The sequence below is a fragment of the Corallococcus sp. AB038B genome (genome assembly GCF_003668955.1).
Lineage (GTDB): Bacteria > Myxococcota > Myxococcia > Myxococcales > Myxococcaceae > Corallococcus > Corallococcus exiguus.
Genome location: NZ_RAWO01000001.1, coordinates 408,888 through 464,579, shown reverse-complemented (window position 1 = coordinate 464,579; position 55,692 = coordinate 408,888). Strand labels below are relative to the sequence as shown.

Below are 55,692 nucleotides of genomic sequence, written 5' to 3'. Positions count from 1 at the left end.
ACGGACATCCACGAAGCGCTTGAGCATGATGGCGGCGCCCTCAACGCCACGGCTGGCAGGGTATTCCCTGCCTGCCAGCCTGTGGAGGAAAGTGGCTACCGGGCCGTGAGGATTTCACGCACGGTGGCCTCCACGCGAGGCATCGCCTCCTCGATTTCGGCGACGGAGGTGGCGCCCACGGAGAGGCGGAACCAGCCGGTGTCCTCCGCCAGGCCGAACGCCTGGAAGGGCACCACGGCGAAGCGGGCCTTCTCCAACAGGCGCTTGCGGATGGCGTCGTTGGTGGCGAGGCCATCCTTGCCCACCACGTCGAAGCGCACGGTGAGGTAGATGGCGCCCTGCGGCGCGATGGCGTCCACCGGCAGGCCCGCGTCCTTCATGCGCTGGAAGCCCTTGTAGAGGGCCTCCAGGCGCTGGTCGACGCGCTGGCGCATCGTCGTCAGGAAGGACTCGGTGGCGGGGACGTCGTCCAGGTAGCGCGCGGTGGCGACCTGTTCGGCCTTGGGGGCCCAGGCGCCCACGTGGCCCAGCACGTCGCGCATGCGGGAGATGATGGTGGGCGCGCCCACGCCCCAGCCCACGCGCACGCCGGTGGCGGCGAAGGCCTTGCTGATGCCGTCCACGAACACGGTGTACGGCGCCATCTCCGGCACCAGCTCCACGGGCGTGACGTGCTTCTTGCCGAAGGTCAGCACCCAGTAGATGTGGTCGTACATCAGGATGAGAGGCTTCTGGCCGCGGCCCTCGCGCGCGCGGTTCTCCTCGACGATGCGCTGGCAGATGGCGCGCAGGGCCTCCGGGTCCAGCATGGTGCCGGTGGGGTTGAGCGGGCTGCACAGGCAGAGCAGGCGCGCGGACGACAGGTGCGGCTCCAGCTGCGCCAGCGTGGGCATGAAGCCCGCCGATGCCTCGGTGGTCACCACCACGCTCTTCGCGCCCAGCATGTGGGCGTAGTGGTTGTTGTTCCACGACGGCACCGGGTAGACGACGACGTCCCCCGGGTCGAGCACCGCGCGGAAGATGGCGTAGATGACGGGCCGCGCGCCGCCCGCGATGGTGATGCCCTCCAGCGGGTACTTCAGCCCCAGGGAGCGCTCGTAGAAGCGCTGCACGGCCTGGCGCAGGTCCAGCACGCCGTCGGACGGCGGGTAGTTCGTCTCACCGCCCTGGAGCGCGGCGCCAATCTGGTCGCGCAGGCCGTCCGGGATGGGGAACTCCTTCGGGTTGAAGTCCCCCACGGTGAGGTTGCACACCTTGTTGCCCTTGGCCACGAGCTCGCGAATCTCCGCGGCGATGCGGAGGATTTCACTGCCCACGAGTCCACGCACCATGCTGCTCACGGTGGTGTCATCGCGAGAGGGACGCGGGAGGGAGGTCAGGTCAATGGCCATGGTGCGGATCTCTCCAGTGCACGAAGGGGGGCCGGGGGGACGCGGCCCGGCGGAACCTATACGCAACGGCGCCGGGAAGGCGCATCTTCCATGGTCCTGGGGCACGCGGTGTGCGAGGACTCGGGAAGTCCCCGGCTGACGGGGTTTGACGGGAGGAACCGGATGCGTCTGCGACAGGGGCTGTACGTGCTGGGAGTGGCGGTGGGACTGCTGGGCCAGGGCTGCCAGAAGCAGGAGCCCCAGAGCGTCCCCATGGACGTACCGGCCGCGAATCCGCCCGCCAACACCCTGCCGCGCGAGGGCCCGGCCGCCACCGCCCCCGTGGTGCACCAGGTGCTGGACGTGAAGGAAGACGCGGGCAAGCCGGCGTCCGCGGCGGAAGCAGCGCCAGACTCCGGGAGCGCGGCGGACGCGGCGTGGACGACGGCGACGGTGGAGAGGCCGCGCGGCGAGCCCCCGTCCATCACGCTGCGCTCGGTGCGCACGGGGACGCACGCGGACTACGACCGCACGGTGTTCGAGTTCGACGGGCCACGCCTGCCGGGCTACCAACTGGGGTACGTGAAGACGCCGGTGCAGCAGTGCGGCTCCGGCAATGACGTGAAGACGCCGGGAGAGGCCGCGTTGGAGGTGCGCTTCACGCTGGCGCGGGCGCACGACGACCAGGGGCAGGCCACGGTGGCGCAGCGCTCGCTCAAGCCCGCGCTGCCGACCTTGCTGGGGCTGGAGCGCGTGTGCGACTTCGAGGGCGAGGTGACGTGGGTGCTGGGCACCGCGCGCCGCGCCCCGTTCCGCGTGCTGGAGCTGAAGGACCCCACGCGCCTCGTGCTGGACGTCCAGCACTGAGGCGCAAGGGAGGCGGCTACTTCCTGGGCGGCTGGGCGCGCTTCTTCGCGATGAGGTCGCGCGCGTCCTTCTCCGAGTCGGCGAAGTCCACGTCCACCGTCCACTTGCCGGTGAAGTACAGGGCGAGCATCAGCGCCTTGGCGCCCGCACGCTGGAGCGGGCCCGTGCCCAGGTAGACGTGGCCGCGGAACCACTCGGCCTTCGCCTGCGCGACCAGCAGCTCGCGCGAGTCCTTCTCGATGCTGGAGTTGGACACGTCGGAGATGACGAACACCGGTCCGTTCTTCGAAACCTCCTGACAGATTTCCAGCACCTTCTTCGAGTCCTCCAGCTTCGAGGGCCCGTTGAACTTCATCACCAACAGGTCCGGCACCTCGAAGTACGCGCGATGCGCCCCGAACTCCCACTCACGATGATTCGCCACGCGGTCCCTGCCTTACACAGATGAAAAATTGCGCAGCCCCGATAGCATCGAGAACAGGGATTTCCAAGGAGACTGGTTAGACCCGCTCTGTCCGGGCAGACCCGGGTCGAGCACGGGCACGATAGGCGGAAGGCGTGACGCCGAAGCGGGTTCGGAAGCGGCGGATAAATTCAGACAGGTCGCCAAAGCCACACGCGAAGGCGATGTCCGCGATGCGCTCACGGTCCGTCCGCAAGCGTTCAGCGGCGAGTGTCAGGCGACGGCCGAGGATGTAGCTGTAAGGACTCTCTCCCACCACCTTGCGGAAGGTGCGCAGGAAGGGGTGGCGCCCCATGCCCAGCTCTTGCGCGAGCACGCCCAGCGAGAGGGGCTCCACGAGCCGGGCCTCCATCAGCCGGAGCGCTTCCGCCATGCGGCGCTCCTCGGTGGCGGTGATGGGCCGGGCTGTCCCTTCGTGGATGCCGCTCAGCGCCGCGCCCGCCATCCGCAGCGCCAGCTCCTCAGCGCCGCGCGAGCCCGGCTGCTCGGCCAGCGCCTGGACGTCCGCGATGAGCGGTGCGAGCCGTTGGAGGGGCGGCAGCCGGTGCTTGGGAAAGTCCGTGCGCGTCACGCCCGACAGGTCCCTGGCCACCTCTTCCATGAGCTCGGGTTTGAAGTGGAAGGCGATGCAACGGTCACCCACGCCGTGCTCGTGGCCGCAGCAGAAGGACGTGTGCTGCTCTCCGAGCAGCAGCGAGCCGGGCGTCAGCAGCACGCGTCCGTTCCGGGAGCGGTAGGTGAAGCTCCCCGACAGGACGGCGGAGACGGACACCCAGGTGTGCTGTTCCTCGAAGACAGGGTCCTTGGGGCCGGAGCGGCAGACGATCTCGCTCACGCGCCATCCGTCCCCGGAGGCCAGCCGGCGCACCGTGGTCAGGTCCACTTTCCCCAAGTCCGCCAAGGTCCGTCCTTCCATCCTGCCCCGCATATCCAACGGGGTGACCGAATCATGGCGACGGAGGCAACGGCAGTCACGCGAGAGCTCATCTGGCGGCGCGTGATGGATGAACTGGGGTTCGAGCATGCACGCGTGAGGCGCGGGCAGGAGGGCACGGAGCTCTCCGGCTTGATCCTCGTCGCGGAACAGGGTGCTCCGCTGAGGGCGGAGTATTCGGTCGTCTGTGACAGTGCGTGGCGCACGCGCCGGGTGAGCGTGACGCAATCGTGGCGCGGCGAGCACCGGACGCTCACGTTGGAGCATGACGGAGAGGGCCACTGGCGGAAGGACGGCCGGGTCGCGGAGGAGCTGAAGGGCTGCACCGATGTGGACCTGGGCGTGAGCCCCTCCACCAATGCGCTGCCCATCAACCGGCTGCGGCTGGGCGAAGGTGCGAGCGCGGAGATCCGCGCGGCGTGGGTGAAGTTTCCCGCGCTGGAGGTCGTGCCTGCACGGCAGGGCTACACACGCGCGGGCCCCACGCGCTACCGCTACGAAAGCCTGGAGAGCGGCTTCAACGCCATGCTCGACGTGGACACGGACGGGCTGCCCATCGAATACGCCGGCATCTGGCGCAGGCTCGCGGAAGGGCCCGCCGCCCCTGTGTCCTCGACGCAGGCGTTCGTGGAGGCACTGGTGAGTCCAGGCCCTTCGAGCGAGCTGGGCGACGCGGCGGCCACCTTCGGCTGGTTGGTGGGAGGCTGGGCCGGGACCATCCAGGACCATGACCCTGACGGGAGCATCCGCCAGAGCCAGGGCGAGTGGTGGTTCCACTGGGTGCTGGAGGGACGGGCCTTGCAGGACGTGTTCATCGTGCCGTCGCGGCACGCCCCCGCGCAGTCAGGCCCCGGAGCGAACAAGCGCTACGGCACCACGGTGCGCACGTTCGACCAGGCTGGAGGCAAGTGGCAGATCACCTGGATCAGTCCCACGGGTGGAGCCATCAACCGGCTGTCTGGAGGACGGGATGGGGACCGGCTCGTCCTGCTGGGCGAGCACCACGGGAAGCCCATCCGCTGGAGCTTCTCCGACATCGGCCCGGACCGATTCACCTGGCGCGGGGAGATCCAGGAAGCCGACGGTCAGTGGAAGCTCCAGTCACGCTTCGACATGCGGCGCATCACCTGAAGAACCTGTCCGACTGTCGGACAGGTTCGTGCCGGGCGCGACTCACCGCATGCCGCTTTGCAGTCGGGCCGCGGCGGCGTCCAGCCGGGTCAGCAACTCCGCGTGACGGGCTCGGGCCTCGGCTCCGCCCGCGCGCAGTGCCATGGCGAGCACCTGCGGCAGGTTGAGCGCGGCGCCCATGCGCAGCCGCTGCTGGTAGTGCTCGGCCCAATCCGTCGGGATGCGCAGCGACCAGTTGCGTGCGTCCACGGAGCCCGGCGCGTTGTACGTGTCCGGCATGCCCAGCAGGTCCGCGAAGAACACCATCACGCTGCGCGCACGGCTGGCGAACAGATCCGCGAACTTCGCCTGCGCGAGCAGCCCCGGGTCCTCCGCCAACTGGCGCGCGAAGGCCTCACGTCCCTCCGCTTCGGGATGCAGACGCTCCGCCAGGTAGTCCGCCTGGGCGCGCAGCGCGTGCTTCCACTGCCATTCGGAGACCAGCCGCCAGAGCGACTTCGTGTCGTGGTTGCCCACCATCACCCAGTCCTCGGGGGCCACGTTCTCGCTGCGGTACACGTCCGCCGGGTTGTTCAGGTCCGCCTTCTGCGTGACGCGGAAGCGGCCCAGACCATCGCGGGCCATCACCCGTGACAGCTCATACGGCAGCGTGCTCAGCACCTCGCACAGCACGTCCTCGCGGGCCCGGCCATGCGCCCGCGCAGTGCGCACCACGGAGTCGAAGAGGATGGCGTACCGAGCCACCTGCTCCTCCGTGAGTCCCTTCACCCACCCATCCGCGTAACGCGGCACCGAGCGGTCCAGCTGCGCCGAAACCACGATGGAATACCGCGCCAGCGCAGGGTGGTCGGGCAGGTCCGGCGACGAGAACAGCCGCGCCCCACCCTGCACCGCGCGCAGCGGATCCGCCGAGCCCGCGCGGTACACCCAAGGGCACACGAGCCCGTGCGGATGGTCGATGCGCAGCCCGTCGTACTCGGAGAGCATCTTGCCCAGCCGCGCGTCCATGTAGCGCAGCACCGGCCCGGGGCCCGAACCGTCCGGAGCGACGTACTGCTCCGGATCCAGCACCGGGTAGTTCCACGGCTGGCCCTCCGGGTTGGTGCGGCTGGGCGGAGCCCCCATGAGGTACGCACCGAGGAACAGCCCCTGCCGCGCCCACGTGTCCCGAGGCGAGAAACCAATCTGGAGGTCCCCGTACAGCTTGAGCCCCCAAGCCCCCGCGCGCATCCGCAAGAGCCCATGCTGCTCGTACACGAGGAACTGGCGGAAGGCGTACTGCTCCACCGCATCGGCTTCGACGGTGAGCAACTCCCGGATGCGCGCCTCCGCCTGCGCCTCTTCGCCAGCACGCGGCGCGAACAGGCGCCCATCCAACGAATCCGCCCAACCGCGCCAGTCATCCGGCGTGTGATGCCTAGCGGCGAGCACGTCGAAGAGCGCATCCCGTTCCAGCCACTCCCGCTGCTCCAGACGGAAGTCCGCGAAGCGGCGGACCAGCCCTGGCTCCCGGGTGCGCCGGAAGGTGTCCCACGCCTCCTGGAGCGCCAGCGCCTGACCCCGGCAAGCGGAGGAGTACCGGGCCTCCGGACCCACGTCCTCGGGCACTTCGGAGACGAGCCGGGCCAGGGTGTCCGCGGACAACAGTGCGCCCCAGGGGCCATGCGGATCCGTGAGCGGCGCGAGCGCCACGTTCAGCGTGTTGCGCGAGAACAGAGTGCCGTCATACGGCGACGGGTTGTACGCGGTGGTCTGCCCCTGCGGCCCCAGCTGGATGCCGGTGAAGCCCAGGTCCCGAGCGAAGGCGAGGAAGCGCGCGGCGCCCTCGGAGTACGGCGAGCCCCGCCCCAGGTCCTCTCCGGGGAGGCCAGGGAAGCTGGGGTCATGGATGCTCAGGACCCAGCGGGTGACGCCCAGTGCGTCCAGGGCTTCGGTGACGAGCGAGCGGTGCGAATCGGGCAGCGGGGACAGGAGCTCCACACTCCCGACCCTATGGCCCTCCGCGCGATGCGCCAACCGTTCCTTGAGGGTGACACGAGCATCTTCTCCACGTCACTCCTGCCGGGCCTGCGGCTGGGGCCGGGGCTCGCCGCCACCGTGCGCTGGCCCGTGGGCCTGGCCGCGCGCCTTGAACACCCGGCGCAGCTTCCCCGTCATCCACGCGCGACCGTCCGTCAGGATTTCATACACCGTCGGAATCACCAGCAGCGTGAGCAGCGTGGACGTGATGACGCCGCCAATCACCGCGCGGCCCAGCGGCGCCCGGAAGTCGCCACCCTCACCGTGTCCCAGCGCCACCGGCACCATGCCCGCGATGAGCGCGAAGGTGGTCATGATGATGGGCCGCAAGCGGATGCGCCCCGCTTCAATCAGCGCCTCGCGCAATGGCATGCCCTTCTCGTGCTGCCACTTGGCGAAGTCGATGAGCAGGATGGCGTTCTTCGCGACGATGCCCATCAGCAGGATGACGCCGATGAGGCTCATGATGTTCAGCGTGTCCCCCGTCACCACCAGCGCCAACACCACGCCAATCAAAGACAGTGGCAGCGACACCAGGATGGCCAGTGGATCGATGAACGAGCCGAACTGGATGACGAGGATGAGGTACATCAACATCACCGCCACACCCAGCGCCAGGAACACCCGGCCGAACACCTCCTGTTGATCCGCGGACTCGCCGCCCGTGGACACCTCGTAGCCCGGAGGCACCTTCACCGCCTCGAGCCGCGTCTGGATGCCGTTCATCACCTCCGACAGCGACCGTCCCGCCACGTTCGCCTGCACGTTGATGACCTTCTCGCGGTTCAGGTGATCGATCTGCGCCGGGCCCACCGTCTGCTTCACCGACGCCACCTGCCCCAGCGGCACCACCACCGGCGCGCCCGTGGCGCTGGTGCCCACCACCAGCGGCAGCTGCGACAGCTGGGACGGGTTCTCCCGGAACTGGGGCGCCAGGCGCACCATCACGTCGCGCGTCTCGCCAATGGGGTCCACCCAGTCGCCGGAGTCCAGGCCCGCGAAGGCCGGCCGCAGTGACTGCGCCACCTGGCCCACCGTCACGTTGAGCTGGCCCGCGACACCTCGGTTCAGCTCCACCTCCAGCTCCGGCTTCTCGCCGCGAGTGGACAGCCCCACGTCCACCGCGCCCGGCACCTGCTTCACCTCCTTCATCACCTGCTGCGCCAGCTGGTTGAGCCCCTTGGACTCCGGCCCGCGCAGCTCCAGCTGGATGGACTTGATGGCCCCGCCGAAGCCGCTGGTGAACACCGATACATTCGCGCCGCCCACCGAGAGCAATTCCTTGCGCAGCGTCTTGCCCAGCACCTCCTGGCTCGCCTTGCGCTCCGTCTTCGGCTTGAGCCGCACGTACACCAGCGCCTGGTCCACACCCGGCGAGCGCAGCGGCAGCGGCACGCCGATGGTCGTGTACGTGTACGCGACCTCCGGGTGCTGGCGCGTGAGGCGGGACACCTCCTCCACCTTGCGCCGCGTGTAGTCCAGGCTGGAGCCCGCGGGCGTCTCCACCAGCATCTCGATCTCCGCGCGGTCGCTCACCGGCACGAAGCCCGCGCCGCCGAAGACGCCTTGCAGCGCCACCGCGCCCACCAGCGAGCCCACCGCCAGCAGCACCATCGCAAGCCGGTGGTCCAGCGCCCACGCGATGACGCTCTTGTAGCGGTCCGCCTGCCGGTCGAACCAGTGGTTGAAGCGCTCCAGCCCTCGCGAGATGAAGTTGCGCCGCTCGCCCTTCTCCACCTGCGGGTCCGGCCAGTACGCACTGAGCATGGGGTCCAGCGAGAAGCTCACGAACAGCGACACCAGCACCGAGCACGCAATGGTGAGCGCGAACGGTTTGAACCACTGACCGGCTACGCCGTACATGAACGCCACCGGGACGAACACCGCCACGATGGAGAACGTCGTCGCCGCCACCGCGAGGCCAATCTCGTTGGTGCCCTCGCGCGACGCCGTGTAGTGGTCCTTCCCCATCTCCACGTGCCGCACGATGTTCTCGCGCACCACGATGGCGTCGTCGATGAGGATGCCGATGGCCAGCGTCAGCCCCAACAGCGACATCGTGTTGAGCGTGAAGCCAAACGCCCACACGCTCACGAACGACGCCAGCACGGACACGGGCAGCGCCAGGCCCGTAATCACCGTGGAGCGCCACGAGTTGAGGAACAGGAACACCACCAGCACCGTGAGCAGCGCGCCTTCAATCAGCGCCTGCTGCACGTTGATGACGGAGTTCTCCACGCGCGTGCCCGCGTCGCGGACGATTTCGAGCTTCGCGTTGGCGGGCAGCCGCTGCTGGAGCATCTTCACCCGCTCGCGCACGCCGTCCGCGACCTCCGTGGTGCTGTGGCCCTTGGACTTGATGACTTCGATGCCCACCGCCTGCGCGCCGTTGTAGAGCGACAGGGTGCGCGGCTCCTCGGTGCCGGCGAACACGTCCGCCACTTCGCCCAGCCGCAGCGTGCGTCCGTTGCGCTCCGCGATGGGCACCTGCGCGAAGTCCTCCGGCGTCTCCAGGCGGCCCTTGAGCCGGATGGTGCGCTCCTGCAATTCGGTGTTGAGCCGGCCCACCGGCGCCGCCAGGTTCTGAGACTGGAGCGCCGCCACCACCTGCGCCACCGACAGGCCCGCCGCCTGGAGCGCCGCAGGACGTACCTGCACCGTCATCTCCCGGTCCACGCCGCCCACCACCGTGGCCTGCGCCACGCCCGGCACCGAGCGCAAATCACCCACCACCAGCGGATCCGCGATGAGCGACAGCGCGGGCACGTCCAGCGCGTCCGACGTCAGCACCAGCGACACGATGGGTTGGTCCGCCGGATCGAAGCGCGTGAGGATGGGCTCCTCCATCTCCTGCGGCAGGTCCGCGCGCTTGCTGGAGATGGCGTCGCGGATGTCCTGGGACGCCTCCTGGATGTCCTTCTCGAAGTCGAAGAAGACCGTGAAGTTCGCCAGGCTGTCCGTGGAGCTGGACGTCGTCTTCTTCCCGTCCACGCCGGAGATGGCGAAGATGGCGTCCTCGATGGGCTCGACAATCTCGCGCTCCACCGTGTCGGGCGAAGCCCCTGGGTACGCGATGGTGACGTTGATGACCGGCTGCTGAACGTCCGGGAACTCGTCCGTCTCCAGGTTGAAGAGCGCCACGATGCCGAACACGACGAGCGCCACCATCGCCGTGATGGTGATGATGGGGCGCTTGATGGCGAAGTCGGAGATGAACACGGACGACTCCTGCGGTGCTTCTCAAGAAGTGGAGACGTCTGGCGCTACTTCGCGGGTGCCTGGGCCGGAGGCGTCGGAGCCCCAGCCGCGGCCGGAGCCTGCACGGGGCCACTGCCGCCGGACGCATTGCCCGCGCCGCCCACGCCCTGCTGGGCTTCGGGTGGAGAGACCGGCCGCTGCTTCTTCGGCCCTTCCGGCGCGGCGGTGAGCTTCACGGGCGTGCCGTTGGTCAGGTCGCGCGCGGAGCCGAGCAGCACCACGTCCCCGGCCTTCAACCCCGAGCGCACCTCCACGGCCTGCGCCACGTCATCCCGCAGGCCCAGCGTCACCGCCACCTCCTCCACCTTGCCGTTGGAGATGCGCTGCACGGTGGGCGGCTCCTGGCGCGTGTCGAGCGCGTCCACCGGCACGGCCAGCGCCTCCTTCGACTGGGACGCCACGCGCCCCAACGCGAACAGGCCGGACAGCAGCGTCTGCTCGTTGTTGGGGATGCCCACGTAGATGCGCACCTGGCCCGTGGCGGGGTCCACCGCCGGGTTGATGCGCTCCACCTCGCCCTTGAAGGCGCGGTCCTCGTAGCCGTTCACGCGGAAGGCCACGGGCGTTCCGACCTTCACCTGGCCCAGCTGCGCCGCGGGCACGGAGGCCTCCAGCCGCAACGTCGCGGGGTCCACCACGACGAAGAGGGGCGCGCCCGGCTGGACGATGTCGCCCGCGTTCACCTGCCGCTCGCTCACCACGCCCGTGAAGGGCGCGGAGACCTTCGTGCGCGACAGCTGATCCTGCGCCAGCTTCAGCTGCGCCTGCGCCTGAGCCAGCTGTCCCTCCGCCTGCGTCCGCGTGAGCTGTGTGCGTTCGAAGTCGCGGCGGGTGATGACGCCCTGTTTGACCAGGGTTTGATTGCGCTGCTCATCCGTCTTCGCCACCTGCAAGGCATTGCGCGCCACGCGCAGGCTGGAGCTGGCCGCCAGCACCTGCTCGCGCAGCGTGTGTTCCTCCACGCGCGCCAGGGGCTGCCCCTCCTTCACCGTCTGGCCCTGGTCCGCCATCACGTCCAGGATGCTGCCCCCCACCTCCGCGCGGACGCTGGCCAGCCGCCGCGCCTGGAGCGTCCCGGAGATGACGGGACCGTTCTCCAGCTTCTGGGGCTCCACGCGCACCACGTTCTCCGGTCCCAGCGACACCACCGTTGGCGCGGTGGGTGCGGCGGCCTCCTCGGAGCGCTGTCCGCATGCGCCAGCCAACCAGACAACGGCAAGTACGGCTCCCCACCGTGAACCCGTGCGCCGGACACGACGGCCCGCTCTCTCTTCGGTGCGTTCCACGGCCTGCCTCCCCGGCCCCCAGGGGCCATTGGCCCTGGAGTTCCACCCGGGGGCGGTCCCCGGGGCCGGGTAAACGTGGTGCCGCCCCCCCGGCCGGGGAAGTCGTGCCACCGCCACCCGTGAACCTGGGGAACACGCCCGGCCCGTCCCCCTGACAGGCGGGGAGGCATGCGGACGGTGGCTGGAAAGACGACGGCCTCCGCCCCACGCGAGGGGACGGAGGCCGCGCTTTCTTCACATCCGGACGAGGCTTAGTGGACGCTCGGCGCAGCGGTCACGAACGCCGTGGTGAGGCAGCTCTGGTTGGCCATCTGGTCCAGGAACGTCTGGCGCGCCAGCACCTCGTTGAAGGTGCGCACGGGCGTGCCGTCCGCGCGGTCCGGCACGGTGAGCGCGCCGCTGAGGAACGGCGACAGCGCGCCGGTCCAGCTCACGTGGGTGAAGTTCGTGCCCAGTTCGTCACCGTGGCAGCCGTCGCAGGTGTTGAGCGAGAAGACGTGCCGCGCCTGGCGGTTGGGGATGGCGGACGCCGGCAGGCTCCAGAACGGCGGGGTGGCCACGGGGTTCGTCACCAGGGCGCGGCCCGAGCGGAAGGTGCCGCTGGTCAGCAGCGGGACGGAGTACGTGCCCGCGATGATGGGCCCCGTGTTGGCGTTCACGTAGGCCGGGAACAACGAGGTCTGCCGGGTGCGGTCCGGCGTCTGGGCCACGGTGTGGCTGTTCAGCAGCCCCAGCGCCGGCGGCGGCGTGGTGGAGTACGAGTTCGGGTTGATGGAGCCGTTCCAGAGGCGGAACTCACGCAGCTCCCACGGGTGGGCCAACCAGTCGTCGTTGGTGCGCACCTGGTTGATGGAGCTGCGGTTGGGCTTGCGCGGGGACAGGTCGCGCTTGGCGAACTGCTCCGTCAGTGCCTCCAGCGCCGCGTTGTACGACGCGCTGCCCAGCGCCAGCCCGGACAGGGCCTGCCACTGCTGCGCGTAGGTCTTGATGTTCACGCAGCCGGTCTTGTCCACCCCGTACTCCAGGATGACCAGGAAGGGCACCGTGTAGCAGCTCGACCCCGTGCCCGTGGTGGCCGCGAAGATGAAGCGGCCCTCGCCCGCGCTGCCCGCGCCGTAGGCCGGGTTGCTGCCGGCCAGGTCCAGCCGGTTCACGATGGCGATGAGCTTGAACGGCGACCTCGCCAGGTTCAGCTCACCGGAGGACAGCTTCGGCCAGGGCCCGATGAGGTTCGCCGCGATGGACGTGCGCGGCGGGTTCACGAAGCCGTTGATGGTGCGCGGCTGCTCCCACTGCCGCAGCCACTCGCGCACGAAGGTGGTGGGGGCCACACCCGTGAAGGGCTGGTTCGCCATCTCCGTCATCAGGTAGTTGAACGTCCACTTGCCGTTCGGGTTGCCCACGCCGGTGCACGGGTCATACGTGCGCGTCGTGTCGTTCACGACGCCGGGCGCGCGGATGATGAGCGAGCGCGCCGGGTCCACCAGCGACGCCAGGCCAATGGGCTGGATGGGCACGGGCTGGCCCACCGGGAACTGCGTGCTCAGCGCCGTCACCGGCACGGTGGCCACCAGCTGGCGGTTCTCGAACACGGCCGTGGTCAGCTGCGTCTGCGACTGGGACTGCGCCTGGGCAATGCGCTGCTGCTGGGTCTGGAGCGCCACGAAGTCGAACGTGCCGGAGGCCGTGAACAGCAGGTCCCCCGCCACCGCGTCGCCACCCTGGCCGTCGTCGCGGAACGTCAGCTGCTGCGCGCCGTCCGCCATCGAAAGCGTCCCACCGCGGAACGCCTCGTTCTCCAAGCGGTTCGACTTCAGCCGCAGCTGGAACACCGTGGCCGTGGACTTGCTGGCCGCGCCCTGGGGAATCGCGAAGAGGGACTCCACCACCGGGCGCGCCTCGTCCCCCTCCAGGGCCTGCAGGGTCGTACCGAGCGCCACCTCCAGGTTGCCGGACGGGTCCACGGCCTGGGCGGAGGAGTCCGCCTGGGGCGCGGAAGGCGCGGGAGTTTCGGACGTCTCCGGGGCGGGCTGGCCACAGCCCACCGCCAGCGACGAGGCCAGGAGCGCGAACGGCAGACGCTTCCGGGAATGCTTCCACAGCAGGGACAGCTCAGTCTTCATGGGATGTGCTCCACTCACGACGGGGTGACCGCGACGACAGCCTCGCGATGGGGCGCCCTCCCCCTCACCGTGCGCGGAACCCCGGACACACCGGTTCCGTCCCCCTCCGTGAATGCGGAAAACGCCCCATGCCCCTCCGGTCCTTGCGACGCGGAGGCGAATGGAGCGTTCTCATAACATGAAACACTGACTTTCATCGACTTCCAGATTTTGTAACCTAGTCCGTTACAAGTCTGGGATTGCTGTAGCCGGTGAGGCTACAAGCCGCTGACCCCGTAGGGCGACTCGCTGATGAGGCGGGTGCCGGACTGGAAGTGGCTGGTGCTGCCGCAGTCAGGGATGGGGTTGAAGCCCGAGCACGTCACGGGCGCGTGGGCGCGGGTCTCCGAGGTGAAGCAGCGAGCGCCGGCCTCGTTCCACTCGGCCTCCGTGCTCCAGGACTCGGTGTCCGTCTGGACGCCCACGCCGTCGTAGAGGTTGACCCACTGGCCATCGGTGGTGTGCGACGCGCCGTCGCCGCAGAAGTCCGCGCGCACCATGCGGGTGCAGGCCTGGTGGTGACCCGCGAGGCTCTGGCCGTTGACGGTGGCCCAGGGCTTGTAACCAAAGTGCATGCACTTCGCGATGGCGGCGCCCTCGCAGGCGAAGGTGAAGGCAGTGGCGTCCTCAATCTTCTCGCCGCCGCCCGCCACGCCCTGGAGGTAGTTCCAGCGGCCGGCCACGGCGATGGCGGAGAGCGACCCACCGTTCGCGTCCTGGCACACGGAGCGCCAGCTGCCGTCCGAGCCCTGGTAGGAGACCTGGTAGGACCACAGGTCGCTGTCGACGCCGCTGCCCTGGGAGATGCCATCCACGCGCACGGGCAGGGTGGAGCCATCGCCCAGCTTGCCGACGAAGCGGGCGCCGTTGAAGCCCATGCCCGTCACGGGGTTGGGGCCGTCCAGGCCGACGAAGGCCGAGCCCTGCAACCGCACGTTGGTCAGCGCCTTGCCGGAGGTGGAGGTAGCGCCCGAGTACGCCACGGACACCAGCATGCCGCCCAGCTCGTCGTTGTTCAGGTTGCGGCCGTTGAGGTTGCGTCCATTGAGGTTGCGCCCATTGGGAGAGACGACCTCCGCCACCTGCGTGCGCAGGGAGGGAGCCTCGGGCTCCGACGATTCCGTGCCACAGCCCACCGCCACGACGGCGAGACACGCCGCGAACACTCGCTGCAACGTCCTCATCTGGATGCCCCTTCCCTGCCCCGACCCCGACCCGCACCGCGTTACAGGGCACAAGGTCAGTCCGGTGTGCGGGAGCGGCAACCACACGAGGCCCATCCGGGCACTTGCAGCGTCCAGTGGCTTCCAGTTGGAGCAGACCCCAGGGCAATGCCAGCGGTTCCCGGGGGTTTCAGTGTCCGGTGGCGCTCAACCGCCGGACACGGGCGCGTCCGCGCATACGCGCAGGCCCACCGTGACGTCGCGCAGTGAGGCCTCTGGCAGTTCGCGGTTGGAGGACCGCGCGCTCGTCACGTTGAAGGTGAAGCTGCCGCCGCGAGCCACCGGGCGGCCGGGCTCCAGCCACGAGCGGGTCCACTCCCAGACGTTGCCGGCCATGTCGTCCGCGCCGAAGGGGCTGCGCGACGAGGGGTGGCTGCCCACGACGTCCGGGCCGAAGCCGCCCGGGTCCTTGCCGTAGGTGACGTCCACGTTGGCCTCGTCCGAACCCAGCCGGTTGCCGTGGGGATACTCGCGGCCGTCCACGCCGCGCGCGGCGCGCTCCCACTCCAGCTCCGAGCACAACCGCGCCCCCGGCACCTGGCCGGACGTGGACAGCCACGTCACGTAGGCCTCCGCGTCCGCGAAGTTGATGCCGCTGACGGGGAACTGGCGCCAGTCCTGCTCCGTGCGCTGTGAGCGCCGGGCGTACCGCACAGGCTCGCCCGTCCGCGCCGTGTAGCGCACGCCGCCGGGTTGGAAGCGAAGGCGCCAGCCATTGCCGTCCGGCTCCAGCGCCAGGCCTCCGGCGTAGCCGCCCGTGCCCACGCGGGGCAGGCGCGAGGCGCGCTCCTCCGCGGGCAGGGCCGCCAGGTACTGGAGCCAGTCCGCGTACGTCGTCTCGTGGCGGGCGATGAGGAAGCCCTGCACGGGCACGGTGTGCAGCGGGGTGGCGTTGAAGAAGTCGCGCACGCTGGACTCGGCGGCGCTGCCGAAGCGCACGTCGCCCGGGGGCACGTACACGAACCCCGGCGGGAGCGAACCCACGCGGACGAGCGGCAGGACGACGTTCCGAGACTCCCCGCGCGTCAGCAGCAGCGGCTGCACCGACGCCTCGTGGCCCGGTGCGCGCACGGTGAGCTGGTAGTTCCCCGGAGGCACGGGGAGGTTGGCCCAGGGGAGCGCGCCCGGGGGAGGCAGGGGCTCGCCCACGACCTCCGGACCCGCGGCCTCGCGTGAGATGGGGCGCAGCTCCGCGGAGGCGCCGGGCGAGTCCACCTGGAGGGACAGGTGCGCGGGCGTGTTCCAGCGATTCCAGCGCACACCGTCGGGGTCGTAGAGGCGCAGGCGCTGGAGCAGCGCGGGCAGCACGGGCTCGCGCTCGCTTTCGGCCCACAGGGCGCGCTCGTAGAGGAAGTCCGCCAGCGCGTCGCGCACGTCGGTGCGCGTGGGGGCCAGCGCCAGCGCGCGCTCCAGCTGATCCGCCACGGCATCGAAGTGGTGGGACAGCTGTCCGGAGTGTCCCGCCACCTTCGCCCAGCTCCGGTCCCCGTCCGCCTTGTGGCCGGTGTCGTAGAGCTGGAAGGCCTCCGCGCGCTCGGCATGGAGCGCGTCGCGTTCACGGCGCACGGCCTCCAACTCCGACCCGGCCGAGGCCAGCTCGCCACGCACGCGCACGTCGAGGATGCGGCGCTCGCGCCACTGCAGGCCCGCGTACACGAGCCCCAGCGACGCGAGGAAGCCCAGCACCAGGCCCACCTTCAGGCGACGGCTGCGCACGCCCGTGCTGCGCGAGGTGCTGAGGAAGGACTGCTCGCGCTGGGTGAGCTCGGACGGCTCCAGGAGCTCCGTCTCCGCCAGCTGGCGAGGCCCCCAGAGTGACTCGCGCGCATGGCCCAGGCGCTCCCACTGCGCGGCGGCGGCCTCCAGGCGGGCCTGTACCTCGCGGCGCTCGCCCGCCTCCACCAGCCAGCGAGCCAGCGTGGCCCACCCGGTGAGGAGCGCTTCATGGGCCAGTTCGTACGCGGTGCCGCCCTCGCCTTCGCGCGCCACGAGCAGGCGCGCGCGCACCAGGGCCTCTAGAGCGGCGCGGTAGCGAGGGTCATCGCCCACCAGCTCGCGGTCCGTCTTGCGCGCACGGGTGCCATCCGCCGTCACCAGGCGCAGCATCACGCCGCGCGCCGCCGAGCGCTGGTCGGGCAACAGGCGGGCCACCGCGGCATCGGCATGCCGGGCGAGCGCACCAGACACGCCGCCCAGCGAGTCCAGCGCCGCCTGGGTCATCACGCCGCGGGACTCGTCGCGAGCGTCCCACAGCTCCGCCAGCGCGAACTGGAGCAGCGGCAGGCCGCCGTCGGAGGCCGCCGTGGAGGCGACGAGCGCGTCCACCACGTTCTCGGACTCGAAGCGCACGCCCTTCACGCGCGCGGGGCCGACGATGGCCTCGCGAGTCTCCTCCGGAGTGAGCGCGCGCAGGAGGTACAGCGCGTGCGGCACCTCCGGGCCCAGGCCGGGCACGGCGGTGAGGCGGGTGAGGAAGTCGCTGCGGCCGGTGGCGAGCAGCCGCAGTCCCCCGGCCGCCTCCGTGAGCGACCCCAGTGCGGCCCCGGCGAGCGCGGCCTCCTCCGGCGGAGACAGCGTCACCAGCTCCTCCAGCTGGTCCATGTAGACGAGCAGTCCGCCCTGCGTGCCCAGCTTCGCGCGCAGCCTGCGGCCGAGCGACGTGGGGTCCTGGCGCAGCGTCTCCGCGAGCGGCTCCTCTTCAACCTCCAGCACCGGAGCGAGCGCCACGGCGAGCGCGGACACAGGCCTGCGTCCGGGCACGAGCCGGGTGGTGCGCCAGCGACGGCCGTCCTCCAGCGCGCCGTCCGCCACGGCGGGGAGGATGCCCGCGAGGCACAGGGACGACTTGCCCACGCCGGAGTCGCCCGTCATCAGCAGGAAGGCCTCCGCCTTGAGCCGCTCCAGCACGGCGCGCTGCTCGCGGCGGCGGCCGAAGAAGAGGCCGCGGTGCTCGGCCTCGAAGGCGCGGAGGCCACGGTAGGGATTGCCCTCTGGAATGACGGCCGGAAGCTCCTCGCGCGTCAGCGCCTCCAGCGCGTCGAGCAGCTGCGCGGCGGACGCGTGGCGCTGGGCCGGGTCGCGCTTCAGGCACTTGTCGATGGCGGCGGCGAAGCCCGGGTCCACTGACGAGGCCACCTCCTGGAGGGGGCGCACGTCGCGGGTGCGCACGGCCTCGGACAGCTCGCGCCAGGGCACGTCGCGGAAGGGGCCCCGGCCCGCGCACAGCTCGTAGAGCACGACGCCCAGCGAGTACACGTCGCTGCGCGCGGTGAGCTCCTCGCCGGCCCAGGCCTCCGGGGACATGTAGTAGGGCGTGCCCACCAGCGCGCCGCGCGGAAGGGACGGCAGGAAGACACCGTCCAGCGAACGGGCGCCGAGCGCGGGGCTGGCTTCCGGATCCCAATCCGCGGGCAGCTCCGGCGGCGGCAGGGGCGCGCGAGGTGGGGTGGGCTCGCTGGCTTCGGCACGGTCGAGCAGCTTGGCCAGGCCGAAGTCGAGCAGCTTCACTTCGCCGCTCTCCGTGAGGACGGCGTTACCGGGCTTGATGTCGCGGTGGAGCACACCCCGGCGGTGCGCGGCGCCCAGGCCCCGGGCCAGGTCCCGCCCGATGCCCAGCGCACGCTCCCAGGACACGGGCCGGGCCAGCCGGTCCAGGCTGACGCCCCGGATGAACTCCGAGATGAGGTACGGCTGATCCTCCAGCTGTCCCACCCGGTACAGGGTGACGACGTTGGGGTGCTGGATGCGGGCGGCGGCGCGAGCCTCCACCAGGAAGCGCGCCAGCGCGTTGGAGCCCAGCGACGGGATGAACTTCACCGCGACGGGGCGCTCCAGGAGCGTGTCGTGCGCCAGGTACACCCGGCCCGTGCGTCCCCGTCCGAGCGGCCGCACGATGCGGTATTCGTCGAACTCCTCGGGAGGAGTCCACGCGTCAGGTGGAGAAGACGAGGCGGGAGAGCCCACCAGGGTTGCCTACGTTTCCCGCGTCCAGGGGTCAACCGGGGGGCCCGCGGGAGCCCGTCCCGGCGCAGGGTACCGCACCCGAGTGTCCACCCATGGACACCGCGGGGCGGCGCCTGGGGTTACTCCTGACCCGAGCGGGGCTTCGCCTTGCTGGGTTTGAGCATGTTGCGGATCTTGTTCTCCAGGTCCTGCGGCAGGCAGGGCTTGGCGACGAACTCGTCCGCTCCCACGGACAGGGCGTGCTCGGCGTTGCCGGCGAGCACGTGGCCGGTGAGGGCCATCACGGGGATGTCGCGGGTGCGGGTGTCCTGCTTGATGCGCCGCGTCGCCTCCCAGCCATCCATGACGGGGAGGGACAGGTCCATGAGGATGATGTCCGGCTCCCCCTCCTGGGCCTTCTCCACGGCCTCCAGACCGTTCTTCGCGGTGTCCACCTCAAACCCGCAGAACTCCAGGTATTCGGCGTACATCTCGCGGGCGTCGTCGAAGTCGTCGACGACGAGGACGCGCTGCTTGGCGGAGTTCACGGGAGCGGGTCCACCGCTCGCGGTTGGCTCACCCTCTGGAGATGTCAGGACCGCGTTCTTCATGGAGCAGAGGCCTCGCATGCAGGGGAGGGGCGGAGCGAATCTAAACACGTCCGCCGGAAAGCGCCCGTTCTCGCAAGATTTCCCTGGACGGATCCCAGGGTAGGTCCGTTGTCCGCTGAGCGACAGGGGGACAGTGGACGACAGTGTAGGTGGGCGGAGGGACTGGGGGTGGGGGTCAGTGGTTGAGGCGATACACGTGGACCTCCGCTCCCACCGAGTACATCGGAGGAGGCACTTCAATCCACGTGAGGAGCGGCTCGTCGTCCGCGACCATTCCGAGCATCGGAGGGCTCTTGGGGATCATGCCAGGCGACGGAATCAATATCCCGCCAAGCGACTCCCATTGAGTCCCGTTCCACCGTCGCACCTGGCCCTTGCCAGACCTGTTGGCGTCATTCCCCATCAGACCATAGAGCGCCACGACAGGACGCCCTTGGGTGTCCAGCTTCACCGAACTCACGGTCGTGTTGTCCACACCCAGCAGAGCATCCAACGCTCCACCCCACGGCTCCCAGGCGCTCCCTGTCCACTTTTTCAGGAGAGTCCTTGGCTTTCCCGTGACCGTATCCAATGTCGCCACCAGCGGAGCATTGCTGGCGTCGAACGACAGGGCTGTCAGAAGGCCAGACAAGGAAGCGCCTATGTCCTGCCAGGCGCTTCCTGTCCATCGCATGGCGGTGAGCAAGGGACTTCCTCCTCCAGTGAACTGCTCCCTCAGCACCACGAATGGATCCCCCCGGCCATCAACATCCATGAAGAAGGAGTCCACAATCGAGTTCGCTCGCAGCTCAATGGCGGATCCCAACTGCCCCCAGCTTCCGTCGCGCCATTGGCGGACGTAGATGCGCTTCCACCCTTCACCCGTCTCCACGGATGCGAGGGTGAGATACGGATGCGCTCCCCGAGCCAAGCGCCAGTCCATCACAGATGCTCCCTGCACGACGGGGGTCAATGTGGGGCCCAAGGGTTCAAAGGACTGTCCGTTCCAGCGCCTGACGAACCATTCGTAGTCCTTGAAATTCATGTTCTCGAACCACACGACCGTCAGCTTTCCATCCACATCCACCTGGAGTGCGCATTGGTAGGCATTGGTCACCCTGCCTGAGCTCATGGGCGTCCCCAGAGCCTCCCATGAACTCCCACTCCATCGCCGGACATGAACCTTGAGTGTCTCTTCCCCGCCGTCTGTCCACGCAACAATGGGACGCAGGTCCGCACCCATTCCGTAGGAGGCGCTCTCGATATAGCCCCGACCGGGAAAGGACGTGAGGGGAGCCCCCAGGTGGAGATGCGCGGGCACAAGCCAAGACCAGTCCAGGGACGCAGAGTCGAGCTTGTTCCCAGCGAAATCGGCGACCGTGTCCGCCATCACCACCCGCACCCTCTGATTCACCGGAAGCGGTGAGGTCGGGTTCAAGGTCAAGGTCCTTCCATCTCCCGAAAGAAGGACTGCTGCCTCCAAACGCGTGGTCTCCACCATCAATTGGACTGACTGTTCATTCACCGTGGTCGGATCCAACGCCTCCGAGAAGGTGGCTTCCACGGTCGCCAGGATCGAAACGTCCGAGGCATCGTTGAGAGGAACCTGGGCGACCATGCGTGGCTTCGTCCGGTCCGTCATCAACTGGCGCGGGGCGCTCAAGAACGCCTGCGCTCCCTGGCGCGCACGGATGACGAACGCATGTGGCCCCTCTGAGATGGATTGAGTATCCCAATCCAGAACGAAGGGCTCTTCCAAGGTAGCGACCGCAGTGCCATCCACGAGCAGTTCCACACCGTCGGGTGCGGCCCCGGTCAGTTGAACCTGGAACCTCACAGTGCTTCCGACCGTTGCTCCTTCCATGGGTGATACCCATTGGATGCCAATCGGCTCCTCCTGCGGATCCGTTCCGGCGTCACTGCCTGGGGGCGTCTCGGGCGGAGCGGCGAGATCGGGAATCTGGATGCATGCCGCAGGCATGAGCAGCATCGCCATCAGGATGGAGCTGAGATTTTTCATGGTGACGCGGCTGAGCAAGAAGGAGTCCATCCGGAAGCAGCCATGCTCCGTATGCATCCTCGGGACGTTGCGCGTCCAGCGACGCGGGGACACGTCTCCATTCAAGACGGGAGGATCCCACCTCGGGGACAGGTTGAAACGAAGATGCCCCCGCGAAGCATGGGCTTCACGGGGGCATCCAGGAGGAGTCAACCTCCCATGTCAGGCTGACGCAGCCAGGCTCAAGGATTAGTTGGGCAGGGCCGGCGCGGGCTGCTGGATGATGCCCGTCAGTTCCAGGTCCGCGTTGATCGGCTGGCCCCAGATGGACTCGTAGACGTCGTTGGTGCCAAGGACGGGCGCCAGGTTGCTGAACGCCACCCGGAGACGAACCCGGTCCAGGCCGCTGCTGCCGCTGTTGAGGGCGGTGGTGCCGCCGTAGGTGAAGAAATAGCGGGTGCTGTACCCGGACGCCTGGATGCCGAACACCGGCAGTTCGGCCGGCGTGCGCGTCTGGATGGGCTTCGTCGGCTCGGCGATATCCAGGGGGAAGCCCTGGCCACTGTTGTTGTCAATCTCACCGATGGAGTTGCCACCCACGCCGCCGACGCCGTCGATGTCGACACCGAAGAAGACCTGGACGGACTGGCCGACCTGCTTCGCGATGGGCGCGCTGAAGGTCACGTACACGAGCTCACCAGGATTGAGCTGGAACGCGCCATTCGCCGGCGGCCGCTCCTGCTCCTGGTACCGGATCTCCGCGATGGTGATCGCCCTCGGCGCGGACTGGTCGCCGCCGAAGAAGAAGCCCGTGCGGCTGTAGTTGCTGCCACCCTCGGCGGCCACGGCGCGCACGAAGATGTTGTACTCCTTGCCCTCCTGCACGATGCCGTTGCCCGGGGTGATGGTCGCCGAGTAACCGCCGACGTTCACCGAGGCCGTCACCGGCAGCGACTCCTTCGCGTACTCGTCCGTCAGGCGCACGAACACCGAGCCCGGCTGCACCGGCTGGTTGAAGTACACGTAGATGGGCTCGCCAGGACGCACCAAGTTGCGGAGCGGATCCGTCTCCGCGGCGCCCTTCAGGCTGGACACGTTGCCGCCCTCGATGTTCAGCGCGCCCACGCCGGACGGCTTCGAGAAGTTCAGCTGCGCGAGCGTCGTGGCCTGGGAGCCCACGATGGAGCCACCCGAGTAGCTCTTCGTGTAACCGCCCGTGTCCACCACCCCGTCGCCGTTGGTGTCCATCGGCGCGATCCAGAGGTTGTACGTGCCGTTCAGGCGCGCCAGCTCGATGCCGGAGGGGATGCCGTTGAAGGTCAGGATGCCGTTGGCGTCCGCCGTGGCCTCCACGTAGACCTTGCTGACCACGGAGGAGACGGAGTCGTAGTTGCTCAGGATGACCGAGCCCGCCTTGTCAACCTCCAGCACGGCCTTCGCGCCCACCGCCGGACGGCCCTGCGGCGTCACCACGGTGACGGCCAGCGAGCCGTTCAGCTGCGTCAGCGTCACCGGACCGAAGCTCGCGTTGCCGTTGTTGATGGGCACATTGCCCGCGGACGACGGCACCGTGGAGGTCGCGCGCAGCGTCGAGAAGCCGCTCTTGCTGAACGTCAGCAGCACCTGAGCGCCCGCCGGCACGTCCGTCATCACGAAGTTGCCGCTGGCATCCGTCGTCACCGACTTGCCCGTCGGCTGGCTGCCAATCGTCATCGCGACCGCGACGTCCGCGATCGGCTGCAGCGTCGTGCTCAGCACCTGGCCCGACACCGTGCCCTTCGGCGTGGAAGGCACCACCACCGACACGTTGTTCGGATCACGGATACCGTCCGCGACACCATCATTGTCCGCGTCAGTCGGGTCACCGCACCCCCAAACCATCAGCGGCAACACGGCCATCAGCACTTGCTTCTTCATCGTCCCCACCTTGAATTTATGACGGAATTTTCACGCCCCAGCTGCTCCCAAAAGGGCGGAAATCGGACACTCCCCGACCCGGGCCCACGCCGTCAAGGTGGGGTGAATTTTACCCAAGGGCTTCCAAGCGCCCCGAACTAGGATGACTCGCCATGTCAGACGTCAACAACCCCTGCCTGGGCTGCGCCATTGTTCGAGGGGAGGTCCACCCACCGGGTGGCGTGCTCGCGCGGGCGCCCGGGCTCGTCCTCCACGGGGTGGCGTCTCCCAGCCCCGTCCAGGGCTGGGTGGTGCTCACCAGCGATCAGCATGTGCGCGGCTGGTATGACCTGGACGAAACGGCCTCTCGGGAGCTGGGACCGTTCGCCGCCCGGGTGATGCGCGCCCAGCGCGAGGTGCTCGGCGCCGAGCACGTCTACGCCTTCGCCATTGGGGACGTGCTCCGCCACTTCCACCTGCACCTCGTCCCCCGCTTCGCGGACACCCCGTCCCACCTCCGGGGTCGGGGCGCATTCGACGCAGCGCCGGCGGAGCACCTTTCGCCGGAAACGCTGGAAGCCGCGGCCCGGCGGCTGGCGGCGGCGCTCGCCCGCTGACCCACGCCGGGCGTGCGGTGCCCTTCCGGGTTGGCCAGTGTCATGGACCTGACACCGTATCGGGGGAAGAATGCTGGCGCCCTCATGCGTGCGTTCCCCCTCGGCCCCTGGCTGCTGTCCCTTTGGCTCCTCACCGCCGGTCCCGCACTCGCGGACAACAACGCGGATGAGGCGGACATCGCCTTCGAGCTGGGCAACGACGCGTACTCGCACGGCAACTACACCGAGGCGCTGCGCTCGTACTTCACCAGCTACCGGCTGGTCCCCAACCGCAACGTCCTCTTCAACATCGCGCGCTGCTTCGAAGCGCTGGGCAAGTTCAACGAGGCGTACCGCTACTACAACGACCTGCTCGGCGAGGATCTGCCGGCCGAGGACGCCTCGGAAGTCACCCGCTCCCTGGAGCGGCTGCGCCCCAAGGTCGCACTGGTGCGCGTCACCACCAATCCCCGCGGCGCGGAAGTCCTCGTGGACCGCGCGGACCTGGGCAGCCGGGGCCGCTCGCCGCAGACGCTCGCGCTGTCGCCGGGCCGCCACAAGGTCCTGGTCCAGAAGTCCGGCTACCGCCCCACCGAGGCCACCGTCACCCTCGTCCGGGGACGGGAAGTGCCCGTGGACCTGGACCTGGCCCTCATCACCGGCATGGTGGACATCACCGGCTCCCCCGAGGGCGCGGAGGTCCGCGACAACCCCACCGGCCCCGTCCTGGGCCGCATCCCCGCGAAGCTGCGCCTGTCTCCGGGCCAGCGCGTGCTGCACGTGCGCGCGCCTGGCCACGCTCCCGGTCAGTACGTCATCGACGTGCCCGCGGAAGGCACCCTGCCACTCGCCGTCACGCTGACCGCTCAGACGGCACCCAGCGGCCGCGTCGTCGTCACCGCAAACCACGACGGCGCCACCGTGCGCGTGGACGGACGGCCCGCGGGCTTCACCCCCACGGTCGTCACCCTCCCGCAGGGCGAGCACGTGCTGGAGGTGGAGAGCCGCGACGTGCGCCCCGTGCGCCAGAAGGTCACCGTCATCCCCGACCAGGAGGTGAAGGTCCACGCCACCCTGCGCTACGAGCCGCCCCCGGTGCGCGCCGCGTCCAAGCGCCTGCTGTCCGTGGACGAGGCCCCCGCCTCCACCACCGTGCTCACTCCGGAGGAGCTGCGCGCGTTCGGCTGGCGCACCCTGGCGGAGGCGCTGGCGGGCGTGCGCGGCTTCTTCCTCACCGACGACCGGACGTACACGTACCTGGGCGTGCGCGGCTTCTCTCCGCCGGGCGACCTCAACACGCGCATCCTCATCCTCTGGGATGGCCACGCGATGAACGACGTGTGGGCCGGCCAGGGCTACGCGGCGCATGACCTCAGCGTGGACCTGGAAGAGGTGGAGCGCATCGAGGTGGTGCGCGGCCCCGGCAGCGCGCTGTACGGCACGGGCGCGTTCTTCGGCGTCATCAACGTGGTGCCGCGCGAGTCGCTGGGCCTGGACCGGCGGCTGGAGATCACCGGCGCCGTGGGCGCGATGGGCTCCACGCTCGTGCACGCGACCACGTCATGGGAGGACACCCAGCGCTCCGTCCTCTTCAGCCTCGCGGGCATGAAGTCGCACGGCGCGGACACCACCCGCCTGGGCGACTCGGGCCCCATCGTCACCGGCCTGGACGGCGAGAGGGCCGGCACCGGTTCGCTGCGCGCTCGCTTGGGCAACCTGTCCCTGGTGGCCCGGCTGCACGGGCGCAGCAAGGACGTGCCCACTGCTCCCTATGGCACCGTGGTGGGCGCGCAGGGCACGCGCGTGCAGGACGTGCGCGGCTTCGCCGAGGCCAAGTACGAACGCCCCCTGTCCGAGCGCTTCGTCCTGTCCCTGCGCGGAGCCCTGGACCTCAGCCGCTACAAGGGCCACTGGAACTACGACGGCGGCGACAACGCGGTGACGAACACCGACTCCGGCGCGGCGGACTGGCTCACCGGCGAGGCGCGCCTGCTGGCGGTCCTGTCCGAAGCCAACCGCCTCACCGTGGGCGTGGAGGGCCAGGCCCAGCTGCGCGTGGACCAGAAGAGCGTGGGCCCCTCGGTGGCCGCGTCACTGGGCTCGCGGACGCGCTCGCTCGTGTCCGTGTACGCACTGGACGAATGGCGCCTGCACCCGCGCCTGAGCCTGTCCCTGGGCTTCCGCGTGGACATGTACTCCGACCTGGACTCGCTTCCGCTCACGCCCCGGCTCGCGGTCATCGGCCGGCCGTATGAGCAGGGCCTCACCAAGCTCGTCATCGGCCGCGCGTTCCGCGCCCCCAACGTCTACGAGCTGTTCTACGAGGACAACCTCCTCACCCAGCGCCCCGCGGGGCAGCTGCAGCCGGAGACCATCACCACCTTCGAGGTGGAGCACTCGCACGACCTGACGCACGAGCTGCGCGTGACGGTCGCGGGCTATCACAACCGCATCTCGCAGCTCGTCACGCTCACCACCGAGTCGGCGGCCACGCCCGCTTGCGGCACCCAGAGCGCGCCCACCCAGTGCCTCGTCTACGCGAACAACTCCGGCGAGACGCTCGCGTGGGGCGCGGAGGCCGGGCTGCACTGGCAGCCGGGCCGCTGGCTGCTGGTGGACCTGAGCTATTCGTACGTGACGCTGCGCAACGCCTCGCAGGAGGTGGTGGAGGCCGCGCCCGCGCACCTCGCCTCCGGACGCTTCCTGCTGCCCGTGGGCAATGGCGACATGCGCATCGCCACGCAGGCCACCTACCAGAGCGCCCGGGTGCCGAGCGTCGCTGGCGCGGCCAGCGGAGAGGCGCTGCTCGTGGGCTTCGGCGTGTCCGGTGACTACGGCCGGCTGCGCTACTTCGCGGGCGTGAACAACCTGCTCGACTCGCGCTACGCCTTCGTCGTGAGCGACGACGTTTCCGCCGGTCCCGTGCCGCAGTACGGCCGCACCTTCAACCTCCAGCTCACCGGCAGCTTCTGACAGACTCTCGCGCCATGAATGACCTCCGCTTCGACTTCATCGACCCCCGCCATCCGCTCTACGCGGGCGAGCTGGAGCTGCGCTTCCGCGTGCTTCGCGAGCCGCTGGGCCATGCACGCGAGGACGTGAAGTTCCCCTTCGAGGACGCCAGCCTCCACCTGGTGGCCCACGCGAATGGCGACGTGCTGGGCTGCGTGCTCTTCCACCCGGAGGACGCGCACGGCGGCCGGCTCTTCCAGATGGCGGTGTCGCCCTCGCTGCAGAAGAAGGGCCTGGGCGCGCAGCTGGTGCGTGCGCTGGAAGAGGAGCTGCGCACTCGCGGCTTCCGCCACGTCCACCTGCATGCGCGGGCCCCCGTCGTCCCCTTCTACGAGCGCCTGGGCTACGCGCCGTACGGCGAGCTCTACGAAGAGGTGGGCATCCCCCACCGGAACATGCAGCGCGACATCTGAGGCTTCAGGTCGCGGAGGCCTGGGCCGCCGGCAGACGGCGGCCAGTCCAGAGCACCACCACCAGCGCCGTGAGCGACATCGCCCCGCCCACCGCGCATACGCCCGGCCAGCCCGCGCGCGTCCACGCCGTCATGCCCGCCCACGCTCCCGCGGCGCCGCCCACGAAGTAGGTCACCATGTAGAGCGTGTTGAGCCGGCTCCGGGCGTCGGGCCGCAGCGAGTACACCCGCGCCTGGTTGGCGATCTGATTCGCCTGCGCGCCCAGGTCCAGCAGCACCACGCCCAGCGCGATGCCCCACAGCGAGTGCCCCACGAGCCACAGCACGACGAAGGACGCCAGCAGCACGGCGATGGCCAGCGCGTTGATGCGCCGGTCCCCTCGCTGGTCCGCGTAGCGCCCCACCAGCGGCGCGATGGCCGCGCCCGCCACACCCACCACGCCGAAGAGGCCCGCCACCTGCGCGTCGTAGTGCCCGGGCAGTGAGCGCAGGTAGAGCGCCAGCGTGGCCCAGAACGCGCTGAACGCGCCGAAGGTCAGCCCTCCCAGCAGCGCGTGCAGCCGCAGCACCGGCTCCGTGCGGGCCAGGTGGATGAGCGACCGCATCAACTGGGGATAGGGCATGGAGACCGAGGGCGGTTGCGCGGGCAGCGTGAAGCGCAACACGACACCCGTCACCACCATCAGGCCCGCCGCCACGAAGAACATGGTGCGCCAGCCCAGGTGCGTGCCCACGAAGCCCGCCGCCGTGCGCGACAGGAGGATGCCGATGAGCAGTCCGCTCATCACCATGCCCACCACGCGTCCGCGCTCCGAGGGCGCCGCGAGCTGCGCCGCGAACGGGATGAGCATCTGCGGCACCACCGTGGTGACGCCGATGGCGAAGCTCGCCGCCACCAGCACGTGCAGGCTGGGAGCGAGCCCCGCGACCACCAGCGCCACGCCCACGCAGCCGCACAACAGGAGGATGACCTTGCGGCGCTCCAGGCTGTCACCCAGCGGCACCAGGAACAGCATGCCCACCGCGTAGCCCACCTGCGTCAGCGTGGGCACCAGCCCCAGCGCGCTCCCGTCCGCACCCAGCGTCCGGCCGATGTCTCCCAGCAGGGGCTGGTTGTAATAGAGGTTCGCGACGGTGACGGCGCCGGCCACCGCCATCAGCCAGACGAGCGAGGGACGGAGCGAAGCGGAAGGCGCGGGGTCGGAAGGCGTCTGCATGGCGGCGGCGCAACGGATAAGCCCCGCATGGACGCGCTTCAAGCAGGACCTGCGCCCCCATCACCGTCCGGGCGGGCAGGCCGTGCGTGCCCCCCTTCCCCACGGGGCCCGCGCGCGGCAGGCTGCGGGCCATGCTTCGTTCCCTCCTGCTGTGCGCGGTGCTGGCCCTGGCCGGCTGTGGTGACTCTTCATCCTCCTCGGGTGACCCCGCGGACGTGACCTACGCCGATTCCCTGGGCGTGGACTTGTCCGCGATGAACAAGAGCGAGTCCGGCCTCTACACGCAGGACCTGGTCGTGGGCACCGGCAAGGAGGCGGTCAACAAGAGCTACGTCGTGGTCCACTACGCGGGCTGGCTTCCGGACGGCTCCATGTTCGACAACAGCCGCGCGCGCGGTGAGCCCATCGACTTCGTGGTGGGCGTGGGCGACGTCATCAAGGGCTGGGACGAGGGGCTCGTCGGCATGCGCGTGGGCGGCAAGCGCAAGCTCGTCATCCCCTCCGACCTGGGCTACGGCTCGCGCGGCTCCGCGCCCGTCATCCCCAGCGACGCCGTGCTCGTCTTCGACGTGGAGTTGATGAACGTCTACTGACGCTGGCCGCGAAGGGCCCCGGCGTGGACTTCAAACGCCGGGCGTCCCCCCGGACACGGGCGGTGCCGGCGGCGCGCGCTTCTTCGGAATCGTGGAGCGGCCCTTCGGCCCCTTCAGCGCCACGCCCAGCAGCATCGTCGCGGGCAGCATCATGCCCAGCCCCTGCGTGAGGTCCTGCGGGGGATGGTTCACCACGCCCAGCACCATTCCGGCGAAGAGCAGGCCGCAGATGACGCGGAGAACAATGGCGTTCACGGTCGAAGGCTCCCAGGCGGGCAATGCCCGGTGGCGGGCGGCCGGAGCATAGCGCGCGGCGCCCCGCCGCGCTGTCCGTTAAGGTCGCCCCGTGAGCCCCCTCAAACGCTTCCAGCCCGGCTACGAACCGCCCGCTCGCTCGCGCGACATCGCGCTCCTGTTCGCCACGCGCGGCATGGACCTGCTCGTGTCCGAACAGGACGGCCGACTCGATCTGCCCCGGTGCTCGGCCCTACCGGAGGCCGCGGCCAGCGCCCACTTCCTGGGCATGCTCGACGACACGGACTGCTATGCGGCGCCCATGCTCGGGGACTTCACGCCGCCGGAAGGGCTGAAGTTCGTGCCCGCCCGCTCGCTCTACAAGCAGGTGGACGAGGTGACCTTCGCCGTGGCGGGCCGCGCGCTCTCCATCTCCGAGTGGGACCTGAACCACCGCTTCTGCGGCAAGTGCGGCGCGGCCACGCAGCTCGTGCCCGGCGAACGCGCTCGCCGATGCCCGGTGGACCACACGCCGTTCTATCCGCGCATCGCTCCGGCGGTCATCGTGCTCATCACCCGGGGTGACGAGATGCTGCTCGCGCGCAACGCGTCCTTCCCGGAGCCCTTCTTCAGCACCGTCGCCGGCTTCGTGGACGCCGGCGAGTCGCTGGAGGAGACCGTGCTCCGCGAGGTGAAGGAGGAGGTGGGCGTGGACCTGAAGAACGTCACCTACTTCGGCAGCCAGCCGTGGCCCTTCGGCCGCTCGCTGATGGTGGGCTTCATGGCCGAGTACGCGGGCGGCGACGTCGTCGTGGACGGCAAGGAGATCGCCGAGGCGCGCTGGTTCGGCGTGGACGACCTGCCGCGCATCCCGCCCCGCCTGAGCATCGCGCGCCACCTCATCGACACCTTCATCGACCGGGTGAAGGCCCGCCGGGCTTGACCCCCTCCCCCCAAGGGTGCGCTTGATGCGCCCCTTCGCACGCCATGCCTGCCGCACGCCCGCACATCGAGCCCCGCCGCGTCCCCACCGCTGACTCCGTCGTGGTGAAGGAACTCTATCTCTCACTCCAGGGTGAGTCGTCCCACGCCGGCATGCTGTGCGGCTTCATCCGCCTCACCGGCTGCCACCTGCGCTGCACGTACTGCGACAGCGAGTTCGCCTTCCACGGCGGCAGCCGCATGAAGGTCTCCGAGGTCGTCGAGAAGGCGCTGGCCTGGAACTCGCCCACCGTGGAGGTGACAGGCGGCGAGCCCCTGCTCCAGCCCGGCGTGTATCCGCTGATGGAGGCGCTGCTGGACGCGGGCCTCAAGGTGCTGCTGGAGACGAGCGGCGCCATCGACGTGCGGCTCGTGCCCCCGGCCGTCCACAAAATCGTGGACATGAAGACGCCGTCGTCTGGCGAGTGCGACCGCAACGACTACCGCAACCTCACGTCCATGAACGCCAATGACGAGCTCAAAATCGTCATCGGCTCACGCGTGGACTACGAGTGGGCACGCGCGCTCGTGCAGGAGCACCAGCTGGGAAAGAAGCCCTACGGCGTCCTGTTCTCCACCATCTTCGACAAGCTCCACCCGCGCCAGCTGGCGGAGTGGATCATCGAGGACCGGCTGCCGGTGCGCTTCCAGCTCCAGATGCACAAGTACCTCTGGGACCCGAACGAGCGCGGCGTGTGACGCGCGGGCACGGCGCCTTCAGGGCCTGTGCCGCCCCAGAGTCACCAGCACCACGGCGATGAGCGCGCCCCACGCCAGCAGCCCCAGCAGGTTCAGCGCGGACAGCACGCGCAGCACGATGGCGAGGCCCCGGTCGCCCACCTCGTCGCGGCGCCGCAACTTGCGCGTGGAGATGACGGTGCCCGCCACCGCCGCCGCGAACGCCCCCATCAACACCAGCAGCACCGTCGTTCCTTCACCCTGCCTCCCCCCTGAGAACATCCACAGCGGCGCGACGAGCAACAGGAGCCCCAGGACGTTGGCCCCCAGCGCCACCCGCACCGCGCGCGACGGGCGCATGTCCCGGGAGCGTCGTTCGGCGCAGGGTGCGCAGTACGCCGTCTCCTCCAGCACCTCCGTGCACGCACCGCACAGGTAGCCGCCGCAGCGCGCGCAGAGGGCCACCGCGGCCGAGTCCGGATGCTGCCCACAGCGGGCACCCGTGGGGCTCGCGGTCATGCGCGGAGGCCTAGAAGCCGGGGGGCGGCGTGCGGGCCATCGCCGCCACGATGCCGTGCGAGCCCATGCCCAGGAACACCGCCGTCAGCACGGTGCTGGCCACGAAGCCCGCGACGATGAGGTTCTTGCGCGGGTGCTCGAACTGGCTGAACGCGTAGACGAGCATGTAGCAGGGGATGAGCAGCACCATGACGCCCGTGCCCACGCTGCGGCGAAAGGCGTGCGTCAGCAGGAGGGCCGCGCACACGAGCGAGACGACCCCGAACAAGATGGCGAGTGGCAGGAGCGGCACACCCGCCCCCTTAGCACGCCTTCGCCCCTTTCGCGGCGGGCGTGCGCATACTAAGGACGCCCCGCCGCCCACCCGCCGAGGAGGTCCCCGCCATGGCCACGTTCAAGACGTTCCTCATCTTCATCCTGGCCGGCACGCTGCTGGGCACCTTCATCGCGTCGCTGGTCGCCCCCTCCTACATCGAGTGGTACAACAGCACGCCGCTCGCCTCGCAGACCATGTGCAACCTGCCGGAGGTCGTGCGCCGCGTGACGACGTCGCTGATGCATTCCCAGCTGATGGGCGCGGGCATTGGCGCGGGCGCGGGCCTGGTGGCCGCCATCCTCGTCGCCGTGCGCGCCCGGAGCCGCGCGAAGCAGGGTCCGGGCTCTCCGCCTCCCGCGGCCACCGCCGCCTGAAGCCTGCGCGCTACTGCTGCTTCGGCAGGATGAAGAGCGGGGGAGACTGCCCCAGCAACACGCCCCCGTTGTGGTCCTCCACCTCCACGTAGAGGTAGATGGGATCGTTGGGGTTCTCCGGCGGAGCCGGCGCCGTCCAGGTGGGCGTGGCGATGTTGGGGTTGCTGAAGACGCCGCCCGCGTTCGGCGGGTTCTGCGTCCAGCGGAAGTAGATTTCGTCGTTGTCCGCGTCCGTCACCTCCAGCTGGAGTTGGATGACGGTGCCCTCCTCGAACTTGAGTCCGCCCGGCGTGGACGGCGAGCCCAACGGGCGCGGTCCGGCGGTGATGACGGGCTGGTGGTTGGGCGCGCCGCACCCCACGCTCCCCAGACCCAGGGCAAGCAAAGCGAACAAGAACGAGCGAGAACGCGACATGAACTTCCCCCTGCTAGGACAGGCCACACCCTAATTCGGCCCCCGGCGTTCCGTACACCCACCCGAAGGCCCCGGCCGTTTCATCAGCAGGCGATGAAACACCCGCGGGCGCCTCGCCAACTGTCGCTCGGCGCGCATCCCGCGTCGGGAAGAGAACCCATTCCGCCAACAAGCCCGGGGGACGTGCGTCAACGCCGTCCCGGGCGCCGCGTGAAGAGCAGCAACTTGTCCGCGCGCGTCAGCCGCTTGATGGCGGCCTCGCGGCGCAGGGCGGTGCTCCGGTCCTCGGCGGGCTCGCTCCACACCAGCGTCACCGGCAGCCGGGCTCGCGTGTACGCGGCGCCCTTGCCCCGGCCGTGGGTGGCCAGGCGACGCTCCAGGTTGTTGGTGGCACCCGTGTAGAGCGTGCCGTCCCGGCAGCGCAGCATGTACACGGTCCAGGCGGTGGGCGGGGCTTCCGACACGTCGGGCCCCACTCTACCGCCAGGACCGCGCCCCTCAGAAAAGCTTCTGCCCGCCCCCACGCCTGCCGTGCAGCCGCGCCAGCCGCCGCGTCCGGGTAAGGACCGCGTGCGTCTTGCGAACGCGCGCCATGACGTCCGACACCTGCGCCAGCGGATCCGTCCGCCACCCCGCCAGCACCTGCGTTTCGTGCACCACGCCCACCAGACCGCCCCCTGCGCCTACCACCCCCACCACCTGCACGTGGTGCCGCTCCATCACCTTCAAGGCCCCCAGCAGTGTGTCTGTGGGAAAAACTGTGGCGATGAAGGACGACAACACTTCCCTGAAACCCCGGCCCTGCCCCATTTCCACGACCTCCCCGCGATGGACACACATCCCCTGCAACTGTCCTGCCGGTCCTCCAAAGTCCGCGTGCGACACACCGGCAACGGCCGGGCGACGGGCGTAGAATGAAGGCGTGACATCACGACAGGCATCAGCACCCCGGTTGAGCCGGATGGCGGACCTCTTCACCAAGGCGGTGGAGCGGAGCAAGGAGGGGTTGCTGACCCTCACGTTCAAGCCGGACGAGCTGTACCGGGTGCCCACGGACGACGGAGCGGCCATCGCGCTGGGGCGCTACCACCCTCGAGGGGAGCGCCGGTTCGCGGAGCCCGTCCTGCTGTGCCACGGGCTGGGAGCCAACCGCTTCCACATGGACTTCAACGAGCAGTACAGCCTGGCGCGCTACCTGGCGCGGGCGGGGTTCGAGACCTGGGTCATCGAGCTGCGCGGCCGGGGGCTCGCCGGGGCCTGCGCGGACTGGAATTTTGACGACCAGGCCGAACACGACGTGAGAACAGCTTTGCGCACCGTGATGTCCACCGGTGCCCAGCAAGTGCTCTGGGTGGGCCACTCCAAGGGCGGCCTGATGCTCTACGCCCACCTGGCCAAGAACCCCCAGGCGCCGGTGAAGGCGGCGGTGTCCCTGGGTGCACCTTTTACATTCGCGGTGCAGCCGGGCCTGCGGGCGTTCGTCCAGCGGGTGGAGCCCGTCCTCAAGCTCAAGGTCATCCCCACCCGGCGCGTCACCAGCATCGCCTTCTTCGGGGCGCCTCCAGGGCCGCTCACCCGGTACATGATGCTGGCGGACAACATGGATCCGCAGGTGGTGCGCTGGGCGCTGGCCAACGTGCCGGCGGACGTGGCCGGGGGCGTGGGACGGCAGTTCGCCCGGTGGATCACCACCAGCCAGTTCACGTCGTTTGACGGCAGCTTCGACTACCGCGAGCCGCTCGCCGGGGTGAAGATTCCGTTCCTGCTCATCGCCGGCAGCCGGGACCTGCTCGCGCCGCCGCTAGCGGTGGCCCGGGCGAAGGAGCACCTGGGTGGCCCCGTGAAGATGCTGGTCGCCGGCCGCGGCCACGGCTTCGAGGCGGACTACGGCCACGCGGACCTGATTCTGGGGCGCAAGGCGCCGGACGAAATCTTTCCCCAGGTGGAGGCCTTCCTGTCCTCCAACGCCACCCCGCTCTAGGGGGGAGAAGCCCACCAGGAGGGCCGGTTGTCCGGGCCCGCCCGGCGTGCTACCCGGGAGGCCGTCCCATGGGCCCATCCGTTCGCTTCCCATCCCGGCCGTGACGTCCCGCTTGAAAGCCCCGCGGCCTGGCACCACCGTGGAAGGTCCCCTGTCCCCTCCCCCGAGGCCTCAGCGCATGCGTCCCGCTTCCTTCCGCGCCTCCTTGCTGTCGTGGTCCGCTGCTCTCGCCCTTGGAGTCCTGGGGCTGACGGGCTGCCGGCCGCAGGCCCAGGAGGGGCCGGACCCCACGGTGGTGGCCACCGTGAACGGCGAGTCGCTCAGCCGGACGGACTTCGAACAGGAGCTGGCGCGGGAGCTGGCCACCACGGAAGGTCCCGAGCCCACGCCCGAGGAGGTGGAGCCCTTCAAGCGGGCGCTCGTGGACACGCTCGTGAAGCGGATGCTGCTGCTCCAGGCCGCGAAGCAGAACAACATCACCGTGACGCCCGAAGAGGTGGACCGCGGCGTGCTGCGGCTGTCCGGCGATTACCCGGCGGGCAACTTCAACGAAGTGCTCGCCCAGGGGCAGCTGTCCATGGCGGAGCTGAGAGCGCGCGAGGCGAGCCGGCTCACCATCGAGAAGCTCTTCACCAACCACGTCTATTCGCGCGTGGCGGTGACGGAAGAGGAGCTGCGCGCGTACTACGCGGCGCACGAGGCGGACTTCCAGGAGCCCGAGGAGGTCCACGCCGCGCAGATGGTGGTGAAGGGGCTGGACGAGGCGCGCAAGCTCCAGGTGCAGCTCAAGGCGGGCAAGAAGTTCTCCGACCTCGCCCGGCGCTATTCGCTCAGCGCGGACGCCAAGGTGGGAGGCGACCTGGGCTTCTTCCCCCGGGGACAGATGCCTCCTGCCTTCGACGAGGTGGTATTCAAGCTGGGGGTGGGGCAGGTTTCGGACGTGGTGTCCACGGAGTACGGCTACCACCTGTTCAAGGTGCTGGAGCGCAGGTCGGCGAGGAAGCGGGAGCTGGTGGAGGTGCGCGGGAAGGTGGAGGGGCGCCTCTTGGAGGCCAAGCGGGCGGCGGCGCAGGAGGCCTTCGAGAAGGAGCTGCGCGACAAGGCCCAGGTGGTGGTGAACGAGGCCACGCTGCAGACCATCCGCGGGCGGCCGGCGCCGCAGGCGGCGAAGTGAAGGACTTTTCCGGGAGCGGGCCTGTTGGGCTCCCGGCGTTTGTCTCAAGAGGGTCGTTGCGATGAAGAACCTGGTGGCGTTCCTGGCGGCGGTGATGCTCTTCACGGGGGCGACGTCCGCCCGCGCGGAGCTGGTGGACAAGGTGGCGGCGGTGGTGAACCGCGACGTCATCCCGCTGTCGGAGGTGCAGCAGCGCGCCGCGCCGGAGCTCCAGCGGGTGAACTCCGAAATCGACCCGCACAAGCGCGCCGAGGCCCGCACGCAGCTGATGAAGACCGCGCTGGACACGCTCATCGGCGAGAAGCTGATGGAGTCGGAGGTCCAGCAGCTGGGCATCACCACCACCGAGGCGGAGGTGGATGAGCTGGTGCAGGACGTGCTCAAGCAGAACAACGTCAGCGACATGAGCCAGTTCGAGCAGCTGCTCAAGAACGAGGGCTTCACGCTCGCCGGCTACAAGGACATGCTCCGCAAGCGCGTGGTGCGCGACAAGCTGCTGCGCATGAAGGTGGGCCCCAAGGTGAAGGTCACCGAGGAGGACCTGAAGGCCGCGTACACGCAGTACACGCGCCTGGAGACCGAGGACGTGGAGGTGCACGCCCGCCACATCCTGGTGCAGGTGGACGCCAAGGCCACGCCGGAGCAGGTGGCCGCCGCGAAGCAGAAGGCGGAGGGCATCGCGCAGGAGGCCCGCCGGCCGGGCATGGACTTCTCCGCCCTGGCGCGCGCCCGCAGCGAGGGCCCCAGCGCGTCGGACGGTGGCGACCTGGGCTACTTCAAGCGCGGCGTGATGGTGCCCGCCTTCGAGAAGGCCGCCTTCAACCTCAAGGAGGGTGAAGTCAGCGAGCCCATCCGCACCAACTTCGGCTGGCACATCCTGAAGGTGGAGGAGCGCCGCAACATCGCCGTGGCCTCCTTCGAGGAGATGAAGCCCAAGCTGGAGTCCAAGCTCCTCAACGAGAAGACGGAGAAGTTCCTGGACCAGTACGTCCAGGAGCTGCGCTCGAAGGCCAACGTCGAAGTGAAGATGTGAGCCCGCGCCCGGTGACCACGACGGACGCGCGCCCCCGCGTGGGCATCTCGCTGGGGGACGTGTCGGGCATCGGGCCGGAGGTGACGGCCCTGGCGCTGGCGAAGCCCTCGGTGCGCCGCGCGCTGGTGCCGGTCGTGTTCGGGGACGGGCCCACGCTGGATGGCTTTCCCCTCTTCCGCCGCTTCCCTCGCGTGGCCCTGGAGGAACTGGGCCGCACGGAGGGGCCGGCGGTGGTGGAGGTGACACACCTTCCCGCGAAGCACCGCGTGCCGGGCAAGCCCACACGCGAAGGCGGCAAGGCGCAGTACGCGTACGTGCGAGCCGCCATCGACGCGATGCGCGCCGGGACGGTGGACGCGCTGTGCACCGCGCCCGTGTCGAAAGAGGAGATTTCGCGCGCGGGCATCCCGTTCATGGGCCACACGGAGGTGCTGGCGGACGCGTTCGGCGTGGACGTGTTGATGATGATGGACGGGCCTCGTGTGCGCATCGCGCTGGCGACGAACCACGTCCCCATCTCCGCGCTGCCGAAGCTGCTGACGGTGGAGAAGCTGGTGGCGCAGCTTCAATTGCTCTCGCGCAGCCTGCAGCCGGTGGTGGGCCGCAAGCCGCGCATCGCCGTGCTGGGGCTCAACCCGCATGCGGGCGAGGGCGGGATGCTGGGGCGTGAAGAGGTGGAGGTGATTGGTCCCGCCATCCGCCTCGCTCGGGCGAAGCGGGTGGATGCGCACGGGCCCATCCCCGCGGATGGCCTGTTCGCGCGGCCTGACGAGGTGGGCGCGAAGTACGACGTGGTGCTGGCCATGTACCACGACCAGGGACTCATCCCGGCCAAGGCGCTGGACTTCGAGCGCACGGTGAACGTGACGCTGGGCCTGCCGGTGCCTCGCACGTCGCCGGACCACGGCACCGCCTATGCGATTGCCGGCACGGGGACCGCGAGCTGCGTGCCCATGATGGAAGCCCTGCTCAAGGCGGCCCGGCTTTCTTCGGGAGCCGGGCAGACAGGTGCTTCGCGAGGTCCTCGCCGTCCTCCTTCGGGTCGATGAGCTTCGCGTGCGTGCCCCGCGCCGTTGAGTCGGGGACCACGAGCACCGTGACCTTCCCCGTGGGGCAGTGACCCAGGCAGGACGCCGGGATGAGCTGCGTCTTGGCCGCCAGGCCGTGGGCCTTGAGGGCTTCACGCACCCGGCGCGGAAGGTCCACCCCGCCCGCGTCCACCGGCAGCCGCATCAGGCAACGGTGACACAGGTGCAACTCGATGGGGTCTGGGTCCTCCCGCGCGGCCATGCGCCAGTCTAGCGCTGGAACCGCTTGCTGAGCTTGTTGAGCTGGCTCTCCATGCCCATGGAGGCCCGCTCCGTCCACTCCTTGCTGTGCATGGCGTCGGACGTGACGACCATCCGCACGGTGTCGCCCTTCGCCTCGAGCTCCACCACCGTGGAGACGGTGTAGGGCGTGACGCCGGGGATGAAGTCCACCGCGTGCCGGTACGCGAGCCGCGTCTTCGGCGTCAGCTCCGTGTACGTGAGGCTGCTGGGGCTGGAGAGGGGCATGCCCGCCTGCTTCATGAAGGCGACCTGTTCCGGCGCGGTGGCGATCATGTCGTAGCGCAGCAGGCCTTCGGGATGCGCGTTCAGCTCGTGCACCTTCACGGAGAAGCCCTCGGGGCCCCACCAGGACTCGAAGCCGTCCTTCGTGGTCCACAGCTCCCAGACCTCATCGAGCGTTGCGGTGTAGCTGCGGTCGAAGGTGACGGTGCTGCGCTTCGCGGTTTCGGTCTGGGTCGTCATGGGGGTTCCTCCTCGGATTTGGGGGCGTCCGTGCGTGCCTTGCGTCTTCGCTCGAGCGCCTGGCCGAACCGGTCGAGGCGGGCCTCCCAGAGGCTGCGATACCCGGTGACCCAGGCATCGAGCTCCTGAAAGGGCTCCGGGCGAAGCGAGTACAGCCGCTTCGTGCCCTCGGGGCGGACCTGGACGAAGCCCGCCTCCTGGAGGATCCCCAGGTGACGGGAGACACCCGACTGCTGGATGTCTACCCGCGCCACCAGGTCGTTCACCGAAAGCTCGCCGCCCTTCAGCGCCTCGACGATGCGGCGGCGCGTGGGGTCGGCCAGGGTCTGGAAGACGTCAACATTCATGGACGTGTATATACATATCCGTGAATGCTTCGATTGTCCAGGGCCCTCCGCGTGGGCCTGGTGGGTGAGCGGGCGGGTTAGAAGACGAAGGGGTAGTGCACCGGGGTGTTCATCGCGACGCGGTGCACGGGGAACTTCCAGCCGCGCACCTGGTCCTCGATGCAGCCGGCGAGCGGAGAGCCCTTCAGGGTATCGGTCTCCATGGCCACGCCGGAGACGGTGCCGGCGGTGTCCACGGACCAGCGCATCTGGAAGCGGCCGCCGTTCTCCAGCGCGGTGCCGGTCTTGAAGTTCTGGACGCAGGTGGCGATGGCGGGCTGGTTCGTGACGACCACGTTGGTGATGTCCGAGGGCGCGAGCTGCTCGCGCTCGGAGGTCGGGGCCGGCGGGATGTAGACGGTCTTCTCCTGGGCCTGCTTGGAGGCGGAGGACTCCGGGGACTCCGCTTCGTCGGTGAAGCCCAGCTCGCGGGCGAAGTCCTCGTCGATTTCGGATCCGGGCTGCGCGGCTTCCTCCGCCTCGGCTTCGGCGGCGGCCTGACGGGCCTGGGCCATCTCCTCCTCGGAGACTTCGCCACCGAAGGACATCTCACGGACCTCGCTGGTGTCCTCGGGCACTTCGAGCGTGGCCGCGCGCTGGGCCACGGGGGCCTTCTTCGGCGTCACCGGAGCGGTCTGCGTGGACGGAGTGGGGTCCGGGGCCAGCGTGTGCAGGCCGGTGGTCAGGCCCGCGCTCGCGGGACCCGCGAGGACGGGCGTGTTCGGAGTGAGGGCCTGCGCGGCGCGCTGCGCGTCCGTCAGGGCAGGCGTGTTCACGCCGCCCGCGATGGACTGTGAGAAGTCCGGCGTGGCCAGCTGGGAGCCGGGGACACCGTAGAAGCCCTGCGTGCCCGGCTGGGTCGTCGCGGAGCCCTGGGTGCCCGGAGCGCCGATCCGCGCGGCGACGGTGCTCGACTGAGTCGTCGCGGAGCCCAGCACGGCCACGGGGGTGCTGATCAGGACCTGTGATTGCGGCGCGGGCTGCGTTTCATCCTTCGACGTGAGGCGCAGGCCCGCGACGACGAGGAGGCCCGCGGCGAGCGCGCCCATCGCGATGGCGCTGACGAAGGACATGGGGCTCATGCCGAGGATGCGCGTGGACGCGTCGGCGATGGCGGGCGGCGGCTCCGGCGCCACGGGGGCGTAGGGCATCCACGGCTGCGGCGCGTAGGCCTCGGCCGGAGAGCCGGGCGTGGCCCAGGCGGGCGACGGCGGCGTGGCATCCCACGACGTCAGGGCGCCACAGGAGTTCTCCTGGGAGGTGCTGGACGGGGACTCGTCCGCGCGCAGCCACTCCGGGATGACGAAGTTCGCGGCCTCGGCGGACAGCGTGAGCTGGGGCTCCACGTTGTCGTTGGACGGCGGCGGCAGCGACTGGAGCCAGGTCTCCTCCGTGGAGGCCAGGTCGAGCAGCGTGCGCAGCGGGCCGGTCGCGAAGGACTCCGGCACGATGTCCTCTTCTTCGAAGGTCTCGGAGGAGAGCGCGCGATCCAGGCACGCATCCAGCTCTGCTTCGAAGGTCTCGGGGTCGCGGGAGAAGTCCGAACCGCCCACCTGCGCCCGCGAAGACACATCACCCGTCAGTAGCTCGCTCACGCCACCCTCCCCGCCGCCCATACCGCGCCAGACCACCGACTCACTGCCAGGGGGCCGATGTTAGGAACGACCCCCGTTCGCGCCACCGCGAGCGTCCAGCCGTGAACGCTTCAGCGATCATTTGCCCCCGCGCAGGGCCCGAAACGTACGGCCCCGCACTCCACACTGTGCGCCGGTGTGCCGACAGGGTTCGGCTTTCCACTGCCAACCCGCCATGTCAGGAGGGGGAGGTAGACACTCGGGGCCTACCCGCCCTGCATGAGCACGAAGCCCTCCGCCACCTATACGGTCGAGTTCCTCCAGACCGCCGTGAAGCAGCTCGCCGCGGTGGATCCGGTCCATCAGCGCCGCATCGCGAAGCGGATCGACGCGCTGGCCACGGAGCCCCGGCCCGTGGGCGCGGAGAAGCTCAAGGGCAGCGACTACCTGCGGATCCGCATTGGCGACTACCGCGTCATCTACCAGGTCGAGGACGGCCGGCTCGTGGTGTTGATCGTCGAGCTGGGCCACCGGCGGGAGATCTACCGCTAGCCGTCTTCTTCGCCTTCTTCGCGAGCCCCAGCTCCGCCTTCACCTGCTTCCACGCAACGCGAGGCTGGCCCTCGGACTCCCGGCGCGCGGCATCCGCCTTCTGGATGTCACGCCGGTCCTCCAGCGCTTCCAGTGCCTGGAGGTCCTCGAAGGGAATCACCGCGACCAGCTTCTTGCCGTGCCGGGTCAGGACGAGCCGCTCCTTCCCGTAGGCCGCCCGGTTGAGCAGCTCCGCCAGGTCGTCGCGCGCTTCGGTGATGCTGACTTCCATCATGGCCGTTCCTCAGGAAACGTACGTTCTGTACATATCATACAGAACACCCCGACACGGCGCTTCCCGGCCCGGCGTGCCACCTCAGTACCGAGGGGCATCCGGCTTGGGCGTCAGGTTGCTGGGCGGGGCCTGGACTTCGTTCACGCGCAGGCCCGCGTGCATGAAGGATGGGGCTCCCTGGAGGAAGGCCGCTGGGAAGTTGAGCGTGGGCTGGGATTCGTCATCCAGCGCCTTCACCTGCGCGGGCGTGAGCTTCACGTCCAGCGCGCCCAGGTTGGTGTCCAGCTGCTCCAGCGTGCGCGCGCCCAGGATGGTGGACGCCACGCCCGGCCGGCCCTGCACCCAGGCCAGCGACACTCGCGCCACCGAGGTGTTCTGCTCCTTCGCCACGCGCTGGAGCACGTCGATGAGCCTGTAGGTCTTCTCGTTGAGCGACGCCTCCGCCCACGCGCCCCGGTCCGCCTTCTGCTTGCCCGCGTTCTCCCGCGTGTACTTGCCGCTCAACACCCCGCTGCGCAGCGGCGACCACGGCGTCACGCCCAGCCCCAGCTCGCGCGCCATCGGGATGAGCTCGCCCTCCACCGTGCGCTCCAGCAGCGAGTACTCGATCTGCAACGCCACCAGCGGCGCCCAGCCCCGGAAGAAGGCCGTCACCTGCGCCTGCGCCACCTTCCACGCGGGCGTGTCAGAGAAGCCCACGTAGCGGACCTTGCCGGAGCGCACCAGGTCGTCCAGCGCCCGCATCGTCTCCTCGATGGGCGTGTTCGCGTCCCAGGCGTGCATCCAGTACAGGTCGATGTAGTCCGTCTGCAGACGGCGCAGCGATTCATCACACGCCGCCATCACCGACTTGCGGCCCGCGCCGCCGCCATTCGGATCCCTCTCGAAGAGGTTGCCGAAGAACTTCGTGGCGATGACCACCCGGTCGCGCTTCGCGGGGTGCTTCCCGATGTGGTCCCCGATGATCTTCTCCGCGTGCCCGAACGTGTACACGTTCGCCGTGTCGATGAAGTTCCCGCCCCGCTCGATGAAGCGGTCCAGGATGGCGTTGGACGTCTCCACGCTGCTGCCCCAACCCAGGTCCTCGCCGAACGTCATGGCGCCCAGGCAGAAGGGACTGACGCGCAGGCCGGAGCGGCCCAGGGTGACGTAGTGGTCGAGCGACATGGGCGGTTCCCTCGCGAATGGAAAGTGCGCGGAGCCAATCCCAGACGCCTCACCACGCCAACCGCCCTTCCCTCGTGGCGTCCAACGTCAGACACGCTCCCGTGACCATCCGATCAACGCCGGACATCCGCGCGCTCCAACGCCCCTGCGGCGTCGCGCCCCCCAGGGCCGGGTCAGTGTCCGGTGCCTGAGTTCCCCGGCACGCCCTCCTGCGATAGGAGGGTGTCCCATGCGAATCCTCTTCCCTGCCCTGCTGGGCATGACGCTGGCCGCCGTGGGTTGCTCGTCGTCCCCCGAAGTGAACGACCCCACGGAGAATCCCGTCATCGAGCGGGGCCCCAAGACCATCGCCGTGGACGGTGACCCCAACGGCATCTGGTGGGACGCGGAGAGCGCGACCCTCTACATGGCCGACGACCAGAACAACCGCGTGCTGAGCTACCGCGACGGCGAGGGCATCTCGAAGGTGGCGGACCTCCCCGCGGCGCCCGCGAACGGCCCGGGCCTGGGTGATCTCGTGCGGCTGTCGGACGGCACGCTGGTGGTGGTGCGCTTCGGCGGCGGCACCGCGGGCGACGTCGTCTACGTCAAGCCCGATGGCACGTCCGCCGTCGTCCCCAAGCTGCCCGCGAACCGCCGCCGCATCGGCATCACCGTCACCGAGGACGGGCAGCTCTACGACGGCTACTTCGTGCGCAACAACAACGTGAACGTGGGCAGCGTGGCCCGCCTCACGCTGGACGGCACCGAGACGGAGGTGGTGGGCGCGCTCCAGAAGCCCGTGGGCGTGCTCGCGGTGAAGGACACGCTCTTCATCAGCGATCAGCTCGCGGGCAAGGTGTACCGCGCGCCGCTGTCCGCGCCTTCGCAGCTGGTCGCCTTCGCCACGCTGAACAGCCCGGACCTGCTGACCGTGGGCCCCAACGACACGCTGCTCACCGGCAGCCGCGACGGCACCGTGCTGAGCATCCGCCAGACGGGCGAGGTCAGCGTGCTGGCCGGCGGCTTCCAGGAGCCGCACGGCCTGGCCTACGACGCGAAGAACAAGCGCCTCTTCATCGCCGACCATGACGGCACCCCGGAAGACGGCACGAACCACACCCTGCGCATCATCCCGCTCGAATGAAGTCCGCGTCCCTGTTCACGCTGGCGCTCCTCGCGTCGGGAACCGCCCTGGCGCAGGAGGAGAACTACCCGCGCTTCACCCCCTCCTTCGTGGCGGAGGTGGACTACCGCGTCCACGCGGACGACATCGAAGGGCACAACGGCTTCAACCTCGCGCGCCTGCGCCTGGGCGGGCGAGGCCAGCCCGTGCCCTGGCTCGTCGCCGTGGGCACGGCGGAGTGGGCGCAGGAGAAGCCCGCGCTGCTGGACGCGTACGTGGACCTCCTCGTCATCGACGGGCTGCGCTTCTCGGTGGGCTACGCGAAGACGCCGCTGTTCCCCGCCGGGCGAGACCAGAGCATCGAGACGCTGCCCATCCCGGAGCTGCCGCTGGTGACGGCGGCGTTCTGGGCCCGCCGCGACCTGGGCGCGGAGGTGCAGTGGACGCCCGCGTCGCTGCCCCTGGAAGGATGGCTGCGGCTGGGCAACGGCTCCGGCAGCCCGCTGGGCAACGACAACGCGCAGCCCTCCGTGGACGTGCGCCTGGACGTGCGCCACTCCGGAGTCCGCGTGGGCGCGGGCGCGCACGTGGAGGACGCCTTCGACCGGCCCGGCATTGGCGGGCGCGGGGCGCAGAACTTCCTCTTCTACCGGCCGCCTCCGGTGTCCGGCTACCGCACCGTGACGGAGGCGCATGGGCGGCTGGACGCGGGTCCGGTGCGCGTGGACGTGCAGGCGGCCGCCGCGTGGGAGCACCGCTCGCGCGACACGGACGGCAACCCGGCCACGCCGCGCGAATCCCTGCCCACCATGAGCAGCCAGGGCCTGGGCGTGGAGGCGTCCTGGGTGATCCGGGGCATGCCGCGCAAGGGGGCGCGGTGGCCCGAGCCGCTCGCGGGCGTGGGCTCGGAGGGCATCCCCTCTGGCTCACTGGAGCTGGCCGCTCGCGTGGAGCGGCTGTGGCTGGGACGAGGCGCACCGGACGTAGTGCCCGGAGGCACCACGGGCGGCGCGCTGGCGTTCCACTGGTGGGTCACGCGATTCCTGGGCTTCGGCGTCGCGGGCTACGTGAACCACTACGACACGCCGCCCGTGGAGATGCCCACGCGCGACTGGTCGTACCTGGCGCTCCTGCGCACCACGGTCAGCCTGCAATGACTAGCGGTGGTGCGCGTGCTGGCGGTCCACGTGGTGCTGAAGCTGGCGCCGCGCGGCTTCGAACGCGTCGGTGACGGCCTGGTAGGCATCCGCGTGGGCCGTGAACTCCAGAGGCTCCCGGTCCGCGACGATGTCCTTGCCCGGCACATGCAGCTCCACGCGCACGTGGAAGTGATGCCCCTGGGCGTGGTGGCGGTGCGGTTCCTCCACCACCACGTTGCAGCCGGTGATGCCGTCGTGGAACTGCTCCAGTTTGTCCGCCTGGTCGCGGATGTGCTCGTTGAGGGTGTCGCTCGTCTCCATGCCCCGGTAGGTGATTCGCAGTGCGCGCTTCATCGTCCGCCTCGGGTAGGGCTCCGTGCTCTGGAGCCGGTGTGGATTCAAGGCATTGCATGGGTCCGGCCAACGTCCCGGGCCCACGAAAATGCCTATAACGGCCCCCATTTCACGGGGCATGACGGGACACGCGCCCATGTACATGGGGCACGTTGACTCATGGCAGCTTGCGCAAGCGCGGCAGCAACTCCGCCACGGGACGTCCCACGTCCTCCGCGTCCAGGTACACCTGCACGGCGTGTCCCACGCCTTCCACGGGGGCGTCGAAGTAGTTGCGCTTGGTGGGCACCACCCACGCGAACCCCGTGCGCGGCAGGACGAAGCTGGGGGCGTTGCCGTAGGTGAGGAAACCTCCGGTCCTCTCGCCCACCAGCGGCGCTCCCGTGGCGCGGTGCAGCGCGTAGGCGCCGCTCTCTCCCGACGAAGCGGAGTTCCGGTCCACCAGCACCACGATGCGCCCGGTGAAGGGCGTCTTCGCATGGCCTTCCGCGCGGCCGCTGTCGAACACGGGCCGCGAGGGCTCCGGCTTCACGGGCCACTTCGAATGGATGGCTTCACGTTCGGCCTTCGCTTCCGGCGTGTCCAGCCGTCCATCCATGGCCTGCCGCTGCACGCGCGAGTTCCATTCGAAGCACGGGAAGAAGGCGCCGTGCATCCACACCTCGCCGGAAGAGAACCACGGCCCGCGCACCATCGTGTCCAGCCACGCATACACGTAGCCGTCGTTGCCGCCGCTGTTGCCTCGGAGGTCGAACACCAGCAGCTTGTGTTTGCGGTGCTTCGGCGCGTCCGCGACGAACTGACGCAGCCCGGCCTCCGCTTCTGGCGGGCCTGAGAAGCGGCGGATCGTGATGAGGCCCACGTCGCCCTTCGGCTCGTACGTGTAGATGTCCTTCGGCGCGAACTCACGGACCGGACGCGGCGGCCGGACCTTGAGCGGCAGCGACGTGTCACCGCACCGGAGCATCCGTGCATCACCTCCGCCTCGCGCGGACACGGTGAGCCGCTGCGCGCGGGAGCCATCCATCTTCAGCACCGGCGCCACCCGCAGCGTGTCCGCCTGCGCGCCCTCCACGGTGTTCGCGTCACAGGACGTGAGCTGGAGTCCCGAAGGTGCGTCGGCCTGGTACTCGCGGAAGGCGAGCCGTGGATCCTCGCGCAGCATGCTCAGGAGGCCGGACGGACCGAAGTGATTGTCCGTCAGTGCTTCGCGGACGGCGATGGTCGGCGTGAGCACGCCATCCTGGAAGGACACGGTGGGCCCGGACGCGGCCACCTTCGCGCTCCAGTCCTGGAAGAAGGCATCCGGATCAAAGGTGCGGTGCGCGAGCAGCTCCGGCCAGCCTGAGTACGTGGTGCGCAGGACCTGGTGCAGGAAGCGCACGTCCTCCGCCAGCGCGGCGCTGTCCACGCGCGTGTCGGGCGTGGGCTTCGGTCGGCGGAAGGCCTCGTGCAGCACGGGGCTCTCCGGGTCGTAGCAATACGCGGCGCCGGTGGTCCGCGAGTCCAGGTACGGGGAGGGGGCCGCCGTCAGCAGGCCTCCCACGAGGAGGAAGAGATGCATGCCTGGATTACGACGCGGTCCCTCCAGTCATTGCCAGAAACAAGGCTCAGCGACTCACGGTGAAGAGGTCAGCTCGGAGACGGGATGGGGGCGCGACCGGGCTCGACGACCTGCGGCCCACGACCGGGGAACTGCACGCCCGCGTCGGAGTCCTTCTTCTGCTCCTTCTCCAGGATTCGCGCCTGCGCTCGGGTGCGGTGCAGCCCTTCGCCGACCCATTCGTAAGCCCGGTGCAGGAAGAAGGACGCCGCGCTGAGCGCGAAGACGGAGGCCACGAAGCGCGTCTCACGCGGGCGCACCGTCGAGGCCACCATGAAGCCCGAGGCCACCCACGGCGTCAGACAGAAGGGGCAATCCAGCAGCTCGCCCAGCGCGCGCCTTGGGCCTTCGCCGCGCGCGGTCTCCACCACCTCGCCCGCGGTGCTGTCGGACTCGTAGCGCGTGAACGGTGCTCGGAACACGCTGAAGACCCGGTCCAGGGCCACCAGCCTCGTCACCGCGTGCGTCGCGACGCCGAACAGCGCCAGGTCCTTCCACCCCAGGCGCTCCGGCAACCGACGCCCGGAGGCGTTCATCCAGCCCAGGAAGCCGACCAGCGACGTGCTGAACGTCCCGATGAGCGCCGCGTACGAGCCCAGCGGGTGGTGATCCGAGTCGTAGCCAGCGAACGGTCCCGTCTCCTGAAGCGCTTTCATGGGGTGCACAACCTCCGTGCCGCCAAAGCTGTGCATTCCCCCTGACTCCAAGCATCCGGGCAGCCAGGCGCGCGGGCACTCGCTCCAATGCGGCCCTACTCCGACACCGTCATGTCCAGGACCGCGGCTCCGCGCACGCGGCCTTCGCGCAAGGCCTGGAGCGCCTCGTTCGCGGCGGACAGGGGAAACACCTGGACCTCCGTGCGCACGGGCACTCGCGGCGCCAACGCCAGGAAGTCCATCGCGTCCTGTCGCGTGAGGTTCGCCACCGAGCGCACCACACGCTCCTCCCACAACACCGAATAGGGGAAGGACGGGATGTCACTCATGTGGATGCCGCCGCACACCACCACGCCCCCTTTGTCCACGGCCTTCAACGCGGCGGGCACCAGCGCGCCCACGGGAGCGAAGAGGATGGCCGCGTCCAGCGGCTCCGGCGGCGGCGTGTCCGAGCCTCCCGCCCACACCGCGCCCAACTCCCGCGCGAAGGCCTGGCCCTTGGCGTCACCCTCGCGCGTGAAGGCATGCACGCGGCGCCCCTGGTGCCGCGCCACCTGGATGAGGATGTGCGCGGCGGCGCCAAAGCCATACAGCCCCAGCCGGGGCCCCTCTCCCGCCATGCGCAGGCTGCGGTAGCCGATGAGCCCCGCGCACATCAGCGGCGCGGCCTCCACGTCGCGGTACGACGGCGGCAGCGGGAAGCAGAAGCGCGCATCCGCGACGGTGTACTCCGCGAAGCCTCCGTCGATGTCGTAGCCGGTGAAGCGCGCCGTGTCGCAGAGGTTCTCACGGCCGGAGCGGCAGAAGCGGCACTGCCCGCAGCTCCATCCCAACCACGGCACGCCCACGCGCCGCCCGGGGGCGAAGCCTTCCACCCGCGCGCCCGTCGCCACCACCGTGGCCACGATTTCGTGGCCCGGCACCAGCGGCAGCTTCGGGCGCGTCAGCTCTCCATCCACCACGTGCAGGTCCGTGCGGCACACCGCGCAGACGTGCACCTTCAACAACACCTGCTCCGGCCCGGGCTCCGGGATGGGCCGCTCCTCCTGCCGCAGGCGCTGTCCGGGTGCGTGAAGCACCATCGCCCGCATGGTCCTTGCCATGGCCCGCCTGCCTCCCCACCCGCGCACTCCACGGGTGTCGAGGACAAGCTAGTCAGTGCCAGATGACCCGACCGCTGCCGTTGACCCGGAGCTGGGTCGACAGCGCGTGGCCATACAGGTCCACGTTGCCTGACGAGTCGAGCACGACGACCGCCCCGCCCCCGTCCACGTACGCGGAGACGGTGCCGGAGCCCTGCGACGTGATGTTCACGTCCACGGCCCGGAGGCCCGAGGCTCCGATACCCCCGCTGCCATCCAGCCAGGCGTCGAGCCGGTTGGTGACGCCCTTGAGCGTCGTGAAGCCGGAGCCGTCCACCCGGGCGCGCACATGCTTCGCGGCCCCCTCGAACTTCAAGTCGCCAGAGCCGGACTGCGACAGGTCCACCCACTCGGCCATGCCATCGCCGGCCGCGCACAGCTCCATGTTCCCGGAGCCGCTGAGCTTCGCATCCAGCGTGCGCACCCCGCCGCAGAAGCGTAGGGAGCCGGAGCCCTTCGCCACCAGCTTCACGTCCTCCTTCACCCGCTCGAAGCCTTCCACGCGCAGGATGCCGGAGCCGTCCTGCGTCGCGCCCATCATGCGCGGCACCAGGATCTCCACGCGCGCCGGGCCCCGGGGCGCGAACGAGCCGTCCGTCTCGATGACCAGCGTGTTGCCGGGCGACACGAAGGTGCGCACGCGGTGCTGGAGGTTCTCATCCAGCGTGACCTTCACGTCCGGCACCTCACCCTCGCGAATCACCACCTCCATCGAGCCCCGGTTCTCCACGGTGGAGAAGTCGGTCGCCACGCGCGACTCCGTGACGGTGTTGCCGTCACCCTGCATCTCATCAGTGAAGTAGCAGCCGGACAGCAGTCCCGCCGCGAGCGCGGCCACTCCCAAACGCTTCCACATGTTCCCCTCCCGGACTTCGAATCGTATGCCGCGTCAGATCTGCACGCCCAGCAGGACGCCCGGCCACACACGCACGGTGGTGCGTCCCCCGTCGGAGACGCTGCGCCACTCGGGCCCGATGCCCAGCTCCTCCCAACGGTCCCCATTGTCCCAGGTCACGAGCGTGTTGCCGGTGACGCCCCCGATGAGCGCGAACCGCTTCGCCACCTGCCAACCCGCCACCAGCCGCAACTGTCCCAGCACGTTCAGGCCGTCGCCATCGCGAAAGAGGTTGTCCGTGTGGACGCCGCTGCCAATGACATCCAGGTCGAAGAACAATGGCCCCGCGGGGATGTGCGCGCCAAAGCCCATGCCTCCCACGTAACGGCGGCGGTGCGTGTCCGTGCCCGGATTGAAGCCCAGCGTCAGCAGCGTGTGGAAGTGCCGTCCGCCGAACTTCACCGCGACGTTGGTGTACGCGAGGTCACTGGCCCACAGCTGAAGGTTCGCCTGGCCGTTGCCAATGAAGCTGAGCAGGCCCAGCGCCTCGCCCTGGGACTCACGCGCGACGTTGATCAACCCCAACTGGAGGCCGTCCACCTTGCCCGCGACGTTGACCAACCCCACCTGCGCGCCGGACACGTCCCCGCCCACGTTGAGCAGCGACAACTGCGCGCCGTCCATCCGGCCCGCGTAGTTGAAGCCCGAGGAGGCCTGGAGACCCGACATCGTCGAGGCGATGTTCGCGCCCGCCGCGAACTGCGCGCCCTTGAACTGCGCGGACGCGATGTTCGCGCCCACCGTGAACTGGCCCCCCACGCCGCCCGAGCCCGCGATGTTCGCGCCCACGGAGAACTGGCCGCCGGACAGCTCGCCGCCCACCACGTTGCCGCCCACGGAGAACTGGCCGGCCGCCGCCGCGCCCTTCACCACGTTGAGGCCCACCGCGGCCTGGATGCCGTCCAGCTCGCCCGTGACGATGTTGCCGCCCACTGCGAACTGCGCGCCGGACGCGGTGCCTCGCACCACGTTGGCTCCCAACGTGAGCTGCACGCCGGACAACTCCTCGCCCACCCAGTTCGCGCCCAGCGACATGGCCGCGCCATCCACCCGCTTCGCATGCGTCGCGAGCGCCCCCAGCGCGAACGTGGTCACCAGCCGCTCCGTGGCCGTGCCCGCCGTGCTCACGTGCGGCAGGGCCATCAGCACCACCGGGACGTGGATCTCCTCCGTGTCCGAACGCTGCTGCGCCACCGTGGCCCCCGCGGGCTCACCGCCCGTCGCGGCCTCCACGAGGGGCGCAGGGGACAGCGCCGCGACAGGAATCGCGACAGCCGTGGGAGCCGGTGCCTCCTGCACGGGAGCGGCGTACGACTCCGGAGCAGGGGTCGCTTCCGTGCGCTCCTCGGCTCCGGCCGCTCCCGCCGCCACCGCGACCATCACCCCGACACACACCGCGACCTTGCGCTTCATCGCCTTGGACCTTCCTCAAAAAGGATTCGGCGAAGGGAACACCGCGGCCTTCCAGAACTGTCACCTGCCCGTCTTCACCTCTCACGAAGCCCGGTGTCCGGCGCTCCCGGCCGCTACGCTTCCCCCATGCGCCCGCCCCGTCCTCCCCACCCTTCCCGCCGCGAGGTCCTGGTGGCGGGCATCGGCGCCGCGCTCGCGCCGTCCCTCTCCTCCCTGGCCCAGAGTCCCCGCATGCTCACCCGCCCCATCCCCAGCTCCGGCGAAGCCCTGCCCGTCATCGGCATGGGCACCTGGCAGACCTTCGACGTCGGCGGCGCCGCGAACGAACGCGCGCCCCTGGCCCAGGTCCTCCAGAAGTTCTTCGACTCGAGAGCGCGCCTCATCGACTCGTCCCCCATGTACGGCCGCTCCGAAGCCGTCGTGGGCGACCTGCTGAAGCAGTCCGGCCAGGAGAAGACCCCGTTCCTCGCCACCAAGGTCTGGACGCGCGGCAAGGCGGAAGGAGCGGCGCAGATACAGGCGTCCCTCCAGAAGATGGGCCACGGCCGTATGGACCTGATGCAGGTGCACAACCTGCTGGACGTGGACGTGCACCTGCCCGTGCTGCGGGAGATGAAGGCCGCGAAGAAGCTCCGCTACGTGGGCGTCACCCACTACCTGCGCAGCGCCTTCGACGACCTGGAGAAGCACATCAAGGGCAGCAAGCTGGACTTCGTGCAGCTGCCCTACTCGCTCTCGATGCGCGACGCCGAAGCGCGCCTGCTGCCCGCGGCGAAGGAGCACGGCGTGGCCGTGCTCGTCATGGAGCCCTTCGACAAGGGCAGCCTCTTCCGCAAGATGAAGGGCCGCCCCCTGCCGGACTGGGCCGCGGAGTTCGACTGCTCCAGCTGGGCCCAGTTCTTCCTCAAGTTCATCCTGGGCCACCCGGCCGTGAACTGCCCCATCCCCGCCACGTCCGACCCCGCCCACCTGGAGGACAACGTGAAGGCGGGCTTCGGACGGCTCCCCGACGAGAAGCTGCGCGCGCGGATGGTGAAGCTCTTCGAGTCCTGATCAGCCCGGACTACAGGTCGGGCGACGGCGAGTAGCGCAGCTCTCCGCCCGGCTCCAGCACCAGCCCGGTGCCGGGCTCGCCGGCCTCGTCGTCGCGCCCCACCTCCAGCACGCTGTCCTCCGCGTCCCACTGGCCCAGGTAGTACTCGCCACCCGCCGCCATGCACGCGCGCCCTTCGGACACCACCGTCTCCACCACTTCCTTCTTGTCGCTGGTGAGGCGGTAGAGCGTCCACGTCTTGCCGTCCTCGCGGAAGCCCTTCACCAGGTCCGCCAGCTCCTCGTCGCGAGGCGTGCCGCCCGCCTTCTCCTCGCGCGCCCACTCACGGGGCTCCTTCGCGGGCTGCGTCTTCTGCCACGCCCGCGCCAGCTCCAGCAGCTTCTGCTGGGCGGCGTCCTGGAGCGCGTGCATCGCGTCCGGCAGCTCAATCTCCTCCAGCGCCAGCAGGGCCGTCTCCAGCTGCAGCGCCTTCAGGCTCCACTCGTTCCACGCGGTCTTCAGCATCCGTGTCGCTCCCGGCCGTCGCGCCTCGTTCCGAAAGACGAAACAAGCGAGTGGGCCCGGCACGCCCCCTATCACACGCCCGGCTGCCGGGGTGCCGACCCGGCGGTACGGACGATGTTCGCCGCCCGGCCGCTGCCTACCTTCAACCGCCAAGGGAGGCGAGCACATGACGACGACGACGAAGAGTCCGCAGGACGTGGTGGAGCACCTGGGCAAGCTCATCCACGGCATCAAGGTCGCGATGATGACGACCGTGGACAGCGACGGCAGCCTGCGCAGCCGGCCGATGTGGACCTACGACAAGGACTTCGACGGGGAGCTGTGGTTCTTCACCAACGACCACACCCACAAGGTGGACGAGGTGCAGAAGGACCACCACGTCAGCCTCGCCTACTCAGACCCTACCCGGGACCGGTACGTGTCCGTCAGCGGACGCTGCGCGCTGATCCGCGACAAGGCCAAGGCCAAGGAGCTGTGGAACCCCGCCCTCAAGGCCTGGTTCCCCCAGGGTCTGGATGATCCGAACCTGGCCCTGCTGCGCGTCTCCGTCGAGAAGGCCGAGTACTGGGACACCCCCAACAGCAAGATGGTCCAGCTGGTCGGGTTCGTGAAAGCCGTCCTCACCGGAGATAAGTACCACCCGGGCGACAACCAGAAGCTCGACCGGGGCGCCCCCCGCCACAACTGACGGGAACCCGGACGGGGCCGCCGGAAGGCCGGCGGTTCCCACGCTCTCAAATCCTGACACGTGTGTCAGGGGGTGTGTGAAAGCAGGACAGCCTCAGAACTGACGCACCTGGACCCACCCGGCGAGCGCCCCCAGGGAGCTCGCCGTGGTGGGTGAGACTTTTGTCCCATGGTTGCTGTTTCTCTGACAGCGCCGTTCGTCCTGGCTTGTACGAGGCCCCGGCCCGAGTCATGCAGCCGAGCGCCGCCGTGGTACGAGCCGCAAACCGTCCGCACATCACGTTGAAGTGACAGACGGTTTAGAGTATCAACCATCCGCTTTCGAGATTTTCCACCTTCCGTCCGGCATTTTTGCCGGCGCCGGATGGAACGGACTCGGAGACGCTCATTGGGCGGAGCGATTTCCCGCCATTCGAAGGAATCAGGACGATGGAGAATAAGAAGAAGGTCGCGAAGCCCGAGGGCAAGCTGGCGGTGCTCATCCCGGGCCTGGGCGCGGTTTCCACCACGCTGATGGCGGGTGTGGAGCTGGCGCGGCAGGGCAAGGGCGCCCCCATTGGCTCGCTCACGCAGATGGGCACGGCCCGCCTGGGCAAGCGCACCGACGGCCGCACCGTGAAGCTCAAGGAGCTGGTGCCGCTGACCACGCTGGAAGACGTCGTCTTCGGCGCGTGGGACATCATCAGCGAGGACGCCTACCAGGTGGCCGTGCGCTCGGGCGTGCTGACGGACAAGCACCTGGAGCAGGTGAAGCCCTTCCTCCAGGGCATCAAGCCGAAGCCGGGCGTGCATGATCCGGAGTTCGTGCGCCGTATCGCGGCCAACCACATCAAGGCCACGAAGACGCACCGCGAGAGCATCGAGGCCATCCGCCAGGACATCCGGGACTTCAAGAAGGAGCTCAACGCCAAGCGCGCCGTGATGGTGGTGTGCAGCAGCGTGGAGACCTTCCGCCCGCTGCCCGAGGCCTTCCAGACGCTGGCCAACTTCGAGAAGGCGCTGGACGCCAACAGCCCGGACATCAACCCCACGGCGCTCTACACCTACGCGGCCATCAAGGAAGGCGTGCCGTTCGCCAACGGGACGCCGAACGCCTCCGTGGACACGCCGGCGCTGCAGGAGCTGGCCAAGCAGGACGGCGTGCCCGTCGCGGGCCGCGACCTCAAGAGCGGCCAGACGATGATGAAGACTGTCATCGCGCCCGCGCTCAAGGCGCGCATGCTGGGCCTGGAGGGGTGGTTCTCCACCAACATCCTGGGCAACCGTGACGGCGAGGTGCTGGATGATCCCCAGGCCTTCAAGGCCAAGGAAGTGACCAAGTCGAGCGTGCTCGACACCATCCTGCAGCCGGACCTGTACCCGGAGCTGTACAACAAGTACTCGCACAAGGTGTCGATCCACTACTACCCGCCCCGCGGCGACGCGAAGGAGGGTTGGGACAACATCGACATCACCGGGTGGCTGGGCTACCCGATGCAGATCAAGGTCAACTTCCTCTGCCGCGACTCCATCCTGGCGGCGCCGCTGGTGCTGGACATCGCGCTGTTCCTGGACCTGGCCAAGCGGCTGGAGTGGCGGGGCATCCAGGAGTGGATTTCCTTCTACTTCAAGAGCCCCATGGCCCACCCGGGTCTGCCGGTGGAGCACGACCTGTTCATCCAGCTGACCAAGCTGAAGAACACGCTGCGCGTCGTCGCGGGCGAAGAGCCCATCACCCACCTGGGGCTGGACTACTACGGGGATGACCTCCCGCTCGCCCGCTAAGAACGACTCCGCGTTCAAGTGGCTCGTCACCGTCATGGCGGCGGGCCACTTCACGTTGGTGGTCTCCACCGGCCGCGTCCGGTGGGAGCACGTCGCTGCGGACCTGCTGCTGGTGGTGCTGGCCTGGGCCGGCGCCGGCCCGCGGCGGTTCCTCCGCGGCGCGTTCCCGCTGTGGCTCACCGGAATGATCCTGGACAGCCAGGCGCTGTGGCTGGGGGTGCGCGGCACCATCCACACCGGCGACCTGTGGAACCTGGAGAAGCTGCTGTTCCCCGCTCCGGGAGGCACGCACTGGCCCGAGTGGTGGTCGCGTCATTCCAACACGCCGTTGGACCTGCTGTGCGGCTGGGCCTACGCGGCCTACCTCTACGAGGTCTTCCTCGTGGCGCTGTTGTTCTTCTTCAAGAAGGACGTGCGCTTCGAACAGCTGTGCTGGGCCTTCTTCGTGGTGAACGCCCTGGGCGTCGTCACCTACGTGCTCTACCCAGCGGCTCCCCCCTGGTACGTGCTGAAGTACGGGCCGGGACTCGCGGACCTGTCGGCGCCGCCCAGTCCGGCGGGCACCGCGCGCTTCGATGCCTTCTTCGGCATCCACTACTTCGCGAACTTCTACGCCAAGAACCCCAACGTCTTCGGGGCCATGCCGTCGCTGCACGCGGCCTACCCGCTGATGATGGTGCTCGTCCTCTGGCACAAGGGCCCCGCGTGGCGGGTGGGCACCATCCTGTTCGCGCTGCTCGTCGCTTTTTCCGCCGTGTATCTCACGCACCACTATGTCCTCGACGTGCTCGCGGGAAGCATCGCGGCGGTCGTGGCCTTCGTCGTCGTGAGGGCTGTCTTCGCAAGACGGGCCATGGAAGCGCCAGGAGTGGCGCCCATGACCCTGCCGTCTGGAGGGAACACCCGTGCATGACAACATGCTGGCCTTGCTCAGTGGAGACCTGTCCCCTTCGGC

Annotated in this window: 54 protein-coding genes (2 of these 54 running past the window's edge); 21 read left to right on the top strand and 33 right to left on the bottom strand. The window is 69.5% G+C overall.

Annotated features, from left to right (window positions below; all coding sequences use genetic code 11):
* Positions 1-27, bottom strand: partial view of an NTP/NDP exchange transporter gene (locus D7Y04_RS02000; protein WP_120595613.1) — the 5' end (the start) only. The gene continues 1,260 nt to the left of window position 1, outside the view; only the first 27 of its 1,287 coding nucleotides appear in the window; the start codon lies at positions 25-27; the stop codon falls past the left edge of the window.
* Positions 28-95: 68 nt separating this feature from the next.
* Entirely contained in the window at positions 96-1,391 is a 1,296-nt protein-coding gene (locus D7Y04_RS01995) for a pyridoxal phosphate-dependent aminotransferase (RefSeq protein ID WP_120595612.1), read from the bottom strand.
* A gap of 162 nt (positions 1,392-1,553) precedes the next feature.
* Here D7Y04_RS01995 and D7Y04_RS01990 point away from each other — a divergent pair, with 162 nt between their 5' ends.
* On the top strand, positions 1,554-2,237 hold the full coding sequence (locus D7Y04_RS01990; RefSeq protein ID WP_233601232.1) for a hypothetical protein: 684 nt from the start codon (positions 1,554-1,556) through the stop codon (positions 2,235-2,237).
* 16 nt (positions 2,238-2,253) lie between these two features.
* On the opposite strand, the gene D7Y04_RS01985 is transcribed toward D7Y04_RS01990, so the two are convergent.
* Together D7Y04_RS01985 and D7Y04_RS01980 are read right to left on the bottom strand one after the other, a co-directional pair.
* On the bottom strand, positions 2,254-2,661 hold the full coding sequence (locus D7Y04_RS01985; protein ID WP_120595610.1) for a hypothetical protein: 408 nt from the start codon (positions 2,659-2,661) through the stop codon (positions 2,254-2,256).
* A 76-nt stretch (positions 2,662-2,737) separates the two neighbouring features.
* Positions 2,738-3,601 (bottom strand): AraC family transcriptional regulator, encoded by an 864-nt coding sequence (locus tag D7Y04_RS01980; RefSeq protein WP_121758135.1) that lies wholly within the window; start codon positions 3,599-3,601, stop codon positions 2,738-2,740.
* A gap of 48 nt (positions 3,602-3,649) precedes the next feature.
* Here D7Y04_RS01980 and D7Y04_RS01975 point away from each other — a divergent pair, with 48 nt between their 5' ends.
* Positions 3,650-4,765 (top strand): putative glycolipid-binding domain-containing protein, encoded by a 1,116-nt coding sequence (locus tag D7Y04_RS01975; protein WP_120595608.1) that lies wholly within the window; start codon positions 3,650-3,652, stop codon positions 4,763-4,765.
* A 42-nt stretch (positions 4,766-4,807) separates the two neighbouring features.
* Here D7Y04_RS01975 and D7Y04_RS01970 read toward each other — a convergent pair whose 3' ends face one another.
* The 9 genes from D7Y04_RS01970 to D7Y04_RS01930 all read right to left on the bottom strand — a co-directional run bounded on the left by D7Y04_RS01970 (position 4,808) and on the right by D7Y04_RS01930 (position 23,161).
* Complete coding sequence (locus D7Y04_RS01970; protein WP_199749597.1) at positions 4,808-6,745, bottom strand: 4-alpha-glucanotransferase; 1,938 nt, start codon at positions 6,743-6,745, stop codon at positions 4,808-4,810.
* Between the two features lie 72 nt (positions 6,746-6,817).
* Positions 6,818-10,003: an efflux RND transporter permease subunit gene (locus D7Y04_RS01965; protein WP_120595607.1), complete on the bottom strand. Its 3,186-nt coding sequence runs from the start codon at positions 10,001-10,003 to the stop codon at positions 6,818-6,820.
* 44 nt (positions 10,004-10,047) lie between these two features.
* A complete protein-coding gene (locus tag D7Y04_RS01960) occupies positions 10,048-11,247 on the bottom strand; it encodes an efflux RND transporter periplasmic adaptor subunit (protein ID WP_233601231.1) in 1,200 nt (399 codons plus the stop codon).
* Between the two features lie 332 nt (positions 11,248-11,579).
* Positions 11,580-13,451, bottom strand: a complete 1,872-nt coding sequence (locus D7Y04_RS01955; protein WP_121758134.1) for a hypothetical protein — start codon at positions 13,449-13,451, stop codon at positions 11,580-11,582.
* A gap of 257 nt (positions 13,452-13,708) precedes the next feature.
* The gene (locus D7Y04_RS01950; protein WP_199749596.1) at positions 13,709-14,674 is read right to left on the bottom strand and encodes an ADYC domain-containing protein; all 966 of its coding nucleotides are present in this window, start codon (positions 14,672-14,674) and stop codon (positions 13,709-13,711) included.
* Positions 14,675-14,860: 186 nt separating this feature from the next.
* A complete protein-coding gene (locus D7Y04_RS01945) occupies positions 14,861-18,676 on the bottom strand; it encodes a bifunctional serine/threonine-protein kinase/formylglycine-generating enzyme family protein (protein WP_121758133.1) in 3,816 nt (1,271 codons plus the stop codon).
* A gap of 119 nt (positions 18,677-18,795) precedes the next feature.
* A complete protein-coding gene (locus tag D7Y04_RS01940) occupies positions 18,796-19,266 on the bottom strand; it encodes a response regulator (RefSeq protein WP_014393311.1) in 471 nt (156 codons plus the stop codon).
* Positions 19,267-19,441: 175 nt separating this feature from the next.
* Positions 19,442-21,295, bottom strand: a complete 1,854-nt coding sequence (locus D7Y04_RS01935; protein ID WP_158627442.1) for an Ig-like domain-containing protein — start codon at positions 21,293-21,295, stop codon at positions 19,442-19,444.
* A gap of 198 nt (positions 21,296-21,493) precedes the next feature.
* Positions 21,494-23,161, bottom strand: a complete 1,668-nt coding sequence (locus D7Y04_RS01930) for a carboxypeptidase-like regulatory domain-containing protein (RefSeq protein ID WP_121758131.1) — start codon at positions 23,159-23,161, stop codon at positions 21,494-21,496.
* 152 nt (positions 23,162-23,313) lie between these two features.
* Here D7Y04_RS01930 and D7Y04_RS01925 point away from each other — a divergent pair, with 152 nt between their 5' ends.
* The 3 genes from D7Y04_RS01925 (at position 23,314) to D7Y04_RS01915 (ending at position 27,161) form a co-directional block, all read left to right on the top strand.
* The gene (locus D7Y04_RS01925) at positions 23,314-23,757 is read left to right on the top strand and encodes an HIT family protein (protein ID WP_120595601.1); all 444 of its coding nucleotides are present in this window, start codon (positions 23,314-23,316) and stop codon (positions 23,755-23,757) included.
* Between the two features lie 84 nt (positions 23,758-23,841).
* Positions 23,842-26,709, top strand: coding sequence for a TonB-dependent receptor domain-containing protein (locus D7Y04_RS01920; protein ID WP_120595600.1), 2,868 nt, complete (start codon positions 23,842-23,844; stop codon positions 26,707-26,709).
* Between the two features lie 14 nt (positions 26,710-26,723).
* The gene (locus D7Y04_RS01915; protein WP_121758130.1) at positions 26,724-27,161 is read left to right on the top strand and encodes a GNAT family N-acetyltransferase; all 438 of its coding nucleotides are present in this window, start codon (positions 26,724-26,726) and stop codon (positions 27,159-27,161) included.
* Positions 27,162-27,165: 4 nt separating this feature from the next.
* Here D7Y04_RS01915 and D7Y04_RS01910 read toward each other — a convergent pair whose 3' ends face one another.
* The gene (locus D7Y04_RS01910) at positions 27,166-28,377 is read right to left on the bottom strand and encodes an MFS transporter (protein WP_121758129.1); all 1,212 of its coding nucleotides are present in this window, start codon (positions 28,375-28,377) and stop codon (positions 27,166-27,168) included.
* Between the two features lie 131 nt (positions 28,378-28,508).
* Between D7Y04_RS01910 and D7Y04_RS01905 the strand changes: the two genes are divergently transcribed.
* Positions 28,509-28,970, top strand: coding sequence for an FKBP-type peptidyl-prolyl cis-trans isomerase (locus D7Y04_RS01905; RefSeq protein WP_171807785.1), 462 nt, complete (start codon positions 28,509-28,511; stop codon positions 28,968-28,970).
* Between the two features lie 30 nt (positions 28,971-29,000).
* Here the strand turns inward: D7Y04_RS01905 and D7Y04_RS01900 are convergent, their stop codons facing one another.
* On the bottom strand, positions 29,001-29,225 hold the full coding sequence (locus D7Y04_RS01900) for a hypothetical protein (protein ID WP_120595597.1): 225 nt from the start codon (positions 29,223-29,225) through the stop codon (positions 29,001-29,003).
* Between the two features lie 91 nt (positions 29,226-29,316).
* Between D7Y04_RS01900 and nudC the strand changes: the two genes are divergently transcribed.
* Both nudC and D7Y04_RS01890 read left to right on the top strand, forming a co-directional pair.
* Positions 29,317-30,147 (top strand): NAD(+) diphosphatase, encoded by an 831-nt coding sequence (gene nudC / locus D7Y04_RS01895; protein ID WP_121758128.1) that lies wholly within the window; start codon positions 29,317-29,319, stop codon positions 30,145-30,147.
* 44 nt (positions 30,148-30,191) lie between these two features.
* Positions 30,192-30,884, top strand: a complete 693-nt coding sequence (locus tag D7Y04_RS01890; RefSeq protein WP_120576201.1) for a radical SAM protein — start codon at positions 30,192-30,194, stop codon at positions 30,882-30,884.
* A gap of 18 nt (positions 30,885-30,902) precedes the next feature.
* On the opposite strand, the gene D7Y04_RS01885 is transcribed toward D7Y04_RS01890, so the two are convergent.
* Together D7Y04_RS01885 and D7Y04_RS01880 are read right to left on the bottom strand one after the other, a co-directional pair.
* Positions 30,903-31,382, bottom strand: a complete 480-nt coding sequence (locus D7Y04_RS01885) for a hypothetical protein (protein WP_121758127.1) — start codon at positions 31,380-31,382, stop codon at positions 30,903-30,905.
* 10 nt (positions 31,383-31,392) lie between these two features.
* The gene (locus D7Y04_RS01880; RefSeq protein WP_120595594.1) at positions 31,393-31,674 is read right to left on the bottom strand and encodes a hypothetical protein; all 282 of its coding nucleotides are present in this window, start codon (positions 31,672-31,674) and stop codon (positions 31,393-31,395) included.
* Positions 31,675-31,766: 92 nt separating this feature from the next.
* On the opposite strand from D7Y04_RS01880, the gene D7Y04_RS01875 reads away from it, so the two are divergent.
* Positions 31,767-32,072 carry a hypothetical protein gene (locus D7Y04_RS01875; protein ID WP_121758126.1) on the top strand — a complete coding sequence of 102 codons (306 nt, stop codon included), beginning with the start codon at positions 31,767-31,769 and terminating at the stop codon, positions 32,070-32,072.
* Positions 32,073-32,082: 10 nt separating this feature from the next.
* Here D7Y04_RS01875 and D7Y04_RS01870 read toward each other — a convergent pair whose 3' ends face one another.
* From D7Y04_RS01870 to D7Y04_RS46485, 3 genes are all read right to left on the bottom strand, one after another.
* Positions 32,083-32,487 carry a hypothetical protein gene (locus D7Y04_RS01870; protein WP_147454530.1) on the bottom strand — a complete coding sequence of 135 codons (405 nt, stop codon included), beginning with the start codon at positions 32,485-32,487 and terminating at the stop codon, positions 32,083-32,085.
* A 188-nt stretch (positions 32,488-32,675) separates the two neighbouring features.
* Positions 32,676-32,915, bottom strand: coding sequence for a GIY-YIG nuclease family protein (locus tag D7Y04_RS01865; protein WP_120595616.1), 240 nt, complete (start codon positions 32,913-32,915; stop codon positions 32,676-32,678).
* Positions 32,916-32,985: 70 nt separating this feature from the next.
* Positions 32,986-33,297, bottom strand: a complete 312-nt coding sequence (locus D7Y04_RS46485) for a CBS domain-containing protein (protein WP_121759242.1) — start codon at positions 33,295-33,297, stop codon at positions 32,986-32,988.
* Positions 33,298-33,448: 151 nt separating this feature from the next.
* On the opposite strand from D7Y04_RS46485, the gene D7Y04_RS01855 reads away from it, so the two are divergent.
* From D7Y04_RS01855 to pdxA, 4 genes are all read left to right on the top strand, one after another.
* The gene (locus D7Y04_RS01855; protein WP_120579696.1) at positions 33,449-34,468 is read left to right on the top strand and encodes an alpha/beta fold hydrolase; all 1,020 of its coding nucleotides are present in this window, start codon (positions 33,449-33,451) and stop codon (positions 34,466-34,468) included.
* Between the two features lie 178 nt (positions 34,469-34,646).
* A complete protein-coding gene (locus tag D7Y04_RS01850) occupies positions 34,647-35,642 on the top strand; it encodes a peptidyl-prolyl cis-trans isomerase (RefSeq protein ID WP_121758125.1) in 996 nt (331 codons plus the stop codon).
* Between the two features lie 61 nt (positions 35,643-35,703).
* The gene (locus D7Y04_RS01845) at positions 35,704-36,675 is read left to right on the top strand and encodes a peptidylprolyl isomerase (RefSeq protein ID WP_121758124.1); all 972 of its coding nucleotides are present in this window, start codon (positions 35,704-35,706) and stop codon (positions 36,673-36,675) included.
* Positions 36,676-36,686: 11 nt separating this feature from the next.
* The gene (pdxA, locus tag D7Y04_RS01840) at positions 36,687-37,724 is read left to right on the top strand and encodes a 4-hydroxythreonine-4-phosphate dehydrogenase PdxA (protein ID WP_121759241.1); all 1,038 of its coding nucleotides are present in this window, start codon (positions 36,687-36,689) and stop codon (positions 37,722-37,724) included.
* Here pdxA and D7Y04_RS01835 read toward each other — a convergent pair.
* From D7Y04_RS01835 to D7Y04_RS01820, 4 genes are all read right to left on the bottom strand, one after another.
* Positions 37,645-37,965, bottom strand: a complete 321-nt coding sequence (locus D7Y04_RS01835; protein WP_120598133.1) for a hypothetical protein — start codon at positions 37,963-37,965, stop codon at positions 37,645-37,647. The two genes, pdxA and D7Y04_RS01835, sit on opposite strands and share 80 nt — an antisense overlap.
* Before the next feature lie 8 nt (positions 37,966-37,973).
* The gene (locus D7Y04_RS01830) at positions 37,974-38,468 is read right to left on the bottom strand and encodes an SRPBCC domain-containing protein (RefSeq protein ID WP_120598134.1); all 495 of its coding nucleotides are present in this window, start codon (positions 38,466-38,468) and stop codon (positions 37,974-37,976) included.
* Positions 38,465-38,815 (bottom strand): helix-turn-helix transcriptional regulator, encoded by a 351-nt coding sequence (locus D7Y04_RS01825; protein WP_121758123.1) that lies wholly within the window; start codon positions 38,813-38,815, stop codon positions 38,465-38,467. Before D7Y04_RS01825 ends, D7Y04_RS01830 begins: the two co-directional genes overlap by 4 nt.
* 77 nt (positions 38,816-38,892) lie before the next feature.
* Positions 38,893-40,449, bottom strand: a complete 1,557-nt coding sequence (locus D7Y04_RS01820) for an AgmX/PglI C-terminal domain-containing protein (protein ID WP_147477018.1) — start codon at positions 40,447-40,449, stop codon at positions 38,893-38,895.
* A gap of 258 nt (positions 40,450-40,707) precedes the next feature.
* Between D7Y04_RS01820 and D7Y04_RS01815 the strand changes: the two genes are divergently transcribed.
* Positions 40,708-40,980, top strand: a complete 273-nt coding sequence (locus D7Y04_RS01815) for a type II toxin-antitoxin system RelE/ParE family toxin (RefSeq protein ID WP_120598137.1) — start codon at positions 40,708-40,710, stop codon at positions 40,978-40,980.
* Here D7Y04_RS01815 and D7Y04_RS01810 read toward each other — a convergent pair.
* Together D7Y04_RS01810 and D7Y04_RS01805 are read right to left on the bottom strand one after the other, a co-directional pair.
* Positions 40,904-41,254, bottom strand: coding sequence for a type II toxin-antitoxin system Phd/YefM family antitoxin (locus D7Y04_RS01810; protein ID WP_120598138.1), 351 nt, complete (start codon positions 41,252-41,254; stop codon positions 40,904-40,906). The two genes, D7Y04_RS01815 and D7Y04_RS01810, sit on opposite strands and share 77 nt — an antisense overlap.
* Before the next feature lie 81 nt (positions 41,255-41,335).
* The gene (locus tag D7Y04_RS01805) at positions 41,336-42,421 is read right to left on the bottom strand and encodes an aldo/keto reductase (protein WP_121758121.1); all 1,086 of its coding nucleotides are present in this window, start codon (positions 42,419-42,421) and stop codon (positions 41,336-41,338) included.
* Positions 42,422-42,650: 229 nt separating this feature from the next.
* Between D7Y04_RS01805 and D7Y04_RS01800 the strand changes: the two genes are divergently transcribed.
* Entirely contained in the window at positions 42,651-43,547 is an 897-nt protein-coding gene (locus D7Y04_RS01800) for a hypothetical protein (RefSeq protein WP_121758120.1), read from the top strand.
* Positions 43,544-44,683, top strand: coding sequence for an OprO/OprP family phosphate-selective porin (locus D7Y04_RS01795; RefSeq protein WP_233601230.1), 1,140 nt, complete (start codon positions 43,544-43,546; stop codon positions 44,681-44,683). The genes D7Y04_RS01800 and D7Y04_RS01795 overlap by 4 nt, the downstream gene beginning before the upstream one ends.
* Here the strand turns inward: D7Y04_RS01795 and D7Y04_RS01790 are convergent, their stop codons facing one another.
* The 6 genes from D7Y04_RS01790 to D7Y04_RS01765 form a co-directional block, all read right to left on the bottom strand.
* Positions 44,684-45,019, bottom strand: a complete 336-nt coding sequence (locus D7Y04_RS01790) for an HPF/RaiA family ribosome-associated protein (RefSeq protein WP_121758119.1) — start codon at positions 45,017-45,019, stop codon at positions 44,684-44,686.
* A gap of 157 nt (positions 45,020-45,176) precedes the next feature.
* The gene (locus D7Y04_RS01785; RefSeq protein WP_121758118.1) at positions 45,177-46,583 is read right to left on the bottom strand and encodes a S41 family peptidase; all 1,407 of its coding nucleotides are present in this window, start codon (positions 46,581-46,583) and stop codon (positions 45,177-45,179) included.
* 68 nt (positions 46,584-46,651) lie between these two features.
* On the bottom strand, positions 46,652-47,278 hold the full coding sequence (locus D7Y04_RS01780; protein ID WP_121759240.1) for a DUF1360 domain-containing protein: 627 nt from the start codon (positions 47,276-47,278) through the stop codon (positions 46,652-46,654).
* A 95-nt stretch (positions 47,279-47,373) separates the two neighbouring features.
* Complete coding sequence (locus D7Y04_RS01775) at positions 47,374-48,381, bottom strand: zinc-dependent alcohol dehydrogenase family protein (RefSeq protein ID WP_121758117.1); 1,008 nt, start codon at positions 48,379-48,381, stop codon at positions 47,374-47,376.
* Between the two features lie 52 nt (positions 48,382-48,433).
* Complete coding sequence (locus D7Y04_RS01770; RefSeq protein WP_121758116.1) at positions 48,434-49,276, bottom strand: GIN domain-containing protein; 843 nt, start codon at positions 49,274-49,276, stop codon at positions 48,434-48,436.
* A gap of 33 nt (positions 49,277-49,309) precedes the next feature.
* Positions 49,310-50,728 (bottom strand): hypothetical protein, encoded by a 1,419-nt coding sequence (locus D7Y04_RS01765; RefSeq protein ID WP_121758115.1) that lies wholly within the window; start codon positions 50,726-50,728, stop codon positions 49,310-49,312.
* A gap of 126 nt (positions 50,729-50,854) precedes the next feature.
* On the opposite strand from D7Y04_RS01765, the gene D7Y04_RS01760 reads away from it, so the two are divergent.
* Positions 50,855-51,781, top strand: coding sequence for an aldo/keto reductase (locus D7Y04_RS01760; protein ID WP_121759239.1), 927 nt, complete (start codon positions 50,855-50,857; stop codon positions 51,779-51,781).
* Positions 51,782-51,791: 10 nt separating this feature from the next.
* On the opposite strand, the gene D7Y04_RS46345 is transcribed toward D7Y04_RS01760, so the two are convergent.
* Entirely contained in the window at positions 51,792-52,286 is a 495-nt protein-coding gene (locus D7Y04_RS46345) for a hypothetical protein (protein ID WP_120596326.1), read from the bottom strand.
* A 166-nt stretch (positions 52,287-52,452) separates the two neighbouring features.
* On the opposite strand from D7Y04_RS46345, the gene D7Y04_RS01750 reads away from it, so the two are divergent.
* The 4 genes from D7Y04_RS01750 to D7Y04_RS01735 form a co-directional block, all read left to right on the top strand.
* Entirely contained in the window at positions 52,453-52,974 is a 522-nt protein-coding gene (locus D7Y04_RS01750; RefSeq protein WP_120596327.1) for a pyridoxamine 5'-phosphate oxidase family protein, read from the top strand.
* Between the two features lie 428 nt (positions 52,975-53,402).
* On the top strand, positions 53,403-54,737 hold the full coding sequence (locus D7Y04_RS01745; protein WP_120596328.1) for an inositol-3-phosphate synthase: 1,335 nt from the start codon (positions 53,403-53,405) through the stop codon (positions 54,735-54,737).
* A complete protein-coding gene (locus D7Y04_RS01740) occupies positions 54,715-55,650 on the top strand; it encodes a phosphatase PAP2 family protein (RefSeq protein ID WP_120596329.1) in 936 nt (311 codons plus the stop codon). The genes D7Y04_RS01745 and D7Y04_RS01740 overlap by 23 nt, the downstream gene beginning before the upstream one ends.
* A gap of 4 nt (positions 55,651-55,654) precedes the next feature.
* A protein-coding gene (locus D7Y04_RS01735) for a GtrA family protein (protein WP_167547846.1) crosses the window boundary here: on the top strand, positions 55,655-55,692 show its 5' end (the start). The gene runs 1,192 nt beyond the window's last position; 38 of the gene's 1,230 nt are visible here — the first part of the coding sequence; its start codon is at positions 55,655-55,657; its stop codon lies beyond the right edge, outside the window.

Excerpts from the sequence above, each read along its gene's own strand:
- D7Y04_RS01995 (WP_120595612.1), bottom strand. The coding sequence starts at position 1,391 with ATGGCCATTGACCTGACCTCCCTCCCGCGTCCCTCTCGCGATGACACC.
- D7Y04_RS01990 (WP_233601232.1), top strand. The coding sequence starts at position 1,554 with ATGCGTCTGCGACAGGGGCTGTACGTGCTGGGAGTGGCGGTGGGACTG.
- D7Y04_RS01975 (WP_120595608.1), top strand. The coding sequence starts at position 3,650 with ATGGCGACGGAGGCAACGGCAGTCACGCGAGAGCTCATCTGGCGGCGC.
- D7Y04_RS01955 (WP_121758134.1), bottom strand. The coding sequence starts at position 13,451 with ATGAAGACTGAGCTGTCCCTGCTGTGGAAGCATTCCCGGAAGCGTCTG.
- D7Y04_RS01950 (WP_199749596.1), bottom strand. The coding sequence starts at position 14,674 with ATGAGGACGTTGCAGCGAGTGTTCGCGGCGTGTCTCGCCGTCGTGGCG.
- D7Y04_RS01940 (WP_014393311.1), bottom strand. The coding sequence starts at position 19,266 with ATGAAGAACGCGGTCCTGACATCTCCAGAGGGTGAGCCAACCGCGAGC.
- D7Y04_RS01935 (WP_158627442.1), bottom strand. The coding sequence starts at position 21,295 with ATGGACTCCTTCTTGCTCAGCCGCGTCACCATGAAAAATCTCAGCTCC.
- D7Y04_RS01930 (WP_121758131.1), bottom strand. The coding sequence starts at position 23,161 with ATGAAGAAGCAAGTGCTGATGGCCGTGTTGCCGCTGATGGTTTGGGGG.
- D7Y04_RS01925 (WP_120595601.1), top strand. The coding sequence starts at position 23,314 with ATGTCAGACGTCAACAACCCCTGCCTGGGCTGCGCCATTGTTCGAGGG.
- D7Y04_RS01920 (WP_120595600.1), top strand. The coding sequence starts at position 23,842 with ATGCGTGCGTTCCCCCTCGGCCCCTGGCTGCTGTCCCTTTGGCTCCTC.
- D7Y04_RS01915 (WP_121758130.1), top strand. The coding sequence starts at position 26,724 with ATGAATGACCTCCGCTTCGACTTCATCGACCCCCGCCATCCGCTCTAC.
- D7Y04_RS01910 (WP_121758129.1), bottom strand. The coding sequence starts at position 28,377 with ATGCAGACGCCTTCCGACCCCGCGCCTTCCGCTTCGCTCCGTCCCTCG.
- D7Y04_RS01905 (WP_171807785.1), top strand. The coding sequence starts at position 28,509 with ATGCTTCGTTCCCTCCTGCTGTGCGCGGTGCTGGCCCTGGCCGGCTGT.
- D7Y04_RS01890 (WP_120576201.1), top strand. The coding sequence starts at position 30,192 with ATGCCTGCCGCACGCCCGCACATCGAGCCCCGCCGCGTCCCCACCGCT.
- D7Y04_RS01885 (WP_121758127.1), bottom strand. The coding sequence starts at position 31,382 with ATGACCGCGAGCCCCACGGGTGCCCGCTGTGGGCAGCATCCGGACTCG.
- D7Y04_RS01875 (WP_121758126.1), top strand. The coding sequence starts at position 31,767 with ATGGCCACGTTCAAGACGTTCCTCATCTTCATCCTGGCCGGCACGCTG.
- D7Y04_RS01870 (WP_147454530.1), bottom strand. The coding sequence starts at position 32,487 with ATGTCGCGTTCTCGCTCGTTCTTGTTCGCTTTGCTTGCCCTGGGTCTG.
- D7Y04_RS01865 (WP_120595616.1), bottom strand. The coding sequence starts at position 32,915 with ATGCTGCGCTGCCGGGACGGCACGCTCTACACGGGTGCCACCAACAAC.
- D7Y04_RS46485 (WP_121759242.1), bottom strand. The coding sequence starts at position 33,297 with ATGGGGCAGGGCCGGGGTTTCAGGGAAGTGTTGTCGTCCTTCATCGCC.
- D7Y04_RS01855 (WP_120579696.1), top strand. The coding sequence starts at position 33,449 with ATGGCGGACCTCTTCACCAAGGCGGTGGAGCGGAGCAAGGAGGGGTTG.
- D7Y04_RS01850 (WP_121758125.1), top strand. The coding sequence starts at position 34,647 with ATGCGTCCCGCTTCCTTCCGCGCCTCCTTGCTGTCGTGGTCCGCTGCT.
- D7Y04_RS01845 (WP_121758124.1), top strand. The coding sequence starts at position 35,704 with ATGAAGAACCTGGTGGCGTTCCTGGCGGCGGTGATGCTCTTCACGGGG.
- D7Y04_RS01835 (WP_120598133.1), bottom strand. The coding sequence starts at position 37,965 with ATGGCCGCGCGGGAGGACCCAGACCCCATCGAGTTGCACCTGTGTCAC.
- D7Y04_RS01830 (WP_120598134.1), bottom strand. The coding sequence starts at position 38,468 with ATGACGACCCAGACCGAAACCGCGAAGCGCAGCACCGTCACCTTCGAC.
- D7Y04_RS01825 (WP_121758123.1), bottom strand. The coding sequence starts at position 38,815 with ATGAATGTTGACGTCTTCCAGACCCTGGCCGACCCCACGCGCCGCCGC.
- D7Y04_RS01815 (WP_120598137.1), top strand. The coding sequence starts at position 40,708 with ATGAGCACGAAGCCCTCCGCCACCTATACGGTCGAGTTCCTCCAGACC.
- D7Y04_RS01810 (WP_120598138.1), bottom strand. The coding sequence starts at position 41,254 with ATGATGGAAGTCAGCATCACCGAAGCGCGCGACGACCTGGCGGAGCTG.
- D7Y04_RS01805 (WP_121758121.1), bottom strand. The coding sequence starts at position 42,421 with ATGTCGCTCGACCACTACGTCACCCTGGGCCGCTCCGGCCTGCGCGTC.
- D7Y04_RS01800 (WP_121758120.1), top strand. The coding sequence starts at position 42,651 with ATGCGAATCCTCTTCCCTGCCCTGCTGGGCATGACGCTGGCCGCCGTG.
- D7Y04_RS01795 (WP_233601230.1), top strand. The coding sequence starts at position 43,544 with ATGAAGTCCGCGTCCCTGTTCACGCTGGCGCTCCTCGCGTCGGGAACC.
- D7Y04_RS01790 (WP_121758119.1), bottom strand. The coding sequence starts at position 45,019 with ATGAAGCGCGCACTGCGAATCACCTACCGGGGCATGGAGACGAGCGAC.
- D7Y04_RS01785 (WP_121758118.1), bottom strand. The coding sequence starts at position 46,583 with ATGCATCTCTTCCTCCTCGTGGGAGGCCTGCTGACGGCGGCCCCCTCC.
- D7Y04_RS01780 (WP_121759240.1), bottom strand. The coding sequence starts at position 47,278 with ATGAAAGCGCTTCAGGAGACGGGACCGTTCGCTGGCTACGACTCGGAT.
- D7Y04_RS01775 (WP_121758117.1), bottom strand. The coding sequence starts at position 48,381 with ATGGCAAGGACCATGCGGGCGATGGTGCTTCACGCACCCGGACAGCGC.
- D7Y04_RS01770 (WP_121758116.1), bottom strand. The coding sequence starts at position 49,276 with ATGTGGAAGCGTTTGGGAGTGGCCGCGCTCGCGGCGGGACTGCTGTCC.
- D7Y04_RS01765 (WP_121758115.1), bottom strand. The coding sequence starts at position 50,728 with ATGAAGCGCAAGGTCGCGGTGTGTGTCGGGGTGATGGTCGCGGTGGCG.
- D7Y04_RS01760 (WP_121759239.1), top strand. The coding sequence starts at position 50,855 with ATGCGCCCGCCCCGTCCTCCCCACCCTTCCCGCCGCGAGGTCCTGGTG.
- D7Y04_RS46345 (WP_120596326.1), bottom strand. The coding sequence starts at position 52,286 with ATGCTGAAGACCGCGTGGAACGAGTGGAGCCTGAAGGCGCTGCAGCTG.
- D7Y04_RS01750 (WP_120596327.1), top strand. The coding sequence starts at position 52,453 with ATGACGACGACGACGAAGAGTCCGCAGGACGTGGTGGAGCACCTGGGC.
- D7Y04_RS01745 (WP_120596328.1), top strand. The coding sequence starts at position 53,403 with ATGGAGAATAAGAAGAAGGTCGCGAAGCCCGAGGGCAAGCTGGCGGTG.
- D7Y04_RS01740 (WP_120596329.1), top strand. The coding sequence starts at position 54,715 with ATGACCTCCCGCTCGCCCGCTAAGAACGACTCCGCGTTCAAGTGGCTC.